The organism is Segetibacter aerophilus (genome assembly GCF_007991655.1).
GTDB classification, from domain to species: domain Bacteria; phylum Bacteroidota; class Bacteroidia; order Chitinophagales; family Chitinophagaceae; genus Segetibacter; species Segetibacter aerophilus.
The window spans coordinates 1-57671 of the sequence record NZ_BJYT01000024.1 but is presented as its reverse complement, the minus strand read 5'-3'; the positions used below and the strand labels follow the sequence as shown (position 1 = coordinate 57671).

General features: G+C 37.0%; 53 protein-coding genes, 1 tRNA gene and 1 pseudogene (1 of these 55 running past the window's edge). 21 read left to right on the top strand and 34 right to left on the bottom strand.

The annotated features are described in order from the left end of the window. The 5 genes from SAE01_RS20470 to SAE01_RS20450 all read left to right on the top strand — a co-directional run. Window positions 1-860: the final stretch of an outer membrane beta-barrel family protein gene (locus tag SAE01_RS20470; RefSeq protein WP_147205673.1), read on the top strand. The gene continues 1600 nt to the left of window position 1, outside the view; only the last 860 of its 2460 coding nucleotides appear in the window; the start codon falls outside the window, past its left edge; the stop codon is at window positions 858-860. 117 nt (window positions 861-977) lie between these two features. Next, window positions 978-2303, top strand: a complete 1326-nt coding sequence (locus SAE01_RS20465; RefSeq protein ID WP_147205672.1) for a S41 family peptidase — start codon at window positions 978-980, stop codon at window positions 2301-2303. Between the two features lie 240 nt (window positions 2304-2543). Beyond that, window positions 2544-3923: an oxygen-independent coproporphyrinogen III oxidase gene (hemN, locus tag SAE01_RS20460; RefSeq protein WP_147205671.1), complete on the top strand. Its 1380-nt coding sequence runs from the start codon at window positions 2544-2546 to the stop codon at window positions 3921-3923. 44 nt (window positions 3924-3967) lie between these two features. Next, the gene (locus tag SAE01_RS20455) at window positions 3968-5557 is read left to right on the top strand and encodes a PAS domain-containing sensor histidine kinase (protein WP_246113292.1); all 1590 of its coding nucleotides are present in this window, start codon (window positions 3968-3970) and stop codon (window positions 5555-5557) included. After that, window positions 5532-6590 carry a response regulator gene (locus tag SAE01_RS20450; RefSeq protein ID WP_147205670.1) on the top strand — a complete coding sequence of 353 codons (1059 nt, stop codon included), beginning with the start codon at window positions 5532-5534 and terminating at the stop codon, window positions 6588-6590. The genes SAE01_RS20455 and SAE01_RS20450 overlap by 26 nt, the downstream gene beginning before the upstream one ends. A 110-nt stretch (window positions 6591-6700) precedes the next feature. Here the strand turns inward: SAE01_RS20450 and SAE01_RS20445 are convergent, their stop codons facing one another. From SAE01_RS20445 to SAE01_RS20430, 4 genes are all read right to left on the bottom strand, one after another. Continuing rightward, window positions 6701-6925, bottom strand: a complete 225-nt coding sequence (locus SAE01_RS20445) for a hypothetical protein (RefSeq protein ID WP_147205669.1) — start codon at window positions 6923-6925, stop codon at window positions 6701-6703. A 176-nt stretch (window positions 6926-7101) separates the two neighbouring features. Beyond that, window positions 7102-7737 (bottom strand): YceI family protein, encoded by a 636-nt coding sequence (locus tag SAE01_RS20440; RefSeq protein ID WP_147205668.1) that lies wholly within the window; start codon window positions 7735-7737, stop codon window positions 7102-7104. Window positions 7738-8196: 459 nt separating this feature from the next. Continuing rightward, entirely contained in the window at window positions 8197-9576 is a 1380-nt protein-coding gene (locus SAE01_RS20435; RefSeq protein ID WP_147205667.1) for a hypothetical protein, read from the bottom strand. A 31-nt stretch (window positions 9577-9607) separates the two neighbouring features. Beyond that, a complete protein-coding gene (locus SAE01_RS20430) occupies window positions 9608-10204 on the bottom strand; it encodes a YceI family protein (protein WP_147205666.1) in 597 nt (198 codons plus the stop codon). A gap of 195 nt (window positions 10205-10399) precedes the next feature. On the opposite strand from SAE01_RS20430, the gene SAE01_RS20425 reads away from it, so the two are divergent. Then, on the top strand, window positions 10400-11059 hold the full coding sequence (locus SAE01_RS20425; RefSeq protein ID WP_147205665.1) for an IS6 family transposase: 660 nt from the start codon (window positions 10400-10402) through the stop codon (window positions 11057-11059). A gap of 34 nt (window positions 11060-11093) precedes the next feature. Here SAE01_RS20425 and SAE01_RS20420 read toward each other — a convergent pair whose 3' ends face one another. Continuing rightward, window positions 11094-11717: a phage integrase SAM-like domain-containing protein gene (locus SAE01_RS20420; protein WP_147205664.1), complete on the bottom strand. Its 624-nt coding sequence runs from the start codon at window positions 11715-11717 to the stop codon at window positions 11094-11096. 891 nt (window positions 11718-12608) lie between these two features. Then, window positions 12609-12977, bottom strand: a complete 369-nt coding sequence (locus tag SAE01_RS20415) for a hypothetical protein (protein ID WP_147205663.1) — start codon at window positions 12975-12977, stop codon at window positions 12609-12611. A 265-nt stretch (window positions 12978-13242) separates the two neighbouring features. Between SAE01_RS20415 and SAE01_RS20410 the strand changes: the two genes are divergently transcribed. Further along, on the top strand, window positions 13243-13827 hold the full coding sequence (locus SAE01_RS20410; RefSeq protein ID WP_147205662.1) for a hypothetical protein: 585 nt from the start codon (window positions 13243-13245) through the stop codon (window positions 13825-13827). Between the two features lie 246 nt (window positions 13828-14073). Here SAE01_RS20410 and SAE01_RS20405 read toward each other — a convergent pair whose 3' ends face one another. The 4 genes from SAE01_RS20405 to SAE01_RS20390 form a co-directional block, all read right to left on the bottom strand. Further along, entirely contained in the window at window positions 14074-14451 is a 378-nt protein-coding gene (locus SAE01_RS20405) for an exodeoxyribonuclease VII large subunit (protein ID WP_262713382.1), read from the bottom strand. Between the two features lie 40 nt (window positions 14452-14491). Further along, window positions 14492-15424, bottom strand: coding sequence for a TIR domain-containing protein (locus SAE01_RS20400; RefSeq protein ID WP_147205660.1), 933 nt, complete (start codon window positions 15422-15424; stop codon window positions 14492-14494). 168 nt (window positions 15425-15592) lie between these two features. After that, window positions 15593-16402: a trypsin-like peptidase domain-containing protein gene (locus tag SAE01_RS20395; RefSeq protein WP_371860479.1), complete on the bottom strand. Its 810-nt coding sequence runs from the start codon at window positions 16400-16402 to the stop codon at window positions 15593-15595. A 165-nt stretch (window positions 16403-16567) separates the two neighbouring features. Further along, window positions 16568-17329, bottom strand: a complete 762-nt coding sequence (locus SAE01_RS20390; RefSeq protein WP_147205658.1) for a hypothetical protein — start codon at window positions 17327-17329, stop codon at window positions 16568-16570. A gap of 598 nt (window positions 17330-17927) precedes the next feature. Here SAE01_RS20390 and SAE01_RS20385 point away from each other — a divergent pair. Next, on the top strand, window positions 17928-18314 hold the full coding sequence (locus SAE01_RS20385; protein ID WP_147205657.1) for a hypothetical protein: 387 nt from the start codon (window positions 17928-17930) through the stop codon (window positions 18312-18314). Between the two features lie 159 nt (window positions 18315-18473). Here SAE01_RS20385 and SAE01_RS20380 read toward each other — a convergent pair whose 3' ends face one another. From SAE01_RS20380 to SAE01_RS20370, 3 genes are all read right to left on the bottom strand, one after another. After that, a complete protein-coding gene (locus SAE01_RS20380; protein ID WP_147205656.1) occupies window positions 18474-19274 on the bottom strand; it encodes a uracil-DNA glycosylase family protein in 801 nt (266 codons plus the stop codon). Between the two features lie 191 nt (window positions 19275-19465). Further along, the gene (locus SAE01_RS20375) at window positions 19466-20404 is read right to left on the bottom strand and encodes a hypothetical protein (RefSeq protein WP_147205655.1); all 939 of its coding nucleotides are present in this window, start codon (window positions 20402-20404) and stop codon (window positions 19466-19468) included. A gap of 114 nt (window positions 20405-20518) precedes the next feature. Beyond that, on the bottom strand, window positions 20519-20797 hold the full coding sequence (locus tag SAE01_RS20370) for a hypothetical protein (protein ID WP_147205654.1): 279 nt from the start codon (window positions 20795-20797) through the stop codon (window positions 20519-20521). 652 nt (window positions 20798-21449) lie between these two features. Between SAE01_RS20370 and SAE01_RS20365 the strand changes: the two genes are divergently transcribed. Both SAE01_RS20365 and SAE01_RS20360 read left to right on the top strand, forming a co-directional pair. Next, window positions 21450-23027 carry a hypothetical protein gene (locus SAE01_RS20365; RefSeq protein WP_147205653.1) on the top strand — a complete coding sequence of 526 codons (1578 nt, stop codon included), beginning with the start codon at window positions 21450-21452 and terminating at the stop codon, window positions 23025-23027. A gap of 750 nt (window positions 23028-23777) precedes the next feature. After that, window positions 23778-24602 carry a hypothetical protein gene (locus SAE01_RS20360; RefSeq protein ID WP_170234223.1) on the top strand — a complete coding sequence of 275 codons (825 nt, stop codon included), beginning with the start codon at window positions 23778-23780 and terminating at the stop codon, window positions 24600-24602. A gap of 410 nt (window positions 24603-25012) precedes the next feature. On the opposite strand, the gene SAE01_RS24585 is transcribed toward SAE01_RS20360, so the two are convergent. From SAE01_RS24585 to SAE01_RS20325, 7 genes are all read right to left on the bottom strand, one after another. Further along, window positions 25013-25189 (bottom strand): nucleotidyltransferase domain-containing protein, encoded by a 177-nt coding sequence (locus tag SAE01_RS24585; protein ID WP_170234222.1) that lies wholly within the window; start codon window positions 25187-25189, stop codon window positions 25013-25015. Window positions 25190-25281: 92 nt separating this feature from the next. Continuing rightward, entirely contained in the window at window positions 25282-25683 is a 402-nt protein-coding gene (locus SAE01_RS20355) for a VOC family protein (RefSeq protein WP_147205651.1), read from the bottom strand. A 202-nt stretch (window positions 25684-25885) separates the two neighbouring features. Further along, complete coding sequence (locus SAE01_RS20350) at window positions 25886-26320, bottom strand: hypothetical protein (protein ID WP_147205650.1); 435 nt, start codon at window positions 26318-26320, stop codon at window positions 25886-25888. A 140-nt stretch (window positions 26321-26460) separates the two neighbouring features. After that, window positions 26461-26661: a toll/interleukin-1 receptor domain-containing protein gene (locus SAE01_RS20340; RefSeq protein WP_147205649.1), complete on the bottom strand. Its 201-nt coding sequence runs from the start codon at window positions 26659-26661 to the stop codon at window positions 26461-26463. A 308-nt stretch (window positions 26662-26969) separates the two neighbouring features. Continuing rightward, entirely contained in the window at window positions 26970-27395 is a 426-nt protein-coding gene (locus tag SAE01_RS20335) for a DNA-binding protein (protein ID WP_147205648.1), read from the bottom strand. An 842-nt stretch (window positions 27396-28237) separates the two neighbouring features. Next, complete coding sequence (locus SAE01_RS20330) at window positions 28238-28453, bottom strand: response regulator (RefSeq protein ID WP_147205647.1); 216 nt, start codon at window positions 28451-28453, stop codon at window positions 28238-28240. Between the two features lie 1192 nt (window positions 28454-29645). Continuing rightward, complete coding sequence (locus SAE01_RS20325; protein ID WP_147205646.1) at window positions 29646-29834, bottom strand: hypothetical protein; 189 nt, start codon at window positions 29832-29834, stop codon at window positions 29646-29648. Window positions 29835-30235: 401 nt separating this feature from the next. Between SAE01_RS20325 and SAE01_RS20320 the strand changes: the two genes are divergently transcribed. Beyond that, entirely contained in the window at window positions 30236-30520 is a 285-nt protein-coding gene (locus SAE01_RS20320) for a hypothetical protein (RefSeq protein ID WP_170234221.1), read from the top strand. 266 nt (window positions 30521-30786) lie between these two features. Here SAE01_RS20320 and SAE01_RS20315 read toward each other — a convergent pair whose 3' ends face one another. The 4 genes from SAE01_RS20315 to SAE01_RS20300 all read right to left on the bottom strand — a co-directional run bounded on the left by SAE01_RS20315 (window position 30787) and on the right by SAE01_RS20300 (window position 32993). After that, window positions 30787-31389 (bottom strand): hypothetical protein, encoded by a 603-nt coding sequence (locus SAE01_RS20315; RefSeq protein WP_147205644.1) that lies wholly within the window; start codon window positions 31387-31389, stop codon window positions 30787-30789. A gap of 122 nt (window positions 31390-31511) precedes the next feature. Beyond that, entirely contained in the window at window positions 31512-32018 is a 507-nt protein-coding gene (locus SAE01_RS20310; protein WP_147205643.1) for a super-infection exclusion protein B, read from the bottom strand. Between the two features lie 9 nt (window positions 32019-32027). Next, complete coding sequence (locus tag SAE01_RS20305) at window positions 32028-32171, bottom strand: multidrug transporter (protein WP_147205642.1); 144 nt, start codon at window positions 32169-32171, stop codon at window positions 32028-32030. 216 nt (window positions 32172-32387) lie between these two features. After that, window positions 32388-32993 (bottom strand): recombinase family protein, encoded by a 606-nt coding sequence (locus SAE01_RS20300; protein ID WP_147205641.1) that lies wholly within the window; start codon window positions 32991-32993, stop codon window positions 32388-32390. Between the two features lie 161 nt (window positions 32994-33154). Here SAE01_RS20300 and SAE01_RS20295 point away from each other — a divergent pair, with 161 nt between their 5' ends. Beyond that, entirely contained in the window at window positions 33155-33694 is a 540-nt protein-coding gene (locus SAE01_RS20295; RefSeq protein WP_147205640.1) for a TRADD-N-associated membrane domain-containing protein, read from the top strand. Between the two features lie 244 nt (window positions 33695-33938). Here SAE01_RS20295 and SAE01_RS20290 read toward each other — a convergent pair whose 3' ends face one another. The 7 genes and pseudogenes from SAE01_RS20290 to SAE01_RS20255 all read right to left on the bottom strand — a co-directional run bounded on the left by SAE01_RS20290 (window position 33939) and on the right by SAE01_RS20255 (window position 41566). Continuing rightward, window positions 33939-35918 (bottom strand): NACHT domain-containing protein, encoded by a 1980-nt coding sequence (locus SAE01_RS20290; RefSeq protein WP_147205639.1) that lies wholly within the window; start codon window positions 35916-35918, stop codon window positions 33939-33941. Between the two features lie 377 nt (window positions 35919-36295). Beyond that, window positions 36296-37300: pseudogene (locus tag SAE01_RS24980) on the bottom strand (DUF6371 domain-containing protein). A 129-nt stretch (window positions 37301-37429) separates the two neighbouring features. Further along, window positions 37430-38581: an AAA family ATPase gene (locus SAE01_RS20275; RefSeq protein WP_170234220.1), complete on the bottom strand. Its 1152-nt coding sequence runs from the start codon at window positions 38579-38581 to the stop codon at window positions 37430-37432. 187 nt (window positions 38582-38768) lie between these two features. Beyond that, on the bottom strand, window positions 38769-39080 hold the full coding sequence (locus tag SAE01_RS20270) for a hypothetical protein (RefSeq protein WP_147205635.1): 312 nt from the start codon (window positions 39078-39080) through the stop codon (window positions 38769-38771). 542 nt (window positions 39081-39622) lie between these two features. Then, complete coding sequence (locus tag SAE01_RS20265) at window positions 39623-39961, bottom strand: hypothetical protein (protein WP_170234219.1); 339 nt, start codon at window positions 39959-39961, stop codon at window positions 39623-39625. 217 nt (window positions 39962-40178) lie between these two features. Continuing rightward, window positions 40179-41327 carry a site-specific integrase gene (locus tag SAE01_RS20260; RefSeq protein WP_147205633.1) on the bottom strand — a complete coding sequence of 383 codons (1149 nt, stop codon included), beginning with the start codon at window positions 41325-41327 and terminating at the stop codon, window positions 40179-40181. 165 nt (window positions 41328-41492) lie between these two features. Beyond that, window positions 41493-41566, bottom strand: a tRNA-Asp gene (locus SAE01_RS20255). 130 nt (window positions 41567-41696) lie between these two features. Here SAE01_RS20255 and SAE01_RS20250 point away from each other — a divergent pair. The 4 genes from SAE01_RS20250 to SAE01_RS20235 all read left to right on the top strand — a co-directional run bounded on the left by SAE01_RS20250 (window position 41697) and on the right by SAE01_RS20235 (window position 46570). Further along, window positions 41697-42677 carry an acetyl-CoA carboxylase carboxyltransferase subunit alpha gene (locus tag SAE01_RS20250; RefSeq protein ID WP_147205632.1) on the top strand — a complete coding sequence of 327 codons (981 nt, stop codon included), beginning with the start codon at window positions 41697-41699 and terminating at the stop codon, window positions 42675-42677. 21 nt (window positions 42678-42698) lie between these two features. Then, window positions 42699-43601 (top strand): 4-hydroxy-tetrahydrodipicolinate synthase, encoded by a 903-nt coding sequence (gene dapA / locus SAE01_RS20245; RefSeq protein WP_147205631.1) that lies wholly within the window; start codon window positions 42699-42701, stop codon window positions 43599-43601. Window positions 43602-43660: 59 nt separating this feature from the next. Then, a complete protein-coding gene (locus tag SAE01_RS20240) occupies window positions 43661-44416 on the top strand; it encodes a transporter (RefSeq protein ID WP_170234218.1) in 756 nt (251 codons plus the stop codon). 99 nt (window positions 44417-44515) lie between these two features. After that, on the top strand, window positions 44516-46570 hold the full coding sequence (locus SAE01_RS20235; RefSeq protein WP_147205629.1) for a M1 family metallopeptidase: 2055 nt from the start codon (window positions 44516-44518) through the stop codon (window positions 46568-46570). Window positions 46571-46697: 127 nt separating this feature from the next. On the opposite strand, the gene SAE01_RS20230 is transcribed toward SAE01_RS20235, so the two are convergent. Next, window positions 46698-47261, bottom strand: coding sequence for a hypothetical protein (locus SAE01_RS20230; protein WP_147205628.1), 564 nt, complete (start codon window positions 47259-47261; stop codon window positions 46698-46700). A gap of 145 nt (window positions 47262-47406) precedes the next feature. Here SAE01_RS20230 and SAE01_RS20225 point away from each other — a divergent pair, with 145 nt between their 5' ends. Continuing rightward, entirely contained in the window at window positions 47407-48183 is a 777-nt protein-coding gene (locus SAE01_RS20225) for an alpha/beta hydrolase (protein ID WP_147205627.1), read from the top strand. A gap of 172 nt (window positions 48184-48355) precedes the next feature. Here the strand turns inward: SAE01_RS20225 and SAE01_RS20220 are convergent, their stop codons facing one another. Further along, window positions 48356-49804 (bottom strand): erythromycin esterase family protein, encoded by a 1449-nt coding sequence (locus tag SAE01_RS20220; protein WP_218029208.1) that lies wholly within the window; start codon window positions 49802-49804, stop codon window positions 48356-48358. A gap of 320 nt (window positions 49805-50124) precedes the next feature. Between SAE01_RS20220 and corA the strand changes: the two genes are divergently transcribed. Next, window positions 50125-51102: a magnesium/cobalt transporter CorA gene (gene corA, locus SAE01_RS20215; RefSeq protein WP_147205626.1), complete on the top strand. Its 978-nt coding sequence runs from the start codon at window positions 50125-50127 to the stop codon at window positions 51100-51102. A gap of 26 nt (window positions 51103-51128) precedes the next feature. Here corA and SAE01_RS20210 read toward each other — a convergent pair whose 3' ends face one another. Next, complete coding sequence (locus SAE01_RS20210; RefSeq protein WP_147205625.1) at window positions 51129-52304, bottom strand: acetyltransferase domain-containing protein; 1176 nt, start codon at window positions 52302-52304, stop codon at window positions 51129-51131. Between the two features lie 301 nt (window positions 52305-52605). Between SAE01_RS20210 and SAE01_RS20205 the strand changes: the two genes are divergently transcribed. The 3 genes from SAE01_RS20205 (at window position 52606) to SAE01_RS20195 (ending at window position 57537) form a co-directional block, all read left to right on the top strand. Next, window positions 52606-55029 carry a T9SS type A sorting domain-containing protein gene (locus SAE01_RS20205; protein WP_147205624.1) on the top strand — a complete coding sequence of 808 codons (2424 nt, stop codon included), beginning with the start codon at window positions 52606-52608 and terminating at the stop codon, window positions 55027-55029. Window positions 55030-55503: 474 nt separating this feature from the next. After that, a complete protein-coding gene (locus tag SAE01_RS20200; RefSeq protein ID WP_147205623.1) occupies window positions 55504-56448 on the top strand; it encodes a YjgN family protein in 945 nt (314 codons plus the stop codon). Then, the gene (locus SAE01_RS20195) at window positions 56449-57537 is read left to right on the top strand and encodes a M48 family metallopeptidase (RefSeq protein ID WP_147205622.1); all 1089 of its coding nucleotides are present in this window, start codon (window positions 56449-56451) and stop codon (window positions 57535-57537) included. It begins immediately after the preceding gene. Window positions 57538-57671 lie beyond the last annotated feature (134 nt).

The following is a 57671-nucleotide window of genomic DNA, read 5'->3' as shown; positions in this document are numbered from 1 at the left end:
CCGAAAATAAGGTTGTGGAGAGAAGCTACTTCGATTTGTTTCCCAGCCTTTTTGTAAATCAAACAATTTCAAATAACCATAGCACAAGTTTCTCATACAGCAGGCGCATTGACCGTCCATCTTATGATGCACTAAATCCGTTTGTTTATTATCTTGACCAATATACTTTTCAAAAAGGCAATCCTTTCCTAAATCCGCAATACACGCATTCTTTTGAAGTAGGTTATTTGTACAAGAAAAAGTACAGTGCAAACTTTAGATATGCAGTTACAAAAGATAATATTACTGACGTTATACTTCCAGACACTGCAAGAAAAGGTTTGTATCAAACTTCGGCTAACGTAAATGATGCTAAATTCTTAAGTCTGACACTAAATGCTCCTGTTGCAATAACTAAATGGTGGAACACAAACAACACTGTAACTGTATTTAACAACCAGTACCAGGCAACAGGATTGGAAGGTCTTAACCTCGATGTAAACAAGAGCAGTTTCTACTTAAACACCAATCATAATTTCACCTTGTCTCAAACTTTTACAGCAGAGGCCGGCGCAAATTACACTTCATCTAATGTCTATGGAACTTTTAATTTCGGCAGCAGCTACAGTGTTGATTTGGGATTAAGCAAGACGTTGATGAATAAAAAAGCAAGTGTCAAATTTTCTGTAAATGACGTCTTCAACACTCGTGCTACAAACATCCACAGCAGCCTAAGCAGTGTTAATTACAAACTGTATCAAAAGGCTGAAACCCGTGTTTTCCGCTTAACATTTAGCTATCGCTTTGGAAGCAGCGCCATCAAAGAAGCGCGTCATCGTTCAACCGGCCTCGAGAGCGAGCAAAGCAGGGTGAAGCAATAAATCGTGAAATTATTCGGGCAATAAAAACATCACGGACAAACTCATAGATAGTAACAAAATCCTACGCAGATTTTTAAATTATTAAAATAGTCGTTACGACACCAAAACTTAATTTTTATGACAAAATTCCTTATAGTTCTTTCGATAATACTGCCTTTTAATTCAATGATTGGGAAAGCGCAGTCCAAAGACACCACCGTCGCCGTAACTGCCTCAGAACAGCGAGAGGTAATTTCTAGTATCAGTTCGTTGTTAAACAACCGCTACGTCTTCCCTGAAGTGGCAAAAGAAACCTCTGACCTGCTGATGTCTAATCTTAATAAAGGTGTTTATTCTAGTTTAAGGGACCCCATAAGTTTCTCTGGTCGTTTAACCTCAGACTTGCAGTTGGTAACTAAAGATAAGCACTTGGGAGTGAGAGTTGACCCAGATTACATAAGGGATATTCGTGCAAGGCAGGGAACGAGTAGCGACCCAAAGGCAACAACTGCAATGTTGCAACGAATGAAGAACAACAATTATGGATTTAAGGAAGTAAAGCTGTTGGATGGAAATATAGGGTACCTTGACTTGCGCAGCTTTGTTGACCCGCAGTATGCTGGAGAAACCGCTGTTGCTGCCATGAACTTTCTGAGCAACGCCGATGCACTTATTATTGACCTTCGAAAAAATACAGGCGGTAACCCGGCAATGATACAGCTGATATGTAGTTATCTTTTTAGTGCCAACCCGGTACACTTAAACAATTTTTATTTCCGTCCTAGTAATCAGACTACTCAAACATGGACATTACCTTTTATAAGTGGTAAACGAAGGCCGGATGTTGACGTATACATACTAACAAGCAGAGGCACCTTTTCCGCTGCGGAAGAGTTCACCTATGACCTAAAATCTTTAAAAAGAGCAACCGTTGTAGGTGAAGTTACTGGTGGTGGCGCTAACCCGGGCGGACTAGAAATTATAAATGACCGCTTTGCTATTTTCGTTCCTATTGGCAGGGCTATAAATCCTGTTACTAACACTAATTGGGAAGGCACCGGTGTTACACCCGACATTCCCGTCGCTGCATCAAATGCTCTTATAGTGGCGCAGGAAAAGGCACTTGAGAAGTTGGCTTTAAAAGACTCGTCTAACCCCCATAATATTTATCAATGGTTGCTCACTTCATTAAGGGCTAAGCAAAACCCCTTTTTACCCGAAATACAACAGCAAAAAGATTTAACAGGCAAATATGGTCCATATACTGTTTCATCAGAATCTAATAAACTTTATCTCTCTTTCGAACCCGGAAGTAAAGCGTTACTGGTTCCTCTATCTGCTGATTTTTATGACGTGGAAGATAAAATGCTAAGAGTACAATTTGTTAGGGAAAAAACCGGTAAGATTAATAGCGTCGAAATTGTCGAGGTAACTGGCGAAAGGCAGAGGTTGGAAAAAATATAAAAACTTGAATTTCTTCAACAACTAAGAAGGGGATTTAATGGAAAAAGTATAGGCGAAAAGTATTTCACCAATCAAACAAAGACGTACAAAGTTGTGGTTATTAAACATTATTAATGAGGCAAGCAGACCATCAACAAAGACTTGAAGCAGTCGTCAAAATGTCCTCCTCGCTGACCACCATTTTGTTATAACATAACGAAAGTCATTTTTTAGCAGAATTGGCAAATCTACTTTTGTGAGATGAAGCATGTCGTAGATATAAACCAGGAGTTGATTAAAAAGTACAACCGCCCTGTTCCAAGATACACGAGTTATCCTACTGTTCCAAATTGGAAAGAAGAGATAGATGTGAAGCAATGGGAGGATACCTTTATCACCAGGTTTAATGTGGAGAACCACACAAAAGGGATTAGCTTATATGTGCACCTGCCTTTTTGCGAATCGCTGTGTACCTACTGTGGTTGCAATAAGCGGATTACCACCAACCACAAAGTAGAGGAGGAGTACCTAGGTGCAATTGAAAAAGAATGGAAGCTCTATCGCAAACTGATGCAGCAAACACCAGTAATCAGGGAATTGCATCTTGGCGGGGGGACACCAACCTTTTTTTCTCCAGCAAATTTAAAACGGCTTGTTGAGATGCTTACCCGCAACAGCATTATTCACCCTAATCGTGAATTCAGCATTGAAGGGCATCCTAATAACACAACAGGTGATCAACTGGACACTCTTTATGCTCTCGGCTTTCGTCGGATTAGTTATGGCGTGCAGGATAATGATCGCGAAGTTCAGCGGCTTATTAACAGGCATCAGCCTTTTGAAAATGTAAAGCGGGCAACAGAACACGCGCGTGCAAAGGGATTCACTTCAGTTAATTTTGACTTGATCTATGGTTTGCCAGCACAGACATTGGAAAGCATTGAAACGACAATTGAAGAGGTGATAACGCTGAGACCAGGCCGCATCGCTTTCTATAGTTACGCACACACACCCTGGACCAACAAAGGGCAACGTTTGTTTGATGAAACACACTTGCCTGGGCCAGCAGAGAAAATCGCACTATATCTGAAAGGCAAAAGTCTTTTGACAAAGGCAGGCTATGTAGACATTGGAATGGATCATTTTTCTCTACCTACTGATGACTTATACAATGCCTGGAAAAACGAAAAGCTGCATCGGAACTTCATGGGTTATACTACTCAAAACTCAGGAATGCTTGTTGGTCTTGGTGTATCCAGCATTAATGATGTAGGAAATGCTTTTGCCCAAAATCATAAAACCCTTAATGATTATTATAGCACGGTTAATACTGGTAAACTGGCAATAAAAAAAGGATATTTTTTAACTGATGAAGATCTGATGTTCCGAAAGAATATTGTCGACATTAGTTGCAAGGGAACTACCACCTACACAAAGGCACAGGAGCAGGCATTGGAAGAGTATACATTTCCTGAGTTGGCGTTATTAAAAGCGGATGGGTTGGTTGAATTTGATAGAAATGGATTAAAAGTGACAAAACTTGGGCACCATTTTATCAGGAATATCTGTAGCGCTTTCGATCTGTTTTTGCAAAGAAATAATTCATCTTTCGATAAGCCGATTTTTAGTAAAGCTATTTAGTAATTTTGCCGCTCTATTTGCAGCATGATAAATCGGTGTAGCCATTGAAAGGAATTTTCAAATTAAATAATAAGCAGGCGACAATTTTCGCCGCCATCGCCTTTGTTTTCACAATGGTCATGGTTTACCTTCTGCCCGGTTATACAATTACGTTTAGCGGGTTATTAGTCGTTATTTTCCTTTCTGTTTTTGTAAATGATATACGTTCGACAGTGATTGCTGCCGCAGGTAGTTTATTAGTCGTTGTTCTCTTTATGGTCTTGACCAAAGGCGGTGTGACAACAAAGCTGCTGATCGAGTATTTGCTGGTCATTTTCCTGATTCTCTTTACCACGCTATTGGTACTGTATATAAAGCGGCAGAACCAGCACATGAATTTTGAGAAAACCCACATGGCGGCGTTGTATGAAAATGCCACAGAGGGCATTATACTTACCAACCAGAATGGCCAGATAATCTTAGCTAATCCTGCGGCTGTAAAAATGTTTGGATACGGCACCGACGAATTAATCGGCCATAATGTGGAAGTGTTACTTCCGCAAAAAATCAGGGAACATCATATTAAACTAAGAGAAACATTTTACGAGGATCCTCAACATCGGTCAATGGGCTCGGGACGGGATCTGTATGCACAAAAAAAGAATGGTCAAAAGTTTCCGGTTGAGGTAAGTCTCAGTTATTATTATCGTGGTGAGCAAAGATTCGTCATCGCATTTATTGTTGACATTACTCATAGAAAGGTGATCGAGGAAAGCATGAGGCTACAGCAACATGAACTGGAAAAAGTTTCAGATGAAATCCGGACGTTAAATGCTGATTTGGAAATGAAGGTGGAAGAGAGGACCTTGATTTTAAAAGAAGCCTTACAAAAACTTGAGGTGTCGCAGCGCGAGTTGAGCGAAGCACTAGACAAAGAAAGGCAGCTTAACGAAATAAAAAGTCGTTTTGTTTCCATGGCATCTCATGAATTTAGAACACCATTAAGTACCGTCTTGTCCTCCGCTTCATTGCTCTCAAAGTATACCAAAGCCGAAGACCAGGAAAGGAGGGACAAGCACATCGGCAGGATTAAAGATGCAGTTAAAAACCTGAACGATATTCTTGAAGACTTTCTTTCACTGGGTAAGTTGGATGAAGGGAAAATTGCTGCTTCTCCTGGTGCATTTCAAGTAAATGACTTTATTGAGGAAACGATCGATGATGTAAGAGGGCTTTTGAAAAACGGGCAGAATATAGTATATAACCATAATGGCGAAGCAGTCATACATTCGGATAAGAAATTATTGAAAAACATCCTGCTTAACCTCGTTTCAAATGCCATCAAGTTTTCGCCCGAGAACAGCAATGTTGTGGTTACGAGTGAAGTTGATAATGAGGTAGCAAGAATAAAGGTGCAGGACAAAGGAATCGGTATATCTGAAGAAGATCAACAGCATCTCTTTTCCAGCTTTTTTCGTGGCGGCAATGCGGTCAACATACAAGGTACAGGCCTTGGTCTGCACATTGTGAAACGGTATCTTGACTTGTTGCACGGAAAAGTAGATTTAGAAAGTGAGTTATCAAAAGGAACGACAATTACAGTTACAATACCTACTAATTTAACAACTGATGGCAAAGACAATTTTGGTGATTGAAGACAATAACGAGATTAGAGAGAATACGGCAGAAATACTTGAGTTGGCAGGTTATAATGCACTTACCGCAGAAAACGGAAAACGTGGTGTCGATGTAGCATTACGCGAAAAACCATCGGTGATCATTTGTGACATCATGATGCCGGAGTTAGATGGTTATGGTGTGCTACATTTATTAAGAAAGAATGCCGCGACAGAACATACACCTTTCATTTTTCTTACAGCTAAAACAGAGCGAAGTGATTTTAGAAAGGGGATGGAAATGGGTGCTGATGATTATATCACAAAACCGTTTGATGACAGTGAATTGTTGAGCGCTGTGGAGGCAAGGCTTAAAAGAGTCGAATTACTGGAGCAGAAATATCCATCAACCGTATCTGGTTTGACTGAATTTATAAAGGATGTAAAAGCTTCTGGTTTGCTGAAGCAGCTATCGGACAAATACGATATGTATTCCTTTGAAAAAAAGTTAACGGTGTATCATGAAGGCAAGCGCCCACGTTTTTTGTATTATCTAAATAAGGGTAAAGTAAAATGTGTTAAAATGCACGAGGATGGAAAAGAATACATCACCAACCTGTATAACGAAGGAGAGTTTTTTGGATATACTGCCCTGATCGAGGACTCTTTATACGAGGACAGTGCGGTTGTACTTGAGGAAGCTGAAGTGCTGCAAATTCCGAAAGAAGAATTTCTACAGATGATCTATGGCGACATCACTATAGCTGCAAAGTTCATACATATCATTACCCAAAATGTAAAGGAAAAAGAGGAACGTCTGCTGAGCCTGGCGTATAGCTCGTTGCGCAAGAGAGTAGCCAAAGCGCTGATTGATATCGTAGACAAATTTGAAATAACAGACACAAGTAAGGCAATAGAAATCTCCAGGGAAGAAATAGCTCAATACATAGGAACTGCAACGGAGTCGCTCAACAGGACTATTAGTGATTTTAAGGCCGAAGGCTTGATCGATATTAATAAAGGAAAGATTGTACCTGTGAATATGGCAAAAGTTAGAAATCTAAGGTATTAATCGCGTTAAGAAAGTTCGAAGAACAAACCACAAAGAAATTATAAGTAAAGGCGCAAATGAGAACTTTGCGCCTTTACTTTTTTTGCCTCTTGAGGTGATAAAAACTTTTATTAACAGATCGTTTTATCCTGGTATCCATACTCCTCATTTTCTTTCAATTCGCGGCCGTTATATGATGCATACCTTACAATAGTGTAAGCCATCCAAATAACAAGGATGGGAGAAATTGAGAACATGAATAATGAAACGCTCAAAGATACCTCGAGCCGCAACATGATGGTATATACAATAAGATATAGTGTTACAAAAACGGTGGAGAATTTATAATTTTTCATTTTGATATTTTTATGCTTTATCTAAAAAAGTATAAAAATAATACCACTGCTATTAACTAAGAAACCACTGCAGATGCAGTGGCTTAAAACTTAGTTAGATCATATCGTTTTACTTTCTTTTTTATCCATATCATGCCTTTTAATTTAAACAAATGTTTTTTTGGGGGGGTGTTATTTTAATTAACGGGCTGCAGTAACAGGTTAAAATCGACAACGAATCTATCTTTTACTTTTACCAATCCTGCCAATTTGCTTGGGGGAGATAATTTAAAGTCAGCAAAGGAGAAATTTTGATTCCCGTTTAATTTGATAAATGACGTTTCTGTTTTTTCGAAAGTATAAAAGATGTCGAAGCATTTACTGCTGCCCGCCAGTTCTACCTGCACGGTTCCTTTCAATACATCTTTCGAATTGCGCATAACAGGGTTTCTTTCCAATGATAAAAACCGGATCACCAATTTTGGATATTCTTTTGCTTTAAGCGTTTTACGCAAATCACTTGTTAAACGCTTATTATGACAATCGAAATTAAAAACATCTATTTCTAATGCTCCTTTCAACGGAACGGTTTTATTTAAAGGATTTTCTTCAAAACAAATAAGTGTATCAGGTTGGTAGTAGCCTGTAATATCACAACCGAAATTATTGACGTTCGATAATCCTTGTATTCTAAGCGTGCTTGACTTTTGTACCGCCCATTTTGCCGGCTGCTTTTTCATGCCTTTGTCATTGCTTTCTGCAATTGCAAATAATGGTAATAGAAGTATCATGTATAATACTACAAATAAAATCTGGCGGCTATAAGTAAGCATAACTTTGATTTTTGGTGACAGGTTTTATCTCCTGTCACTAGATCTTAAATTGATAAATCAAAGGTATCACGCGTATGCTCCTTCACTCATGATGACCAATGATAAACAATATGATTTTTGTCATGAATGAACAATAGAAGCCGATAGGGTAACGAGCAACTGATGGCTACTTTAATGGCTGAATTTGCAAGCGAATGTAGAATTGGCAATTATAGAAGCTATTTTAAAAATAGCTCAAATTCGAATAAAAGATCTTCAAGTTTGTAGACCCTGAATAAAGAGAAAAAAGTACAAGAGTGCGACGCAACGAAGTTTAATTAGAGGCGTACCGCTCGGTTCAAAAAATATAAAAAATAATGTCTTCAAGCAGCTGTGTAAGCTGTAGCAGACGTTCGACCAAATAAAAATAGTAAAGGCTTTCACCTTTACTATTTCAGTTTTCATATTAGCAACCGGCACCTAGAAACCAACAACAGCTTCTATCACAAATCCGTTGAATTTTCCGCCGTTTCTATAATCAGTTGCAGGGAAATCGTTGTATTTCTGAATAACATATTCTCCTTTCATAAGCACGTTCCTGGTTACGAACCAACCACCAGCAAGAGCCATGCGATTTACTTTTACATCATTGGCTATTCCTGCTAACCGGGCTTTTACAGTGTTGTAGCGAACACCGGCATAAAGATTCTCTGCGGCTCCAAACCTGTACACCACCTCACCTGCCAATTGAGTTGCTTTTCTGTCGTCAGTCTCTGTTTTGGTTCTGCCTTTTGCAGTTTCAAAAGTTCCGAACAATTCGAGGCCTGCCACTTTTAAAAATCCGTTCAACATTGCAGCATCAATTTTTTTGCTGAAGTTGGGGTTTAAGCGACCGGAGAAAGCTATAGCAGTAGACGCTGGAAGTGTTGGGTAATTGGGAGCGGTTTCCATAACGTTTTGATAGTTGGAACCAGCACGATCACCACCATAAAGAGTAAGTCCGCTGCCTGCATTGCTAGAGTTGTGGTAGAAGGTACCTGAAACCCTGAACCTAAGGCGATCTGCCAATTTCTTATCGATTCCACCTTTTACATAAATAGATGGTTGCATGCTTGTATTTTCATCTATCAGTTTACGTTCTCCGTTTACAATGATCACTCCTGGAGTAGCAGAGTCGATGCTTCCTTTGATCATACCATTGGTCATACCAAACATTCCAAACAATCCATTTTTCTGCACATAAACTTCACCCCCGATCTCTGTTGCAAATGCATCCATTATATAACTTTCCATGAAGGGATTGTAAGCGGTATGTCCTCCATCTGATCTGCGGAAGTGTGCATCACCGTAGTTGATTTCCATATGACCAACTTTAATGGTAGTAATGTTCATCAGGTCAGTCCAGAATTTGCCCTTGAATGGCAGTTTATCAAATTGAATGTAACCGCCTTTTACCCATGCCTCGTTGTGGTGACGTGTTGAAAGGTAAGTAGTCACATTTAACCTAATTCCGTCAGCCAGTTGTATATCTGTAAACAGGTTTGCCTGGGCAGTCATAAAACCTGAAGTCAATGGATAAAGCTTATTAGTTGTCTGGCCATTTAAAGCAGTGTTTTTGTGTTTAAGGTTTTGAAACTGTTGTGTAAAACCAGCACCGAACCTAACACGTGGTCCTTCAAAGGGGATGCTGTCGGGCACTTTTGATGTTTCAAAAACATTGATACCTCTTTGGTCATAAGGCCTCCAGTATGACGGGCGCTGGTAAAATTCTTTGTCTAAGGTTTGAGCCATTGTTACCAATGGAAGTATACTTGCTGCCAGTATTGCCATTTTAGTATACTTTAAAATATTCGTTTTCATTTTGCTTGTTTTTATAATTAATTGGTGGGGGTTATCTGCTGAATTTTAGGTTGTATGAGATAGTAATCTCGTCACCTGTTTTTATTGTTCCGAACATTGCTGTTGGTGGTTTAACGCCATACTCTGTCATTTTAAATTTTTTAGAACCTGAGACTGATATGCTTTTGTCTGCGTTTACTTTACCGGTGGCTATTACCTCTGTTTCCCGAGTATTGCCTGCGATTGTTAAACGTCCGGACGCTTTTATGCTATAGGTGTTTGCATCTATTGGAGTAACTGAGCCAGAGCCTGCAACAAATGTTATATTCGGGTTGTTCTCTGCATTCAAGGCTTTATGAGTGTTATTGTCCATCATGTTGTGCTCGCTTTTAAGACTTTTTGCCGGTACAGAAAAAGTCAGTGCAGCTAAGTCGGCAAGCTTATCGTTGTTGAAAGAAAAAGTGGCTTCGCCACCGCCTTTGTCTGATTTCTCTGTCCAGTCGTGCAGAGACGAAGTTCCTGCTACCTGTACGCTACCGTTTTGTGCTCTGAATTTTGCCTGGATGGTATCATCTGTTGGTTTCGCTGCAATTAGGCCTGATGCAAGTAAGAAGAAAAGGGCTGCTGGTTTTGCGATTATCTTTTTCATAACGAGATGCTTTATTTTGTTATTTGGGCTTTTTATTTCCCTTTTGTTTATTCAACAAAGCTATCTGCGCTACGATCTTTTACTGGTGACGATGATTGGTTAAAGAAGTGATCATAATCATGTTTAGGATTTGTAAAAAAAGCTTGGTTCTGTCGCATCTGCTTAACCAATAAGCTTAAGGACTAATTTTATAAGATGTTCAAAGGTTATTGTTTCCCTAAAGAGATCATTCTACAGGCAGTCTATTTTAAATTAAGATTTAGCTTAAGTTATCGAGATATAGAGGAGTTATTATCTATCAGGGGAGTAACAGTAGATCATGCTACTGTACAAAGATGGGTATATAAATTTACTCCATTAATTGAAGAAGTTTTTAGGAAGAGAAAGAAATCAGTAATTAGTAGCTGGAGAATGGATGAAACTTATATTAAGGTAAAAGGGGAGTGGATGTTTTTGTATAGAGCTGTTGATAAGGTAGGGGATACGGTAGATTTTCTATTAACCAAAAGGAGAAATAAGCTTGCAGCACATAAGTTTCTCCTAAAGGCAATTACTAATAATGGTTGTCCGAAGGTGATTAATATTGATAAGAGTGGTGCGAACAGGGAAGCAATCAGAACCTACAATAAGAGGCGTTTAAAGAGAATAAGAATTAGGCAATGTAAGTATCTTAATAATAGGGTAGAAGGAGATCATCGATTTATAAAATGGCGAACTGCAGGAATGTTAGGATTTAAGAGTTTCGAATCAGCATCACGAACACTAACAGGAATAGAAATAGTTAGAATGATTAAGAAGGAACAAGTAAGTTTTCCAATGGCTACCTATTTCAAAACCTTTTGTTCACTAGCCTGATAAATCAGCTGCTGCTTCTGCTAATTTGTATCCTTCATAATAGATGCGACAGAACCGTTTTTCTTCTCCTTTGGACATAGTCAAAGGTGAGGAAATCTACAAAACTGTCGTAGAATTCAAAATCTAAGCTTTCGAAAGTTATCTTTTTCTCTCTATATTCTTCATAAGCTTTTAGCTGTGCGTTCATGCTTCTATAAACACATAATGTCGCCTTTGTTACCTTTTTTTCTTTAGATTTTATATAATCATCCAACTGTAGGTATATATCCTTATTTACTTTCTTCTTTAGAGGAGCTTCAATAACTGATGTAGTATCCGGACTATTTAATGTGCTGATAGCAAAATCAAGCCTAAATGTCTTTTTTACAAATGAACCCGGCTCTTCAATTTTGTTTTTTACAGCGTAGGAAACAATGTCCTGCACCAGTCTGATTATTCTGTCCAATTCGTTGTTCAAATGTTCCACATTCCCAAATGAGGCTGGGAGATTGTCAGAAATACATAGCCGCTTTTTGTTCCAATAATTAGGAGGGATTGCAATTTCAGTGTTCAATAATGTTCGGTCTTCAGAACTGTAACAATACTGAACATAGATAATACTCGTGCTATCACGGCGAATATACTTGCGTTCGCAAATTGGCTTGATTGGTAATAACATAATTTACTCGATTTTTTACTCGATTAAGAATATGTCAACCATTGTAAAGATAGGATGAAGAAAAGCGCAGCCGTTGTTATAGAATGCTGAAAAACAGCACAGTAAATGTAAACTGATGTAAAATAAACGTAAGGATTACAAATTGTAATCCTTACGTTTAGCGGACCGGACGGGACTGCTACAATATTGCTGAAATGCTTACTAGTAAAGGGGTCTGTAAAACCTGTTTAGTAAAAATAGATAAATCGCTTTTACTCCTGTAAAGATTACTATTCCATTCTAATAAACCAATACTTTTTGAAAAAACTTCCAATTCTGTTTAAAGGTATTTTAATACACCATTTATAATAACTCTTATAAGTGGTCTGGTAGCCCCTGTTTCAACTGCACATCAGGATCGGGAGTAGCGAAAGATTGCTTTTCTAAGCAACTAGTCTATTACTGGGAGAGGTCTAATTTTAAGACAATGTCTTTTTGGGGTACAGTTAGGACCTTTTAGCAGCAATAGGTAAGCTGCAATTTCAGTTTATCTTAATATGAAAAATAGTAAAAATAAGCCTCAGATGATCCGTGAAGTCCTGAGGCTTATAGTCGAAATCTGGTCGTTTGGCCAGATTATTTCACATGTCTACCAGTATCTTGGGTAGTTTTGAATGGAGGTAGGTGGAACTGCCTCCATTCTTTTTTTAAAACGTCTGTTAATTTATATTATTACTTGAACACTTAAAATAAAGTTTTCGGGAAATCTATACAGATTTACAAATGAAGTTTACCGAGATAGGAAACAGATGATAGAGCTATTTAAAAAACAGTATTACGATTTAAGCTTTTTTGAAAATTGACACATCAAATATTTTTTTAGTTTGTGCAAATGCTTAAGTTACTAAGGTGTTATAGCCTGATAACCATTAGCAGGATTGAAGCCTCCAAATAGCTTCTTAGTTTATAGAATGCTTGAGCCTTCTTTAAATCGGTATTAGGGTTAGTTAATGAGCCTTGCACTACATTAATCAATCCGGTTGATCTTGGATCTGATGCCAACCATTCTCTGCCTATTGAATTAAATTTATTAAGCTCATCAAAACCTGTTGCGCTACCTACTGTACTTTGACCTTTTAAAAATTCTTTTGTTATCTGTGAGTATTTATCTTCTTTAAAGATGCCACCCTTGCCGGCATTTAAAACACCTGATTTTTTTCTTAGGAAATTTTTTTGTCTTCGGATGCAGAACGTTGCATATCTATTATGCGAAATATTCATTCTCTACTTGCTCCCAAACCTTTTTTAAGACCAGCAACATTTTGTGCTCCACCGTATAGATCCCTACCACTACCTTGTCTTTGAGCTAATTGCATTTCTAACTCTCCAGTTTGATTATAGTCTAATCCAAAACGGAAAGGTTACCGGTTAACCGGCTACAAAAAAAGTAATTTATGTCTTTCTTACATTTCTTTATTACACTACTTTAAATCTAGGAAAAGTATATTTTTAGGTAATTCTTCAGGAAATAGGGTTAAACCCAACAATGAAAACTTTTATAGCTGATATATTCCCAAAACTTCAACAGTTTAGTAATAAACTAGATAACTTAACTTTATTAACCAACCAACATTGGGTGTCTCTTGATAATATCCTTTCAAATAAAACCGTTTACATTTTCCGGACTAATAACGAGCTTTTAGTATCTACTAATGGTAAAGTTGAAAAAGCGAAATGGGAATATTTGGGTAATCAGTCACTCCTTATTGATAAATCCAATGATAGCTTTCTATTTAAACATGGGTTTTTTGATGAAAATATTCTTGCGCTGAAAGTAGACAGTAATGAAGAATATGCTGTATTTGTGAATGAGAACAAGTATGACGGTGAGCTTAACTCAATTGATAGAGTTTTTAATTTTTTAAGTGAAACTTATCTTAGTCCAAGAATAAAACCTTCAGTCGAACAAAGTATTGGAAGGCAATTTCCATTGGATTTGAATATTCACAGCAAAGAGAAGGAAGAAGAAGATAGGAGAAAGGCCAACGAGGAAATGTTTAAAGCTTTAGGTCTTGCTGTGATTGGAGTTTTAGTTGTTTTGTTTATTCTAATTATTATAAAAAAGCATTAGAAGTTTAGGCGTAACGTAGTTATTGCTATCAAGGGTTACTTATTGGTAAATCAAAAGTTCCATTTAAAGCAAATGGATTAGGAATCTTCCAGCTAACAAACTAATAATCAATACAACGAACAGTAAGATCCAAAAATATACCGGCAGTCGTTTCTGTTCATTCATTTTTTCTTTAAGTTCCAACACCTGTTTACTATAATTATCCTTTTCCTGCCTTTCGTTTTCCAAACGCTGATTGAGCAGCGTTTACTCCTTTTTATTTAACTCCTCGTTGCTTAGCAGCTTCTCGTTCAGGTTCTGCAGTTGCTGCCCGTAATTGGCCTCCAATTGCTTTTTAACTGCATCTATTAGTTTCGCCTTAGAATTTTCCAATTGCTCCTTTGTGTTGTTATATACATCCTTTAAGTACTGACCTAGAGCAGTAGGAGTTATAAAGGCTTTATCAGCAATTTTTTGAAGCAGTGGTACGTCTTTCGCATGTCCAATTGCTGTCACGAAAAATGAGGCCAATCTAAGTGATGCTTTTGCTATTACCGTTTTATCAAAAATCTCAAGATTGTCTCCGCCACCTCTTGCTAACATCAATATAAAACATTTTTTCTGGTGATAATTTAAACTCTCTATGATTACTCAGCGAAAGGAAATAGTTAACTACTTGGCACATCTATTTAATGTTTTGTAGATACTTCTTGAGACTCGACTCCACTTTCCTTTTACCAGCTATAGTATTTTCATAAAACAAGGTTCGAAAACTAGAAATATCAAAAGGTAACTTTTCCCTGTTTCTATCACATAATAAAATCGTAGGTTTCTTGATTGCGTGTGAGTAACCAATTTCGTAAAAGACATTTGGGTTGTCTGGTGTGATTTCTGCAATAATAGCTATTGATTGCTCGATGCTTTCAATAATATCTTTTAAAATTGGCGCAGCAGTATAAAATTCGTCTGCCCTAACAGCTTCGTAACCGAATTCTTCAACAACAGGTTTTATCACGTCTTCGTACAACTCATTATATTCCTTCGAAAATTGCATAACGATAAAAATTTTTGGTTTGATTGGAGAAGCTTTTAAATCATAAATTTCTAAATGTCCTTTAGTAGATGCGCGAATTTGTAATGGAGCCTGTTTGCTGTTTATAGTTGTCTCAACCATAAGTATGTTATTGACAAATAGTTTCGCATAAGAGCCAAATACATCCAGCCGCATTCGTAACGATTCATTTAACGGATAGTTTTTCAAACCCCCTGCTTCAATTATTGGTTTGAAATGACTAATAGCATCGCCAAAAAGAAATGATTTAAAAGTATTACTCAAACCTGCGGTAGCACCTGAACCATCTTGGGTTTGTAAAATCCATAATATACCGGAGTCAATATGGTTTGTTTTAAATGTCAACTCCAACGATCCATTAGTAAAAATCACGTCTGAACGCACTTCACAGGTTGTAACTTCCTTTGCCTGTTTCTTTACATCTTTTGTCTCTTTAGTTCGGTCGGTTACTTCCTTTTCTTGGGTTGTATTTACAAAATCGAGCATTATCCTACCATCGCTGATTTTTGCATCGCCTTTTAGTACAGTCAAGTTCTTTACATCCATGTAAATAGTTTTAAAATTTTCTACCCTCCAATATATGACTTAAAACTACTGATCGCACTTGACATTATAGCACAATGAATTCTGTTGGAATGTTTATACTTATAGTAGTGCAGGATTAAAAAAAGGGATCTTTTGAAAAATAGTTTATAAAAGCACGTGCTTGACGTTTTATTTGTTGATTATTTCTAAAATTGCGGAAGATTTGTACATCAGTGATATTCCTGAATGATGTTTGTCATAACCATCGACAAGTAAATGTCCCGCGTTAATTCCAACTAACATAATTGGTCTATAAAAATCTTCGCCCGCTTGTAATCCTGCCCCTATAGGAAAGCCTTTTTGAATTGCAAATACAGGACTACCTGATGAACCTCCATAAGAAAAGGCCTCATAAGCTATGCATTCTCCAATACTTTCTTTCTTGTTGGAATAATTAAATCTGGGGTCGCTTGCTATCGTTCCGGTTCTTAATATAGGATTGTTGTTCAACTTGTCATACCAATCGGGGAAGCCTGGGAAAGCAACAAAGTCGCATACTGATAATTTGGAATTTATCTTTTCAATGTCAGCTATCATAGCATAGTCGATAGGAAATTCAATTTTTTGTTGCTGACCGCCATTTATTTGAACTCGAATAATGCAAGCGATGTCATTCTCATATGTTTCTGAAAAATGTAATTCACTATAATTGCTAATATCTAATTCAATTATTTTTGTTGGCAAGCCTGTTGCCGGATTGTTTTGTCTATTATCTACTGTTAATTTTGTCAACCTAAAAGTTTTATACTTGGCTGTTGGTTCCATGTAATCTCTATCTACGTTATGCCGATTTGTTACTAAACATGCCTGTCTGTTTTTGTTTGTTACAAAGAATGCAGTGCCAATACCCGTCAATGTTTTGCTAGTTTGATCACATCGAAAGGTTGACGTGAGTTTGCAAGCTGTATACAAAATTGTACTTGAAATTCCGTGATTCATTTGTCCTTAGAATAAGTGTGTTTAAAGATTGCTTTCAACATCAAAGTGTTTATAAAGTTCGATAATTAAAAAAGTCAGCTTCGATTAACTCTAAAGTAAAATGTAGATTTATAGTTGGATGCTTAATGTCCAGCCACAATTTTATCGACACACTGTTATGCGCGGTCATCTTGGAACCTCGACAATTTCGACCTTTCTCGCCTGAAAGAATCCTTTTGGAAAATGCTTCTGGAACAAAAAGTCAAACAGCAACTGAAGCACTAAGTATACTACTAGCGTCTTTAGCACTTTACTTACCATTTCTTGGCTCCAACTTTTTTGGTAAAGTTCATCTTCACTGAGTTGCTTCTTTCCAGTTGGATTCTGAGCAGCAGGAATTATTTTAAACCCACCCTGTAGCTTAATATATAAATCCTGATATATTTGGTTATTTACAAACCAAAGAACAAAGCCACAAAGCGAAAGAACGATTCCAAAAATAATTCCGCTATTACAATATGATATGACTTGCTCCTCAAATGAATAAAGGTTCGCCAATTGCTGCCTCGTAATAACAAGAGAATCTCCTTGGCTATTGTACTGACTTGCCCACCTGTTTCTTTGACTGGTCAAATCGACATATATTTTATGATACGTTGAGTCATATACAGAGCGCCCTTTGGGCTGTTTGTATTCATATATGACATTCTGCTTTCTGCTTTCCATGTCTCTCATAACGCTATCCATCTGTTTAAGGCCAATATCAATCGCTTTATTCGAACCTTTAAGTGTGTTATTCCTTAGTGTGAGGGAAAACTTCTCAATGTCATTATCCTTGAAAGTAAAAACAGGGGTAAGAAATGATGTAAGCAAAATAACCAATCCAAAGAAGGTGAGAAACTTGTAAAGAGTATCTGTGGGTAAACTTGGTAGGTTAACTGGAGTCATTTCAATTGGTTTTGGTTGCCCGAATACGATTGCGCACAACTTTTAAATAAAAGCAACTTACCTAAATATTCTCATTCTGGAAAAGGTTACGTAACGACTGACATTCAAACTTTTGCAACAGCGTTTATTTGTGCAAGAAATATTAAAAAGGGCTTTGTCAACACAAAAAACGAAACTCTGACTAACAAAATTTCAATCGAAGAGGGAAGTGGATTTATCGAAGATTGAGTATTTGAAAGATTAATTAAATGGGTAAACTTATTACAAACCGGAGTTTTAAATACAATTTGTGGACAAGCATAAGAAGCTTCGTTAAAATATAATAGACTGCCATCATTGCGAATAAGGGTACTGCAACTATAGCAAAGAGCAACAAAATAAAAACCAAAGCGGAAATATGTATCTGGAATAGTAGGAAAGAGTATTGTTGCTTCTCGTAAGCAAACGATCTACAATCATAAACTATAGGGTAATTCATAAACTACAGGATAATTCGTGTTATGGCTTTTTTAATTTCGAGATAATAAGGTCTTATTCTTGTTCTCCCTATTGCCCATGTCTAATTGCTTTACCTTCAAGCATAAATCGTCTGTCCAACATGACTTATTTCTATGCCTATCCCTCAAGACATGATGCTGGAATAATATTTTCTTCAATACCTTTAGAAAAAGGAGATAGTGTTAAGTTATTATATATGAAGAATTCCAGATTTACAAAAGGTGAAGTAAATGATAAACCTGAATATATAACTTTTCTGAAAAAAGACGGTATTCGTCCAATAAAGTTTGGAATGGTAGAGTTTGAGAAAACAGAAGGAAATTCGACAAGTGCTCGTGAACTTGAGTTAAAAATGGGGGATGAAATAGATATTGAATTTTCAAGTGCCGTTATAGACTGGGAAGCGTTTATATTGAAAGAATTAAAAAGAACAGGAAAGAAGATTAAAATAGCACGTTTTTTTAGAAGCTTTTATTGGGGTACATAGGTCGTGGCAATGCTTACTGGCGCGATTTTGCCAGCTTCGTGTGCACTGCAGGTGATTACTCTCCATTTAACCTATTGTAGATAATATAGAGACCATCAATTTAGCAATAGTATTCTCTTTATCGTTTTCATATAATGTACTTTGTCACTGCGCAACATTTCAACTTGCAGGTTCACTTTTCAAACATCTATCAACCTCTTGTATCAAAAAAGCAGCTTTCCTTTCACAATCTCTTGGTTTATCCAAAATTTGATTCCACCTTGTATTCCTTCCACTTGGATGAGGAAGTGGTAAAATTTTAGCTTCAAGCGTAGTTCCGATTAATACATTCCTGCAAGTTTTTTCAGCAAATTCACCAAACGCAACAACTATTTTCGGCTTTACAATTTCAAGTTCATTTTCTAAGCATTCTTTTGCCAGAAGCAACTCATTTTTCATAGAAAAACTATCACGTTCACTTCTATGATAATCGTTCATCCAAATTTTAAAAATGTCAGTTACATAAGTGTTGTAACCCTTAAAAACTAAGTGTTTTATTAAGTCATAATAAACCTTTGTTCTCCCTCTGCTCTCTCTATAATAAGAAGAATGAAAGCCGTAAGGGGTTCCAATTATTACATTACCTGAGTGAAAAGAAGTGAAATCTTTCCGCTTTCTCAAAGGATCAATTCCTACTACGGCTACTGTTTTACAACTTGTTTCTGAAGGTTGAAAAAAAAGTGGCAAGTCGATTCCGGTTAGACTTGCATTTTCCCAATTTTCTTTCGTTGCTTCATTTTTAAATTTTACATTTTTGAATTTCGGTACACTTATAAAACCTGAATATGAAGTTTCTAATTTCTGATTAAATGACACCGTTATTGATTTATAATAACTTTCTATTTCTGCCGGCTCAATTCCCAAAACACAAGCAAGGAGTTCTCGTATTTTTAGATTTTCATTATTCAATACCATAGGCATGTAAATAAGGGTTGTTTTTTACTTTAGTAAGCTTTTCGACAAACTTACTATTGCTCGCAGTTATTCATTAGTATGACGCAAAGAACTGTGTAAGGATAAACTTTCTGTACTTTCCTAAAAGGTATAGGCAATGCTACAATATGATTGGCTGCGTTTGCCGTATTTATTTTCCTCAACCTATAACAATTGCTCTAATCGGGCTGTTTCAAACCTCTCGAGGTGCCGTTTGACCACCTTGCTATTTCAAGTTCACAATAATTTTGAATTGAAGACGCAATTTGGTGTGGATACGTGTCATATAATTCAATTGCACCTTTAGCTTCGGCAATTAAATTATTCTCTGTAAACTGAACTCCATGAAAAAGTTTATCTCTTACTCTTCCAGCAATTTCTATTACATCATATATATACTTGTTTCCATCAATAACCACTTCCGAAATTGCACCTTGTTCTAACCCTAATAAATACTTAACAGCTTTTCGTGACGGTCTCTCTTTGCTTTTTATCCGGTACGCAAAACACTCTAAACAGCTAAAAAACTTTGCGACTTTAAACTGTGGGTTTACCTCTCTAAGAGCATCTTGAAATATTGAAATTCCAAAATAAAAGTGCTCGTCCTCTTCAATTACTTTTGTAAGATTAGAAATTTGGCTTTGAAAATCTTTTCCCGTATTACCAAAGCCTAAACGTAATCTACTATTTGAATGAGGAACAATCAAACGGAAGAAGCTTGCAACTTTTGTCAAGGTTAAAATTCCGAAAGGAGTGAGGTTGTCTCCTGACGCCCAACTAAGGATTCGATTAGCTTTATCGAGTCTTTCCTTTGCCTTTATTTCTAGTTCTTGAGGAGAGGCATCATCCTCATGTAAACAAACTATAGCAATCACTGGTAACGCTTTCACTCCTTGAGCAATCAGATTGTTTAATCCATCCTCATCAAAAGAAGTGCGTCCGATTTCCAAAGTATATTGTGCCAAGTAATTTGCTTGGGATGCGAAACCAAGCGGTTTAAGGGGAATTGCAAACAAATCTTTTTTAATTAACAGCGGCTCTTGTATAAATGCGCCATAATATAATTCATGTATAGAAGGTCTTTTCTTCAAAATTTCTAACATCTCTACTTGTGTCATGGTAGCTGTTACACTATGTCGGACTTTTACTTCAATTTGTGAGAAGAGGCTTTATGTGAATAAGGCGGGCACTTTCATGAAGCAATAGCCATACGGTTTACTAATGAAATAGTTTTATTTAGTTAACTTTTCAAGAATAAGGTTATCTGAAAACCTAATTGATCCATTGGCAAGAACCTTTAGAATACGTGTAGTACTATCATCTTCCAGATATTCCAATCTATCGTTAAACTGTTTGCAGGTAAATTTAGACGTACCAGAAACAGAGTTTTCAACAGTCAGGTTATTCCCATTTATATGAATAGTTACATCGTACATCATAGTTGTTATATGATAGTTGCGATCATGGTAATCATTTGCTGAGTTACAGGAGATGGAAAAAATGGCCTTCAAGAAAGGATTTTTAATGCCAAACATTTGCACATTTTAGTTCTTCTTTTTAACTTAGTACAGGTTTGATTTTATCTCTTACCCCATCAGTTACGTAAACTAGAGTTAACACCTTTTCTCACAGATTAGGATAATTTTAGAGTTTAGGATATAATCGAAAGGCGATCCAAGCAATAGTAATGCATCACTTTAACAACGGGTTATCAGTTTCCTAAAAAAAGGCGGTTATCTCAACTGCTATTTATTGCTTTAAACTCCAGACAACTACAAAAGCGAATATTATGTCCACTACTTCTGTTTGATATAACTAACGACTCGCAATTATAAGTTTTTAGAAAAAAGGGTGAGAAAATGGTGTATCGGTTATGAGAAAATGGCGTATTGGTTATTGATGGCAAAGGCTCCTTGATAATAACAAAAGAGTTGTGTTTGCATAAACAGGAGAATATCAATCAATAAACTATTTAGAAGTCATTGGGTGATCAAAAGACTGTGATAGGATTAAAACAAATTATTTGAAGATTTCTTCGCTTTAAACCACAATGAGCTTTTTAAGAAAATTTTGTTAGGTATCTACTATTTAGCCTTAACTCATGGAAAGTGTTTAAGAGTATAAAATGCATTTAAGCTTGTTACTAATTATAAAACGAAAACTATGAATTCGCAAACAGAAGTCACCAAGACTAAACGTGCAAAAGAAAAAGAAGTAAAATCTGCTAAAGTAGTAACTGATTCAACGATAACACTTCTTTATAATCGTGATTTTACCTATGATTTAGGCGAAGCCATTAACATTAAAGATCCTCGTGTTACTATTCAAAACAAAATTTTAAAAATCAAAGGGGATGCAAAAGAATTGGTGTACGAAAATTTTGATGTGCATTTAGTGACTAATGCGGACCAACTGCGATTTGCACTAAACTTTGAACTCAAGTACGCACCAAAATTGGTTTCTATGTTTGAGGCCGAGGCTAAACTAGGTGTTGACTATTTAATTGATGAAAATAGCCTAACACTAGTCTTCACAGGTTATACCTATAAAAAAAGAGAAGAAGCTAATATTGAAAATTTCGATGAGATGAGAAGCAAATACGAGAATGATCCATTTGCGTTTCATGACTTGTACGGTACTCATTATGTTGAGCATATCCAGTATGGGCACTACATATATTTGATCATGACCTTTACTAACATAAATAGAAAGTTCAAAGCTGAATTAACTGCAACAGCAAAAGGTGGTGGTCCTCTTGGATCAGCAATAGGAGAGGTTACTGCAAGTTTAAATACCTTTTTAAAATTGAATAGAGTTCGATCCTCTGTACAATTAGATTGTAAAGCAATAGGCTATGAAACTTTTAAATATGGTAGTTTTATAACAAATGTTGCTACCCAAAATCTCAACAGTGATAAATTGATGACAAGCGTGAGACAAAAAATTGGAGAATTTTTGGAAAAAATGAAGGCAGATAATCCTCAAAAATTACAGTACGAGTTGCGATCTTTTAACAATGCGCTTCTAAATAATGATAAGTATATAAAATGGACTAATCAACACGAATTCCGCTTAACAAGACTGAAAGAAGAATTTAAACGTTCTATGTTTTACGAAAAAGAACTATTGAAGATTAGAGAGGACGATAAACATCCCTATCGCTTAGAGTTTACGGAGGAAGAATTAAACAGCTTAGATAGTACTATTGCAAACATTGTTAACCATTTGGATGAGTTAGAAGAAGATAATAGACTCCTTTTGGAGAATAAAATACCTGTTTTAAATATTAATGCTCCAATTCCCACATTCGGCTCCAGCATTACTAATAAAATTGATCTCATTAAAGGCGTTCCCACACTCTCACTCTTTGCCGTTATTGATGGAAAAAGAATTGAGGAAGACCAAACTAACTCATTACTCAGTAAAACCCGAGGCGGAGTATCAATACTTGCAGCGGCAAAAAAAGACAAAGATTACGGACCCAAAACGAAGGATATAAAAATTTACATCAGTGTTCATGGGTATAAACTAACTAATATTTCATATGATAACCATTGGACTATGGCTTCCGCAGCCAAAGTGAATAATACCATTGATAAAGATCCGTTCAATATTGAGTACATGTGCAAAAAAGACCATCAGTTCGATTATGATAGGTTGGAAGGTAAGACATGTCAAATAACTAACAAGTACAAGGATAAGTTTATAATTCCCTTATCATCCATCTTTGTGCAATATTGAAAATAATTCGGGAAGTAACTACCAATCTTGCAAGAGGAATTTATATCACTTAAAATGTTATGTTTTAACATGAATAATAAGCGGGTAAAACCGTTAATTCCTTTATTAAATTCTTTTAAGGTTGCAGTTAGTACTCTACAGCAACTTTGAGGAATAGAATAAGTAGACTATTAAAGTAGTAGAAGTAATACGGCGTAAACCTTTTCCACAACGTGCCACAAATAATGGTGTTGGGTATTACGAAAGAGTAAATTAAAATGATCTGTCTATCAACTAAAGAAAAAAACTTGAAGCTGAAAGTCTACTCAGATATATCTTCTAAAGACTAAAAAGAAGTTGTAGGAATAATGTACCTCTAAGCGGATTAAAGCCACGATGCTTTTCTTTTCATCAATGATTAATTAGCAGAACACTATCATTTGTTATCAGATGCGTTTATCACTTTTCATGAACAATTTTAACTCGACCTTTAAATCACAAGTTGTCTTTCTGTTAACATTTGCTTCTTCCTTGTTCTGTGGAGTTCTTCTTTTTCTTCTAGGAGTCTTCTGTTATGCTAATAGTGTTCAGCAGTTTAGAAGTGATTGGGATAAATGGCGATTAATAGGTAATTTAGTTCTTAATCCATTAATGTTTTTGGTGGGGATACCATTAGGCAGATTTTTATTAAGGGTTTTGCCACCTGACCCTTTAGGTAAGATTCGCTGGAAGTCGTTGCTATTTTTTTCTCTTCTCACTTTATTGTTTCTTATGCCCCTAATGTTTATCGTACTTCAAGGTGTTAGCCCTGCTATTTTTTACGGCATCCCTTATTGCGCTTGGACCTGCGGTATTATCATTCCGCCATTAGTTAGACATCTCAAGCCGAGATCGTTTCTACAAAGCCCTTTTACATTATTTCTACGGTCCTTCTCTACATTTTCTGACCGTGTGTTAATAAACCTTATTCTTAGTGAAAGTCCTTCCGGGAAGCCCGTGGTTTACTTAACTCCCCCGAAAAGTAAAACTGGAGATTGGAATCCTTTTTCTATAGGTTTTGCTGGTCTTAAACTCAAACATCCATTTCGAAGCATACCTATAATTCTTCAGGCGGATGATAAAGAATGGCAACCGGTGGCAGATGAATTGATCAAGCATGCAAACCTAATCCTTATTGATCTTTCTAATACGAGCGAAGCTATTAAATTTGAAATTTCTCTGATTCGTAAAGCAGGCCGTTGTACTGATACATTTGGTCTATTGGAACAAGGGCAAGTTCTTGATACTTCGGTTGAAAAGGAATTCACAGGTTGCCAAATCCCGCTCCTGATCTACAAAAGAAGTTGGTATAGGTCTGCATTTGAACTATTGGTTAGCTTAACAATTATTCTACCTATGACAATAGTGGTTTTTATTTCCCCTTTGGTTATTATTCTTAAATTACATTTTAATAATTCACTTCAACAGGTTTTTGGAACAATAGGTTTAATCTTTGTGCTAATTCTTGGTGCTTACGTTTTTATAACAAATTTCATGCGGCCTTCAATCGAGAACAAATTCAAAAAATTACTTCACGCGATATTGTGCGATGGGTAAATTAAAAAACATAATTTTTTTTTGAGTTAACATAATAGATTTCCATTTTTCATATGAAGTAAAGGGCCTAGATACTACCATTCGTAAAAATCCAAAGAAGTCAAACGCTTCTAAATACTCAAACCGACCGATTTTTAGAAGAACATAATGAATCGAAGTCCAAAAACGGTTTCCAATCCATTGATGGTTAGGGTATGGAAACACTGATTCCGTTTGCTTAACAATAGTTTTTAGTTGTTTGTCTGTGTCTAATAAAATGATTGGCGTTTTAATTCTCTAATGAAACTCACGAGCGTTAGGAATTTGATGTCCACATGTATTAGAGGGTTTTCATGAAGACAAATTAAAACTCTTGGTTCCCGAGTGTGTTTACCGGTGAATGCCGGAAGAAGCTGGCCAAAATGTTTTTCTTAGTTGGTCGATTTTATTTTCGTTGCTTGTAATTTTTTCCTCTGTAACAAGAAATCAAGGTCTGAAAACTCATCAATTTCATTTGTTGCCCAAGAACCGGCAACGGCTAAACCAATAACATTTTTATTGTCCTTTAATATCTGTGTCACCTTGTCTGCAAATTCTTTTTGTATCATTGAAGGTCTTAATTAACGGTTGTCTCTGGTTGCACGTCCTGCCCATACTTGCATAGATACCCATGTTGGCTGCTGGGCATGTATGTGAAGTGTTATTCCTCCCCTTGATTTTCAGCGATACGAATATAATAGCCATTGATGTCAATGAATGCAAATTCTCTAAGTTCGTAAGGGTGTGGCCGCAAATCATCTGCTAATTCGACCTGCCGTTTTTTAAACTCCACATATAAGGCGTCTATGTTGTCAACAAACCAAATCAAAGGAAGATGATGATTTTTATTGTTAATGTCGTCTGTAAAACGTTTATCCTGCGCAAACAGAAGTCTTAAGTCATCTCCTCGAGTACCCCCGTCAGTGTCGCCAAGTGTCCACTCGTCTGCGAAACCAAGTTTATTTCTGTAATAGTCAAGTGTCAATCGTAAATTTTTTACAGGAAGATGTGGTAGGGGTTTAAGGAATTTTTTCGGCTTTGCCACTATTTCCAGAGTTTCCATTAAAAATAGTTTTTTGTGAAAAATTAAAAATTTGATTTATGACTTCTAAATTTTCTTTGTCGTAAATCGTAGATAGGCTAAAATCTTTACAGCCAATGTTGCGTGTTTATGAAGTTGTGCCAATTGGAAAACTGAAGTTCCAATTAACCACAGAAGCAAAATGCAATTCTGTAGTTGGTTGCTTAACCTCGATCCATAATTTTTATTCAGGTGGAATTTTTTCGTTTAGGCTTTTGAAAATTCCATTTGCTATTATGTACTCATCCTGTAATTTGTACTGGACATCTGTTTTTTGATACCTATTACCTTTTCCTAAATCAAAGCGTTTATACTGCCCATCTTTGTATTTTTCACTGCGTTTCTGAGGCTCTCCTACAACAAACTTTGCAACTAAGATTAAACGAAGGAAATAAAAAATTAAAACTACCCCGATCAAGGCAAGTGTGATACAAAGGCCTATGAATAATATCTCTCTGTAATCATTAATGAAAGCTACTGCTATTAGTGCAATTAACCCTGCTATAATAACAGGAATAGGCCATCTACCTCTTTTATGTGTTCTATATTTGGTGGGATAGGATGTGGAGTAGGTTTCGCTTGAATGGGGTTTTAATTCAGTTTCAAATAAGTCTATCAATAGCGGTCTGTGAAATCCATTGGTATGCAGCAAGTGGTTCTGCCAGTTCACTATCATCAAGCAGTAAAGGAAGGACTTCTTTATTACTCTCTATAGCTATTTTATATTCTTTCTCAACGTAAATACTTTTGGCAGAATGTTTACACCAAAAGACAATAAATTATTTTTGCTTCGTCTAATGCTTTAAGCAATTGCGGCTCCCATTTTTTTCCAGCTTGTAAGGATAGCTTATCCTGAAATACTAAGTCCTTTCTCATTGCAGATATAAGCTGAATTATAGGTTCTATGTATTTCGCATCCTGATGATCGTAGGAAATAAAAACCCCAAACTTTTTAGGCATTAAACCATATTTAAACAGTAACCCTAATATAGATCATTGATTCAATTAATACAATTGTAGGATTAAAATGTGATACGGGAATATTACTCGTTTTTAGATTTTCAAACCAGTAATTCTTAGACAATTTCTGCCGATAGGCTATGGATTACGTAACTACTGGTAATATGCGGGTATTCGGGACATCGTAGCAGGTTCATTAGCATCCTTTGGATTTTCTTTACTACTCCTTCAATACGGCCGGAGTATCGCTAATGGGCTTTAAAACGCTGTTTATACAACTCTGCCAGATCCTAGCAGTGAGACTTAATCTAATTCTCGAACCAGAAAAAGTCCTTAACCCTTATTTCAGGCACTTCAGAAGAACCGCCACTTTGTATTTGAATTTCTTGAGGCTTAGTGATGACAATTTCCGGTTTTCCTTTGTAGTCTATAACCCTACCGGTAACACACACATTTTTCCCTGTATAATCATCTTCAGGCTTTCCGGTGAAGTTCTTACGATCATCGTTATTAATAAGAAGGGTAAGCTTATGATTTGGGTAAGCTGCTCCCAAGTTTAACAGTGTTGGCTTTGTTGCTGAATTATCAACATACCGGCCTCCAAATACCTTTGAACAAATTGTTACAGTCTCACCAATATGTTTACCAGCTTCATCAATTGGTATCTTAGTTTGTGCTGTAGATGTGAGACTATATGCTAAGACTGCTATAGTAAATGTTGCTAACTTTCTCATGTGACAATTTAGGAGCGAAAATTAGGATAATTATATTATTCAGAGATAGAAAAGCAGCTACAACATAAGTTGCCTTACCAGTAACTAATTTAGATAGGCAGAATAAAACAACAAACAGGATGAAAATAATTCCTTCTAGCAAGGTTTTCATCTAAAGTGAACGAAGGAGGATGGAAAGTTATTTTGCTTGGTTGTTTAAAATAGCATTAAGACTTCTTAAAAGCGGTAGGTAACCGAGGTTATGTTGTCGTTTATTCCTTTCACCAGTCAGTAAACCGTTTAAAAACTAAGCAGCATGGTAAGCCGGAAAATTTAGGTATTAAAAGTGTAGAAATAACGGTTGTGAAATAGAAAAAATAACTTAAAGGCTTTTTACTTCTTACACACGCTGAAAACTTAGAGTTGCGAAATAAAAAATATTTGGGTAATACAGTAATTAATTCATTTTAGGGACTTTAAACAGCAGTAATAACGTTAATTGTTTACACCTTGCTACTTTTCCTTAAACCTTTATAAACCTTAATCCTAGTTTTTATTTTCCTGAGTTGTTGTACAGAGGCACGAGCCTTTTTTGCTTCTGAAAGTTCAAATTCCAGACGTGAAATTTCTTCTCTCACACCGGTTATAAGTTTATTAAGAAGTCTCGGTTGTAGTTCTGATCCCATTGTCTTGTTTTATACTGGATATTAACATTCCAGTATATCAAATAGTTCATTTTGACTGTTAGGCTTCACATAATACCCCGCTGCACCAACTTTGGGACACCTGTTTATTAGGATTTCTTGATCGCTTGTACTTAATATAAACACCTTAATAGACCTAGCCTTTCATTTTGTTTAACTTTAGTTAATAGGTTCTAATCCCGTTAATACGGGCATATTAAAATCAGACACAATCATCTGTGGAAGAACACTTGTTGTTTCTAGATATTTCAAGACTTGAGTACCATCTTCAAACATCGCTAAATCATGAAAGTTATGATGATCAAAAGCATTTTGAAGGAATAGGCGGTCATCATCATCATCATCCGCAATTAGGATTGAGGGTCGTGTGGTCATAGTAATTTTTTGAACAATAACTAATGCAACAATCTGGTAAGTATTATAGCAATGAACGTAATGTTTATCAAACAAGAAGGGCTAAGGATAGAGATCCGAGCCCTGTTCATTTAATCCAAAATATATGAAAAGACAATGCGATATTAATTGCTATTTATGACATATTACAAGAGTACTGCTAAGAATATCTATTACCTGTTTCTATTCAAGAGAGATTTTACCGCACCCAGATATAAGCGCTCTTTGCGGCACAGCCAGTGAATCTTTTCGTTCAAATCCTTTAAGTAAGAGCGGCTCTGATTAGAAGAAACGGCCTCAACAAACTTTTTTTCATTTGCTAATAGTTCCTTATTAATATCTATTGCTATTCTAGTTAGTTCAATTAGCTTAGTTCGTTCTTTATCCTGCATGTTATAAAAGAGGTTAGCAACCGGTTGGGGGGTTAATACAGTTTCTTTTTAAGGAAAGAGTAAAAGCAAATAGCTCGGGTTGCATTCCAGCTAAAATTGATAATAGAGCTCCTATGAAATACCCTATATAAGTAGATGGTTTGTTCATAAATGAAACTTTTGACGAAAGCTCTAACACAAATTAATTTTTCATATACTAAAGTAATATTTTCTATTTTTTAAGCCGATTAGCCTATAAAAATATTTGCTTAAAACTGTACTAAACATTTGAAAAACGGAGATAGAGAAGCAACTACGATTGAAGTAACCAGAAAATCTCTAGTCAAAAGATCCGAAAATAATGAGTGGGCTAGTTTTACCCAGCCCACACATATAAAAGAAACCCCCAAAGTTTCAGCACCTAAAATACATGCACCTACTAAATTACATATGGTTATTAAAATATTTTAAGTGATTGCATATGCAACCAAGTTTTACTTTTGCAACCTCAAAAAGATTGCTTTTTTGCAGATTTTTTGATAACCCCCAAGTTGAAGAAGGAGGTGCCATAATGGCCTCCTTTTTTTGTTTAATCTGGTTGATAGAAATTTCTCTAGTTGGGGTGAACCTAAAGAATTAGGATGTTCATTCTGAATGGGACAAATTTAGTTGAGCATATTCTTTTTCAGATCCTCAGCTATAACGGGCTTAAATCGTCTTTTTTTTATCTTGTCGTCTATAACCTGCTGTTTATTCAATAACAGTTTGCCCCTGCACTAAACAATTCCTAACAGCTGCTAACCCTAAGCAATATTTCTACCTAAATAAAGTGTCCTTTTACTAATAGCTAAAAGAATTTTTGACATTGTCATTGTACTGAAAAGTGCTTTTTCAGTCTTAACAATTTCCGTAATTAATTTAAGCTCTTCTAGACTTGATAGAGGTATAAGTTCTTGCAATTGCTCTAACGTATAGGTAGGGGTATCGGCCATATATTAAAAGTACAATGCTATAGTATTAGTTTATAATATGAACATTATAGGGATAATAAAAAAACCTCACATCTTGTGCAAGGCTTTAAATATTTAGTTTTCGTTTAAAATACTGGGGAGATGACAAGTAACGGGGGAAGAACTATTTGAATAGATACAATACAAAGCGTGAGACCTGCTGAAAACTCCACAGTAACACTATAAAGAAAGCGCCTATTGAATAACCGAGATAAGGCAGTGAAGACTTTAGCATAACAAAAATGTTTTATGTAAGGTCTAAACATATACTAGCTATTCCTATTATAAATAATATTTTAATTATTTCTTAATCAGCGTAGCACAATAAAAAAACTATTTAATAATCACGGGTATATATATTTCAAGAACACTGAACCTTACATTTGCTAAAAATTTTAGTATTTATGCTGTCGCAGGATGCAAGGAAATTAGCAGACGAAGCTAAAAGCAAGGGTATGTGGTTATATGATCCCTCTTACCGGTGGTGGTATTCGCCTGAGGATTTCAAACACATTTTCCAATACGCTAACGCAAGCGAAGAGTTTCTAAAAGGTTTACAGATAAGACATCCTAACGAAGGGATACAAGCCGGTTTCCTGCAATTGAATAAGCTGCATACTAAGCTGCAGGTATTTACAAAGCGGGTGGTGGATTATTATAGAAAATGAAATCAAGGTATTAAGAACTAAAACGTTTTAAGTGCGTCACTAGCTTTATATATACCATGTAACAAGCACCTGCATTGATGCCGGCAATGCCTTTAGTGTTACGTATTTCTGATTCTACAAATCATAGCCGGTAATTGAAGATAATAATTCAGGTCAGTAAAGTAACGTCTTGAATTAAGATTGAGTTGAACTTTTCGTCTAATTGAAAGCACAATATCTACCACAATCATTGTTTCTTCTGGCAAAAACCTGTGTTGGCAGAAGGCCTAAGAAATCAGTTTATGAACGAAGTCGGTAATTGCCGGAATATTCTCATATAGACCTCGAGCTGCTATTGAAGTTGAAACACTTGCTAACCACTTCATTGCTTTAGACGTAAGAGTTGCTTTATCCTTAGATGTGCTTACTATTGATTTTAGCTCGTCAACCTGTGACTGTTCAACTCCATAAGACTTTAGTTCGGCTTCTTCATTTGCATCAATTATAGTTGAACTGGTATTTTCTTGATGAACGTTTCCGTGAACTTGTCCGGTGTTGATATTACCTGTCATGTTGCCTCCTATGTATAATGAGGAAGATTGCTTCTCTTTTTCCCTCTCGTATTTACTTGTGCTCCTAATGAATGCAGAACTGCTAAGCCACATTCTTCCTTGTCTACCGGTAATATTAAGGTAACTGTCAGCGAAAGTAATATAACCTTCATCACGCATTTCTCCCAAAATGTCTACGATTGCAACTCGTACATTTCCTTGCTCTTCAATTTCTTTTCCAGATGTGTGTTTCTCAATAATCGGAGCTATGTCCACATTGTTATACAGATTTTGATCAATTAATTCCATTATGTCTTTCCTGATTGCTCGTCTGTCCATATTTAAAATTTATAAAATTTTAGATTTTCAAAACTTCGGTCTTTTAGCAGTTTTACAGCTTACTGTAAACGACCAAGTCTTCATGCAGGTGTGAATAGCATTCCGTGAGCTGCTAACTGCGGCTAGAATTTTAAACTTTCCCGACTGATATATTTGCAGGCTCTTTGATTTAAGCTGCAGTTCCACAATATTTCACCATGAAAGGTTGGGGAGCCAAATTGCCCGACTTTATACAAGATCCTCTTGCTTATTAAACCTGCTACAACCGGAGAATTAATTACAAGTTGTAGCGTGGATTGGCCACTGAAAGCGTAAAGTATTATCCTTTCTTCATTATCTAAAGTCTTCATCACCTCCTTAAATTCCCTATCCAGCTTTTTGTTTTCAAGAATATTGGAAATTTGAGTGAGTATCCATGAAACGGAGGTTATTATTATCCAAGCAAGAGAGCTGATAAAAAAAATTCCAATATACTTTGAATACTCTTTTTTGAATTCTGATAATGACAGTCTATTTATAAAAGTTTCGGGTGTAAATAATAGTAAAGTGGCTAGCACTAGAATTAAGAAAACTACCCGAGTGGGAATCTTCTTAATATCAAAAAGCTTGTCTACTAATCCAAAGTCCATCTGATATACCTATTTTTTCTTTGCCGGTAACGGAAGTTTTTCTTTAACAACAGTATTTGCTGGTCTTCTTTCTGCTTCCTTCTTAGTAATCAATTGTCCATTACCTGCATCTCTATATGCCGTTCTAGTGGCAGGTTTTGTCGCTTTTGCCATAAATTAATTGTTTGATGCAATCTAAATGAAACTATTAAGGCTTAACAGTTTAAATATCAACACTGTGGGTAATAAGAATGTGTAAATATGTTATGGCAATTCGTTATATTAAAATTCTCAAGATCACTGCTAGTTATTGAGCTATTAGCCCCTTTATCTTCTGCACTTTACCGGTTCTTTTCTAGAATGTAGTACAGTCAGGAAATGATTACTTGGTTAAGTATTCGGAGAGGTTAGTAGTTTCTGTACCCTTTGTGCAGTACCTAAACTGCATTCACCTAATCTAGCAGCCCTTCTAAGTGATTCGCCTTTTTTTAATTCAGTAACAACCTTCTTATATTTCTCTAGTAATTTTTCATCACTTATTTTAGTACCATACAGCCGGCCTTTGTATTTGCCCTTAGCCCTAGCTATCGCAATACCTTGTTTTTGTCGTTCAAGGATAAATTCTTTCTCCATTTCGGCAACGTTACTTAACACGGTTAAAATCAGTTTAAATGTGGAATTAGGTTTTCCAGCAATCATGGAGTACATGCCGATGTTTTCTACGAATAAATTAACATCCTGCTTATTAAACAGATCCAGCATATGAAGTACATCAAGCAAGTTTCTGCCTAAACGATCAATACTACTACAATGCACTTCTGTTATTGCACCCATTTCTATATCTTTTAAAAGCTTCTTCCCTTCTTTCCGTTCACCCATCTTTGTTGCGCCACTGCACCGGTCTATGTACACTTTATCAAAGTTACTTGAGTTAGTTTCCTGTCTGCTTGTATTTTGTTCTTCGGTTGATGTGCGTACATATTTCACTTTACTCATGATACAGCTATTTTAGACTATGAGGTGAAGCTAATGTATTATTTTAGGGTGGCAAAATAATACATGTGTTTATACGATGTTTTTTTAAAAAGAAGCGTTCAATTCCAAGCATACCCTTATATGATTGAATTGATTGTATATTGTAGTAAATAATATTATACATGGAAACATTTTCAATTCCAGCCAGTAACAATGGAACAAAACACCTTAAAGAAGCAAAAAACAATTGTGAGGAGATCGCTAAAATACCTGCAGGGAAAACGAATGAGATAGGAGCAAACTTGCAGGCAATGATTATTAGTTATTACCAAGATTGCCGAAGGCAAGCTCAACAGAGCTTTTATTGTGCTTTAGGCGCAGCAGTAGTAGGAACAGTTTTTTTTATTGTAGCAATAGCTTTATATAATAGAGGTGAAAGTTATAAGATTAGCATTATCGCTGGTGGACTTATTCAAGTAATATCTGGAATTAATTTTCATCTCTATGGAAAAGCGGCAAGACAATTCTCCTCATTCCATATCTGCTTGGAAAGGACAAACCGATATCTAATAGCTAACTGTATCTGCGACAATATAGATGATCAAAGTGTGCGAGATCAAGGTCGACGTGAGCTTATTGAAAAAATGTCTAATGCGCCAATGCTTACTTTAGAAATGGTAACCAAAGGAAAAAGTCATCCTCCAAAAACCTCTGATGCATGATCATTTTCTATTTATACATTTAATAAATTTAATCTACGTAAGTTCTCTAGCAAAATCTCCATTCTGCCCCTTTGAGTATTCGCTAAAAAGGAGAAATTATAATCAACATACTAGCACCAATTTTCAAGTTAGCAGTAAAGCAATAATAAAAATGAGGAAAGTAAGATTTGGCTTAGGTGAGGGTGGGGGTAGAGGATTTGATGGTATCAGAAAGACGATTATAGGCATCACTAACTGCTGAAAATTAAAGACCATCCAAAAGAAAATTAGTTTTATCCTCTAAGGAAATTTCGTCTTGAATTTCTTTTAATATCTTATCGGCTTCGGAAATATTAATTCTATAGTGCTCGTTAGAATAAAATGCCAATTTTATAAGTTTGTTAGTATCGTCAAAATTATCAGGGAAATTGAATGGCATTTCCTTTTTGTCATTTATTGGAAAATATATGTCTTTTGGCATATCATAACGAATTCTAGATCGACACATTAATTTTTCATTTTCAGTAGGACTCGCGCTTTTTTTAATGTAGGGATGGAGTACCAAAGGATGGCCTTTTCCATATAACATTGACATCAACCAATGTCGATAGTGATGAACATATAGTATCCAAATCCCACCTCCTTTTAAAACATTTTGTCGTATTATAAACTCTTTTTTATCCCCACGTAATTTTGATGGAACCCCACTTTTTACAGAGGTATGATCAACAGCATTATCGGTAACAAATATTAAAAATTCCTTTTCAAAACAAAGATGAATTCTTTCCGTACGAAGTTCGTCTGCAATCACGTTGTCACGATATTGAGAGGAGCTAAAGAAAAGATACTCTTCAATTAGTGATTTAACTACTATTTTTCTAAAGGACTTAAAATCGATACTGTAATAAAGATCAAGTACATTCAGATGCTTCTCGATTGCAGGATTTTGTACAAGTTTTAGTAAAATTTCTTTTTGTTGGGATTTGGCATCTATATAAATAAATTGTGCTGCAAAATATTCCTGAATTGATCTATGTGCCCATTTAAAATATATACCGTCTAAAACAAACAGAGGAACGGAAATCAATAAGTCTTTAAGAAAGAGATTAGGTTGGACATGCGAAATTGCGGAAAAAGTTTTTGCTTCGGAAATTATGTTTAACAATTCATCTTTATTAAATTCTATCCTACTTCTTTTCATGCAATAAAAGCCCATATAACGTAGCATCTTGTGAAAATCATCCGAGTCTATTTCTGATATTTTATCTCTAACATAGGAATCGCCCTTAGATATGTCATGGGTGTCAAAAAACGCATCAAAAACTTGCCGATAGAAAATATGTTTTTTAAAAGGAATTGTTTGTTTATGCTCAAAGGCGTTATATAGGAGGGAGGTTAGAAGTGGGTTGATTAAAAATTCGTCAATACTATCATTTTCCCTTTCTTTTATTTTCGCTATTAACCTTTCAGCTAATTCACCATAATCGTTATATTTTCTTAATAATTCATAAGATTGCTCCTTTCTTAACGGCAAGATTGTATACTTTAAAAAATCACCAAAAGAAGCCAAAGCACCCTCAGGACGAGAAGCAATTACAAAACAATTGTTGTTGGCCTTAGAAATAAAGTCTTGGATATTTTTTGTAACAATTGCTTTGTCGCGGAGTGAAATTTCATCATAGCCATCCAGCAAAAAAACGAAGTCACCCTTCTCTATCAACTCTAAAACTAGAGCTTTGTTTGTCGGCTTTTTTACTGTATTTAATTGTTCAAGTATTTCGTCGAGTATCAATTTATCTTTCCCTAACCTTCTTAATTCAACCATTACTGGAATACCGTTTTCCATTTCAACAGTACTTAAAAAAATTTTCTTCATTATTGTTGACTTACCCATTCCTGCGGTATCTGTTATTAAAACTTTTTTTACCCTTTTTATGTAAGCACTACAGCGATCATCAATAGTTTCCTCAATGGTAGAACTTGTTTTAATGGTTAAGGGTATATATAAGTCTTTAAGTAGCTTTTGTTGATTATTAAAAACTATGGTGTTAAGGACGGAATGTTTCTTATAAGAGTACAAAAGTGTTTTCTCAAAAGTGTTAACAAACACATGTTTCGCGATCTGCAATTTTTCCCCTGTCATTTCTGACAATGTTTTTATTTTAGGCTCAATAAATTTCTCGACAGCCTTTGTAACAAGAGGCAATGCAAATGCTCCTATTTGCTGAAATAAAAGTCCTTCCATAAACTTATATTATTAATAATACCGTTAATATCTAAACTTTTATTCTTTTAAAAAAATCAGTCTGTTATTTATTTTTCATCAATTATAACAGCTTTCTCGTTTCTTTTTAGGGAGTTTCTTTTATTGCGCAAGTGAACGATGTATGCTATTATTCTTAATTAGCAAATGATGAATCTTTTTTCAAAACATCCAAGTTGCACTGCATCTCTTAATATTTGTTATCATGCTGCCGGTTTAAGTCATCGAGGTAGACATTACTAATTGTTCCTGAACACCTCTTATTTTATTTATAACATGCTAGTTTATTTTATTACCCTTTTTACGCATCCAGCGTAGTCTGCACCCTTAACTTTTATTGATAGTTTAATTTACATTTTTCAACCCTCTAGGGTTATAAATAAAAATTTCCCTTTGTTGTCTACCGCATAGCCGGATCTTCTTTCTCTTCTAATAAATACATCGACCAAATCCAAATCATTAATACGCTCCGCCTCTGGTAAAGTATCTTCTAATATTCTACTTACACTTATTCTGCATGGTACAGATTTTCTTATTACTTCTGCACATTCACACCAATACTGATAGCAGGTTTTACCAGTTTTTCGATTTGCATATCCGAAGTCAGGGAATAGCAAAACGTTCTTTTCTTTAAGTACTTTATGAACGTCATACTCCTTCCATTTACATCCCGATTTTCCACCAGTTGCCAACCATACAAAGTTTGGCATCAAGGCGGAAGCGATTATTGCTGTCTTTTCACTTTCAACAATAGCGACCGGTTTATCATGATGTTCTGCCAATAAATGCTCTCCGTAAAAACATAATTGGTAATTAAAATTCTTAAAATTACAGTGCATTCATGTCGGCACCATTTGCTTATCACGTTTGCCGGAAACCTTGTCATAATGCATCACTTTACCAGTCCTTATGTTTCCATCTTTGTCAATTCTCCAGAAAATACAAGCTGGACTTTCCTCAGGTTTAAAACTATTTCCCACGATATAATTTGATAACAGTTTATCACAGATTTCAGTATGAAAAAGAGACTTGATGTAAGCAGCAAAAGACGTTTTATTATTTTGTTCCATAGAAAGCTCCACCATCTCAAGAGGTAAATACTCTACTTGCCTAGTTTCTTGTTGTATTGTTTTTGGTTGCAGTGCTTCAGGAATAGAACCTATATTTTCAGTATCATTAAAATATTCTTTAGGAGTGAGGTGATAACCACAGTTATTTTCTCTATCGCACCTGCCTACCTCATCAGATAAAAATTCTTGCGTTTCTGTATCAATGTATTTTACAAACCGTCTTTGCCCGCATTGTGGACAAGGAAATTTTTTACTGGTTTTATCCAGCCCAACTCTATAATTATTACGATCCATCAATTACAAATTTTTTTTTTAATTACTAATGCCAATCGGTTTATCGGTTTAAACCACTTTAAATAAACCATCTAATATCTATCAGTTTACTAGTTTAACCGCCTATATATATAGGCGGTAATAAACTGATTAAGATAACTTGTAGACAGGATATTTTTTCCCTTCTATTCTTTCATTTGATAATAACCCTTTGCTTTTATAATCCTTGATAAGGTCTCTTGCAGCATTTTCTCCAGCTCGACCTCCAGCTTTTCCAAGCTCAACTTTAACCGCATCTACTAGTTCCTTATAATGATATTCTTTCCTCATTTGAAATACCTGTAGCAACAGTTGTTGATGCCACTCAGTTGATTTAGTTATAGGATTTATTTTATTTGCCGCAGAATGACTTCCTGAAGACTGCCAGTCACTAATGATAAGAGGTATACCCTCCTGATCCACACTGAAAGCAAATGGTTCAAAATCCTTTCCTCTGCATTGTTGAGGTGTTACTATACTGATTTCATCCCTTTTTTCAATTGACACCACAGTTTCCGCCTTATGAACTAATTCAGTTCCTAAATGCCCTCTTGCATTATTGTCTCCCTTATTCTGGTGTAATACTGTTATGATATGAATGTTTCTTTCTTCTGTCCATCTTAGTAAATCAGAGGAAATGTTAGTAGCTTCTTCAGGGCTATTAATATCTTTAATAAGGTCACGAATTCCGTCAATGATGACAATACCTAGATCTGGAGTATTTGAAATAAATTTTTCAATTAATAATCTTCTATGATCAGGGGAATAGGCACGTAAACTATATGCTTCAACAGTATTTTTATATTTTGATGATGCTCTTATAGCTCTATCTAACACTTGACTTACATCGTTTACGGTTTGTTCCGTGTCAAACAAAACAATTCTCCCGTAATTCTCCCTTAGTGTAATATTAAACTTTGAATGTTCCTTGCTATTTAATGCTTGAGCTAACAGATAGCTAATGAAGAAGGTTTTCCGGCTTTTCGCTTTACCGGTAATCAATGAGAAATTTCCTAAAGTTCCAAACCTTCCTATACCAGTTTTATCATTTACTGAAATACAAACATCAGGTTTTGAATATTGCTTGTGCGGATCAATCTTCGCATTTGATAAAACCTCCTGCCAGTTGTTTTCATTAGGAGTTGGTAGAGACCTTCTTTGCCGTTCTAATATTTGAAACTCTTGATTAATTTTTTTAACTACTTCAAGAGCTATTTCTTTCTCACTGATTTTCTTTTGATTGATTTCATTTTGTAATTGCACGATTAAAGTAGCAGTAACTTCGCTGCCAAGTGTATTACGATCTTAATTTGCGATTTTTCAACTGGTAAAAAAATAACACCCTTCTACCTTCCTAGATGTGGGATAAGTTTTAAATAAATGGAGGGTAAAAGTCATTAGTAAGAATAGGAAGATGAGTATTTGAACTATCTTCCTATTCTTGGATTCCTTAAAGAATATCAAATCTCTTTAACTCAGTTGCTATCTCATTCAAGTTGAGCTTATCATCCAAGAAAAGAGTATATCCAAACAAACCTTTGAAAACCTGCAAGTAAGAGCAGTGCATTTCAATGTTTTCTTTATTTACTCCTATCTTTTCAAATCCCTCCTTTAAAAACAGGAAATCTTGGTATAGCAAGCTGCATAAAGAAGAGATAGTCTGTTCTCTTATTGCTAATAAATCTAGATCTGATGAATAACACTCGATCATTTCTGAAGAATGAATAAGAAGGTTCATTTTCATCTGCAAGTCTTTGGACATGTTCCAAGATTTGTACAAGTCTTTTGGGTCATTTATGTAGTTACACATGACTCTTTGATTCGTTAATTTCAAAATTATTAATTTTTTATAGCGATCTTCTCAGGCGATGGAGTGTGCGATTTGTGTTGAGTCAATTAGGATATAACAGATTCTACTTCACTGATTTTAAGCAATACCCTACCAAAAAGTTTATGCTTTGGTAGTTTACCGGCTTTTAATTTTTTATCAAGGTTTGATAAGCTTATACTGAAGTGTTGGCAGATTTCTTTTTTTGTTTTGAAAGCTTCAGGCTTCGATAACTCAGGAGTTAATGTAAACATTGTTGGCTTGTGGGTATAAGCACGATCTTTTTCTGCGATTGGAAATGCGGTATGTAGAGCACAGAATGTAAGTGGTACATGAATTTACATTTGCCGATACAAATATACATCAATTGTGTAAGAAGGTGCTAATTATATTAGCAACATCAAATATGATTACTTTCAGAGGATAAAGGGATTATAAAATTTGTTATCCTCCAATTCAATCTCTACAACGTGGTATTATGCTGCTTTTTTAAGTTTAAATGGCGTTTCTAAAGACGATGTTTCCAAATACATGTTCTCAATGTAATCTTCCACGGATTGCCTTTTGATTCTAATTCCACTACCAGAACCAGTAGTCTTATTAATTGTTACATACCTCCAGTCTAATTCTTGTTTTCTTCGTAACTCATCCAGCTTGGTTTTCTTACAACCTATTAGTTCCATTGCCTCAGCTTCATTTAATTCCTTATGCTGTAGACGTGGTTTACTATTGTTTAAGATCCATTGTTGCATGAATGTGATCTGCTTACTAATCTGATTCCATTCTGTTCGCGTGATATAAACACCTTCGGACATTAATTATATAATGAGAAGCGATTTTGGCTTAGAAGGGATAACCTTAGCCGGATCATAAAGGTAATGACTAGGTGTTTTCTAACAATTCTTACCTAGGAAGATTGGTAAAAATTAAAAATTGTGCCGGATATAAAAGGTTTTATTGAATTAATTAAATGTAAACGCAACTTCTGATTTAATTAATTCAACTATTAAACCAATGCGACAGTTGTTTTAATCACCCCACCTTGCTAAATAGCTCAAATTCTTTATCAATCTTTCGATTTGTCACCTTATAATAATATTCTACAGTTTCAACTGTAACGCCCATTAATTCAGCCGTAGTTTCTTTACTTATACCTGTCTCAGCGCAGTGTACGGAAAATGTATGGCGCCCCCAATGGGTAGTGATGCTTTTTTGAATCCCTGCTATTCCAGCAATGTACTTTAGGTATACATTAAAAGTCTTTCCAGTATATTTATAATGATCGAAAATGAATTTAGACCGGTTTAGAAGATCCTTCAACTGTGGACTGATAGTTAATGAAACCAACTCATCATTCTTTTTGGCTCTTAAAATAAGCCTATCATTTTTAATATGTTTAAAAGGATTAAACTGAATCCAATCAGATACCCGAAGACCCGAGTGGCAACCTATTAGAAAATGCACAAGAACATAATATATAGGTTTTGTAAGTTCGGCATTAAATAGTGAATGTAGTTTTTGCACCTCACTCCATTCCAGCCATTCCTTATCTACTTCTTGATATTTAGGACAGTCGTAGTCGCCAAAAGGATAGCCTTTAAATACTCCCTCTTTATTGGCTGCATTGAATGTACGTTTCATAAACTTAAATGCCTTATGGATAGTATTATTGCTGTTAACCGTGTTCTTCCTAAGGTGTTCCTCGTATTTGCGCAAAAACCTTACATCAATATCAGCAAAGGAAATATCACTGCCCGCAAAAAGATGAATTTTATCCAGTTCAGTTTGATAGGTATCGATTGTTTCATCGCTGTATTTCCCTTTCATGCTCTTCAACATATCCTTCGCATAGTGACTAAAGCTTACACCTATATCAAATCCTTTAATTAATTGTTTCAGCTTGTCTTTTGTAAGTCTAAACTTTAGTAACTGCTTCTCAAGAACCATATTTTCTAATTCACTTATCCGTTGTTTAAGGAGTTTGTTCAAGTAAATGTAGTTGGGATGGCTTTTTTTTACTTGTCTAAAATCATCATCAAAATCTACAGGTGCCAACCTTTTCTTAAAGCCCTCCATCGTTATCAGCTTATTATTAAGAAATACCTTAATCACAAGTGCTGATGTTCCTTGTTTGTTAATGTCATCTTTGCGTAATGCCGGAATGAATTTTACGTCCTCCATGTTAAACTGTTTAGTGAGTGTTTAGCGATGTGTTTAGTAATTCCCGTCGGTAAGCGAGTGTTTATGGGGGCTTACGATGGAATAACAGGAGGAGGGTACTTCCCTAAAATGCAGAAAGGACGCCTATTACAGCATCCTTTCTATGTTTTTTGCGTTTGAGCTATGCGGACCGGACGGGACTCGAACCCGCGACCTCCGCCGTGACAGGGCGGCATTCTAACCAACTGAACTACCGATCCGTTTTTTCCCTCGATTTACAACTATTAGTCGTTATTTTGGGATGGCAAAGATAAGGGTAAAGGATTTCTACAAACAAAACTTTCTTGAAAAAATTTCTACACTTAATTTTACCCTTTCAACCATTTGAATATGCCGGAATACCCCAACAGACAATTTCTAAACTTTGAGCAGCCGATTAAGGATTTATACGAGCAGATTGAGCAAACGAAGAAACTTGCAGATAAAAACGCAAAGGTTGACTACACCCAAACTATTATCCAACTTCAAGATTCGATAGTTGAAAAACGAAGAGAAATAACAGAAAATCTTACTCCCTGGCAACGCGTTCAGTTAAGCAGGCACCCCGACAGACCCTACACTCTAAAGTACATCAATAAGATGTGCACTAATTTCATCGAGCTTCACGGTGACCGAAATGTGAAAGATGATAAGGCAATGGTAGGCGGGTTTGCACAGTTGGCGGGAGAAACTGTGATGTTTATTGGGCAGCAAAAAGGGGTTAACACAAAGATGAGGCAGCTGCGAAACTTTGGGATGGCTAATCCCGAGGGTTACAGAAAAGCATTGCGGTTGATGAGATTAGCGGAAAAGTTTAATAAGCCTGTAATAACGTTAATAGATACTCCAGGTGCATTTCCTGGGATGGAGGCTGAAGAAAGAGGGCAGGGGGAAGCTATTGCACGTAATATTTATGAAATGATCAGGTTGAAAGTACCGGTCATTTGTGTAATTATTGGAGAAGGAGCCAGCGGCGGTGCGTTGGGAATTGGTGTAGGCGATAAGGTTTTAATGCTTGAAAATTCGTGGTATACAGTTATTTCACCTGAGAACTGCAGTTCAATATTGTGGCGAAGCTGGGATATGAAAGAAACTGCAGCAGAACAACTAAAGCTTACTTCTGATAACATGTTTGAATTTGGGCTTGTTGATGGAGTGGTACCTGAACCAATTGGAGGCGCACATTGGAACTATGATGAAGCTGCTTTAATACTTAAAAATTACCTTGTTCCAATTATCAAAGAGCTTAAGCAAATAGATCCTGCAGAAAGGGTTAAACAAAGAATTGAGAAGTTTAGCAAAATGGGTTTCTGGGAAGAATTGCCTGAATAAATAAAAACACTAATAATTACAATGTCGTTAAGAGATACATTAAAGGGTACAGGCGTTGCCTTGGTCACTCCTTTTAAAGAGAACCAGGATATCGATTTCGAAGCATATGATAGGTTGATAGACTTTGTGATACATGGCGGAGTTGAATATCTGGTGGTACTAGGTACAACCGGGGAAACTCCAACAATAAGTAAGTCAGAAAAAATTGACATTTTAGAGTTCACATATCGTAAGGTTGGATTAAGCGTGCCTATTGTTGTTGGTATAGGTGGCAACAATACCAAAGAGGTAATTAACGACATTGAAACTTATCCCCTCCAGCAAGCGACAGCAATATTAAGTGCAAGTCCGTATTATAGCAAACCGTCGCAGGAAGGTTTATTTCGCCATTATAAACTGTTGTCTGAAGCAGCTCCTAAACCAATCATTTTATATAATGTTCCGGGACGTACTGCTAGCAATATTGCTGCTGAAACGACTATCCGCCTTGCCAATGAGTGCTCGAATATTATGGGTATCAAAGAAGCAAGTGGCAACATGATTCAATGCTTCCATATTCTTAAAGATCGACCTTCAGAGTTTCTTGTTACCAGTGGCGACGACCATCTTGCGCTATCACTAATAGCAGCAGGTATGGACGGCGTGATTAGTGTTGCTGCCAACTGTTTTCCTAAAGATTTTTCTGAAATGGTGAGGCAATGTTTAAGAAGTGATTTCAATTCAGCAAAAGGCCTTCTCTTCAAGATGCTGCATGGGTTTGATTTACTGTTTGTAGAAAATAACCCGGCAGGAGTGAAGGCTGTGTTAGCTGAGTTAGGTATAATTGAAAACCAGTTACGTTTGCCCCTTGTCCCGTTAAGTGAGACACATCATAGTAAGGTCAAAGAGTACCTGGAAAGTTTAAAAATATATCAGGCGCTTTAAGCGCCTTTTTTTATGCTTATTCCTTGGCATAATAATTAATGAGCATTCCTAAAACCAGCATGAAAAAGACGCTATTATTACTTTCCAGTTTTCTTTCCCTAACTATTTATGCGCAAGACAAAATAGAAGCCGAACGGCCAAGTGAGTCATTATCACCTAAAACAGTTGTAAAGAAAAGCTTCCAGGCAGAAATAGGTTTTCGCAAAACGCAGGAAAATGAACAAGACAAAGTGTGGCGACAGCCTAACGCGCTTTTTAGATATGGAGTGTTTGACAAGTTAGAGCTGCGACTAGAAACAACGGTTGCGGATGAAAAGCTGGTTTCTGAAAATGAGTTCAAAAAAGGTTTAAAGCCTGTTGAGATAGGTTTGAAGTTAAATTTCTTCGAGACGAAAAATGAGGCTTTCTCTTCTTCAATCGTTGGCCAGATTGGAATTCCGAAATTTGCTTCTCCTGATCATAAAATTGATAAAGCTTACAATAGAGTAAGATTGCTGTTTGAAAACAAATTGTCAGAAAAATTGAAGCTCAACTACAACGTGGGTTCCGAATGGGACAGTGAGGACCAGGAACAAAACTGGATGTATTCATTTACACCTGAATTCGAGATATCGGACAAATGGGAGAGCTATGTGGAAGTTTACGGTTTTGCAAAAAAAGGAAAAACGCCGGAAGATGTTTTTGATGCAGGCATCGCTTATTTCGTTTCAAAAAATTCAAAGCTTGATTTGAGTGGCGGAGTAGGTTTGAACGAAGAATCTCCACATTATTTCGTTGCTGCCGGTATTTCATTCCGCTTTGGCGGCAAAAAATAATTCGAAATTTTGTTATAGTGGGATATTGAGTCTTCAGCCGACTGGTGAAATTTTTAAATATTTCAAAACCTTTATCTTGCCGTTTTTCAAATTGTAATTATGCGGCGATTTGTACTTTTTTCCTTGCTTTTTTCCGTTTTCTTAAATTCGTTTTCTCAATCCACTTCACTTTCCACACTAGTCAAAAAAGGAGTATCAGATACATTAGCGCAGTATAGAAAACAAGCATTATCGCACATCAATTATAACCTCTCACTAAACATTCCTTCAAAAAAACAGCAGGCAATAGTTGCATCAGAGATTATTTCTGTAGACTTAGCCAAAAATGAATTTCCGTTACAAATTGATTTTAAGGAGCAACGAAATCGTCTAAAATCGTTGGTTGTAAATGGTAAGGAAATTCCAATAGTTTTTACGAACGAACATATTCTAATTGATTCTCGATTTTTAAAAATTGGCACTAATTTGATCGAAACCAATTTCACGGCAGGCAATCTATCTTTAAATAGAAACGTGGACTTTCTCTATACGCTTCTTGTTCCTGACCGGGCTCGAACCGTCTTTCCTTGCTTCGATCAACCTGACCTTAAAGCGACCTTCAAATTATCCCTAACTATTCCGTCGGCATGGGCAGCACTAACCAATGCACCCCTCGTTGATTCTGTCGTTGCTGCTGATACAAAGACTTTGAATTTTGCGCAGTCAGACACTATTAGCACTTACCTGTTTTCATTCGTTGCCGGAAAATTTAATTCTGTTAGCAAAAACATGGATGGGAGAGCGATGAATTTTTATCATCGTGAAACGGATACCAATAAGATCAATTTCAGCATCGACTCTATTTTTCGTATTCATAAAGACGCTTTAAATTTCGTCGAAGAGTATACGCAGATACAGTATCCTTTTAAAAAGTTCGATTTCGTTGCCATCCCCGATTTTCAATATGGTGGAATGGAACATGTGGGAGCAATTGATTACAAAGCATCGAGTTTGTTCTTAGACTCAGGAGCGACCAAAGACCAGGAAAATGCACGCACAAATTTAATTGCACATGAAACATCACATATGTGGTTTGGAGATTTGGTGACAATGCAATGGTTCAATGACGTTTGGATGAAGGAGGTGTTTGCAAACTTCATGGCAGATAAAGCTAGCCAGGTAAGCCAGGCAAATAACAATTATGACCTCAAGTTGCTGATTGATCATTTTCCTGCCGCGTATGGTGTAGACAGAACCTTGGGAGCTAATACTATCCGCCAACCGTTATTGAATTTGCAGGAGGCAGGCACGTTGTACGGCAACATTATTTATCACAAGGCGCCAATAATGATGCGGCAATTAGAACGGTTGATGGGGAAAGATGCGTTCAGAGATGGACTGCGTGAGTATTTATCCCGGTATCAATTCGGTAATGCCACCTGGCCTGACTTGATCAGCATCTTAGATCAGCATACTACTGCTGACCTTAACAAGTGGAATAAAGTATGGGTAAATAAAGCCGGCCGTCCTGCGATAAATTATAGTTTAGAAACAAGCAATGGTTACATTTCAAAACTTACTATTAGCCAGCAAGGAGAATACTCACCGGAATTAATCTTACCTCAACTCTTTGAGATCGCTTTGGTTTATCCCGATAAAATAGAGGAATATACAGTTGAGTTAGACAAACCTCAAATGGTATTAAAAGCTGTAGAAGGCAAGCAGGCACCGTTGCACATACTTTTTAATTCGTCGGGACAAGGATATGGTTTGTTTCCTATAGATAAGAAGATGTTACTTCATTTATCAACATTGAAAAGTCCGGTGATGAGGGCAACAGCTTTTATCAATCTGTATGAAAACATGCTGTCTGGAAAAGGGGTGAAACCAATACAGATGCTGGATTTCTGCACAACACAAATGCCCGGGGAGTCTGAAGAGCTTAATCTAAGGTTGATCACAAATTATATCAGCGATATTTTCTGGCGATTGATTACGCCCTTTAAAAGGGTAGAAATAGCCAAGGGTCTTGAAGCAAAACTATGGGATGCAATGAATGCAGAGACGGCCGCTAATAAAAAAAAATTGCTGTTCAAAACTTTTCAAAGTATTGCATTAACAAAACCAGCCAAAGACACTTTATACGAAGTGTGCCTGGTTACAATCCGAAGTTGAAAGCAAAAATTCTGCAGGCTACTGATCCTTTATTTAGGGCTGAAAAACTTGTTTCTCAGAAATGATCTTTCTAAGCTTAGAAAAGACTTCTGATGGCAGTTAAGACCTTTTTCGGTCACTTTTTTGTTTAAGTCAATTTCAACAGGTCTTTCCAAAGACCCATGTATTTCTTCCGGTACTTCGCATCGTCTTCCGCTTCAATTAATAGGACCGCTCTAGCCTTCAACTTATCATTACTTAGTCTGTCATAAATTTTTCTAAAGACTTCTAAAATATCATAGCGAATTAAAGTGCCATTCTTTTCGTTGACGCACTCGTTATAGCGAGCCGTTAAACTCTCCACTACTTTCGTTTCCAAATCTTTACTAACAATGGCAATTTTCCAAAGGCTTTGCAGGGAGTGTCTTGCAGTTACGAACTTATCATCCTTTGTTACAACCAATAGCTGTTCAAAATCTTTTAGCATTCGCTGTTTCGGGTCGCTTTTCGCCAGGTTGCTCAATACTTGCACACCAATCGTGCGTTGGTGATTGTCTCCTGTTCTTGTGAGATCTAATAAATCGTCCCAAACTTCGTACGCCCAATTGACCTTTTCCCGGGTTTGAGTCATTATAAATTCAAAAGAAGCATAACGTAGATGGGCGTCTTTGCTACGAAGGTTAGCGAAGTGTTGGGCGATGATCTCTTCCATATTGAAGATTTTATTATGTTTCAAAATTCCAACAGAAGTGTTTGCCGTTGCAATAAAAACGAGGTTAGCCTAAACTAAAGTGGTTCGATGGCGTCACGCGGTACAATATTTTCTTTAGTCAATTAGAGAAAAAGGTAATAAAAAAATGCAAAAGACAATACACAACGCGGTGAATGTTGAGGTTATAGACGAGGAGTTTTACATGCCGCAGTTAGACAGGAACCGCCGGATTTGGGTGTACAAGCCTAGCGGATATTATCAAACGGATAAAAGCTACCCGGTTGTGTACATGCACGATGGGCAAAACCTTTTTGATGAAGCGATTGCATTTGGTGAGGAGTGGGGAGTGGATGATACACTTAACAGCATGCTGGCAGAATGTATAATTGTGGGCATTGACAATAGTGAAAGCAGGATGACGGAATACAATTTTAACGATCATGAAGAGTACGGAACAGGTGAGGGAAGAAAGTATATTGAGTTTATTGCTGAAACGCTGAAGCCTGTGATTGACCTTAATTTTAGAACCAGGCCGGACAGATACCACACACAAATTGCGGGCAGTAGTATGGGTGGATTGATCTCTTTGTATGGTGCTATGTACTATCCAAAAACATTTGGCGGGGCTGGTGTGTTTTCTCCATCCTTATGGTTGGTGCCTCAAGCTAAGAGCGAACTGGAAACTATAGCAGCGGCAAATAAAAAATACCCCCAGCGATTCTATTTCTATGGTGGGGCAAAAGAAGGCGAAAATATGGTAGGTCATATTAATACAATAGCCGAGATGTTGAAGAAATATCCTTTGTACGAAGTTGATGTTGAAGTCGACCCGGAAGGGGAGCACCACGAATATCATTGGCGAAACAAATTCGCAGACTATTATAATTGGCTTGCCAGCGGAGTGATGCCAAAGGAAAAATAACAATCTATTGAGGATGAAACCTACTAATCATAGGTATCACTTCGAGTAGGAATCGGTAGTACAAGTGTGCGACGCAACAAAGTCTAATAGTAGTACTTAAGCTTAGTACCTAAAAATCCTCATCCTTAGTATTGATGATTCTGATGGCTTTTTATTAAATCTAGTAAATGGTCTAAGTTCCGGACGGGTACAAATCGGGCGGCTCGTTACGCAGTTTTATGTCTATAGGGTGTAGCGCGTTTGTATAATCAATAAAAATGAACGCATCATATCTTTTGGGGATTACCGAAGGAACAAAGTAAGGAAACTGACCTTCATCGGGATGGTAGACGACACCAATAGCACGATGGCCGATTGACTTTTTAAAGAACTTTATTTCACTAATGTCTTTCGACAGAATGATTTTGTTGGTGCCACCAAGTTTGTGCAAGATTTCTTCCCAACTACCTTGTTCGGCTTTTGGCACTTCCATTTTTTTAATAGGCTTACCCCAGGCTTCCGCTGCAATCACTGTCCCCTGGTAGGTTCCGCTACCAATAATAAAAACGTTATTGTCACCAAATTCTTTCCTTACCAACTGGCCAACATTCACTTCTCCATTTTGAGCCATGTTGGTATAACGCGCGTCGCCGACATGCGTGTTGTGTTCCCAAACAATCGCCTTAGTATCGGGACCATGAAAAGCCAGTAGGCGTTTTAGTGTTTCGATCATATGCTTGTCGCGAATATTCCAGGATTCTACTCCATTCGTAACCATTGTACGGTAATAGCGCTCGCCATTTAGTGCCACTAAAGCATTTTGCTCCATCACGAAATCGGACTCATTTTTTGTTGGTTTGTCTTCGGTAAGCTTTTTAATCGATTGCCAAAATCGGGTTGTTTCTACCCGGCAATCATCTTCCATCTTAGCAACCGCCATTGCATATTGCTCGGCATCTGCATTAAAAGGTTTAAAGCAGGCATGTACTTTATTTGCTGCCTTCGTTACAGATGGTTCTGCGCCTTTCAGGTACGGCATTACTTCGCTCATTGACTCCCATAAGCAATAAACGTCAAGTCCAAAAAAGCCGACTTTCTCTGCTGCAGGTTTCGACTGGTTGTAATTGTTCAGCCAGGTAACCAATGAAGCAATTTCATAATTTCCCCACATCCATGTCGGCCAGCGATTGTATTCTTTTAAAAGTTCTACAGCAGAGGCACTGTCTTTTTTACCGCCTTTAATAAAATTATTTACACGGTACGAGTCAGCCCATTCACTTTCAGAGGCAATAAAATCAAATCCTTTTTCCTGTATTAATCTTTTAGAAATTGCAGTCCGCCAGGTGTAAAATTCTGATGTGCCATGTGTAGCCTCGCCTAACAAAACGACCTTTGCATTGCCGATCTGTTCCATTATTACATCAAGGTCTTTCTCATTCCTTAAGGGATGGTTTGGTATGGTTAAACGAACGGAGTCTTTGCTATCTCCTGATGCGTAACTATATATCTGGTTGCTATCTTTTGCAGCTACGACAGTAACTTCCTCGTTGTGATTTGCCTTGGGCTTACATGAAAAAAACACGCTGGTTAAGCTAAGAACGAACACTAACATTTCACAGTGACTACAAAGTGTCTTTGCCATATTGCCTTTTTATCAAATGTTACAATTAAAGGGCCAAGAGGACGTTTGGCATGGGCAATTCGAGCTGATAGGAAGGTGCGAATACTTTGTAAGTTTTGTTGGGTTCTTTGTTGGCCCGGCTGAATAACTCTCGTCAGCTTTTCTTGCGTCGCACTCTTCAACTGCTATCATTCTATTCAGCAACGGCAGTTTTCTTATTTAAGAAGGTTTCAATTTCGGGCTTGTGCTTAGTAATCAACTTCATACATTTCAGCTTAAGAAAAAATGAATACTTTTAGCTCATTCTTAGTTCCCATTAAACTCCGTTTGAAACCCTCATTATGGAAGGTATCGTAAACTGTATCGCTTACTGTGAAGGTCGTCGTGTCGCTAACATCGACATTGCCAAAATCCGCGAGACATTACTGCACAAAGACACCTTTGTTTGGGTCGGGCTGCACGAGCCGGGAGAGGAGTTGCTAAAGTCTATACAGGAAGAGTTCGATTTGCACGACCTGGCCATTGAAGACGCACACAACGCCCATCAGCGACCCAAACTGGAGTTGTATGGAGAAACGATGTTTATTGTTTTGCGCACTGCACAAATCAATTCAATCAATCATCATATTGATTTTGGTGAGACGCATTTTTTTGTCGGAGATAACTTCATCGTCACCGTTCGCCATGGTTCATCGCTTTCTTATAAAGATGTACGGGCACGGTGTGAAAACACGCCGGAGTTATTAGGCAAAGGTCCCGCGTTCGCGTTATATGCTGTAATGGATTCTATCGTTGACCAATACTTCCCGGTAATTGAAACACTTGAACAAAAACTACTTGATGTAGAAGAGGAAATCTTTGGTAAAAAACCTACCCGCGGCACTACGCAAAGGATTTATGAACTGAAGCGGGAACTATTGGAAGTAAAGCGGGTCATTACTCCCTTAATAGATATCTGCAATCGACTGATGCGTTTCGATATTAAAAGAGTTCCGGATGATACTCGTCCTTACTTCCGCGATGTATATGATCACGCAGTAAGAATAAATGAAATGCTGGACAACACCCGCGACCTTGTTACCGCTGCGTTGGAAGCTAATTTCTCACTTACATCCATCTCGCAAAGTGAAGTATCTAAAAAGTTTGCCGGATGGGCTGCCATCATCGGCGTACCTACTATGATTGCGGGCATCTATGGTATGAACTTCGAGGCAATGCCCGAACTGCACTGGCACTACGCGTATCCCGTGGTATTGGCCGTAACCTTTGTGCTCTGTATAGTTTTATATATTTTCTTTAAACGCTCGGGGTGGCTGTAGAGTATAAACACTTTGTTCAGCCAATCTTACAAATAGCTCAACCACCACTGTTGATGCGTCATCTTATAGTGATTAAACCACTTCGCAGGCAAGTAAAGTACCGCTACTACTGATAACCAGATTAAATAAACGATAGGCAGACCATAGCCAAAATTTACAGGCCTGAATGCGAAAGGACTTCGGGGATCAAAAATCTGTGCGGACGAATGTCCTGTAGCATAAAATAGTATAACGAGCAGTGTATGTAAAATATAGAAATGCAGAATGTAGTAAAAGAAGGGAACACGGCCATAAACACTCGCAACTCTGGTAAGGGAGGATTGAAAGCTTTCAAAAAAGGCAAGTAATAGTATAGAGGGACCAATCGTCATACAGGTATACTGTAAAGACGGTGGATATTTACTTGTATCAAAAAAAGAGAAGATAGAATGTTCTCCGGGTTTCCATAAACCGGGATCGCCGTAAACACGAGTAAAACGCAGGACAATAAAAAGAATAATAGCAGCCGAGCCTGTTACTAGTAGCAATTTCTTTCGACGCTCCGCAGGGAAATCTTTCTTAAACCAAGGACCGATACTATATCCAAGAAACATTAAACCCGTCCATGGAAGAATGGCATAGAAGGCGCCGATGACGTGGTTTTTATCAATAGGAAATACCGCACCACGAGTCGTCATTAAAAGGGTAGTGATAACAGTTGTTACACCTGTTTTTGGAAGCGCGATGTAATCAAAAACGTTGTGAGCGAACACCAGTAATAAACCAATCGCCAGTATGACTTTGTAAGATGTCCTTACAAACAAACCCAGAAGGACCATACTAAATCCGATTGCCCATATTACCTGAAGTATAATAAAGTTGTAAAAAGGATTGAAAGTAAGCCCAAATGTTACCAAGGTTACTTCAACAATAATAAGCCACAGTCCTCTTTTCAACAGGAATGAACTTGCTTCATTCGTTGTTTTATTCTTCGAAGAAAGATATGCAGAAAGTCCGGAAAGAAATACAAATGTGGAAGCGCAATAATGAGTAATCCATCTTGTAAAGTACAACATGGGGGTGGTGGTTGCGGGGTCTAACGGGTCTGCCGTCATTGCAGTATTATGAAAAAAATCGCGGGTATGATCAAGCGCCATGATGATCATGACAAGACCTCTCAAAATGTCTATACTCACAATGCGGTTAGTAGTTGCAGACTTCATTAAAGGAAGATATAATTTTAAGAGGAATTCTCAGAGTCATGCAATTTTAAATCGAATTGTCAATTAGAGGTGTATTATCAAACAGCTGCACTTTCCTATCCGATAATATAAATTTCCTTTTAGAGTTGCGTTAGAACGCGTCTGCATTTCGTTCGCAATAGAATGTTCTAACAACCTTAGTTCCGTTATTGCAATTGTAGAAGGAAGTTGTTAATATTATATAACATCTATATATAATGGTTTGATCCATTTAGCCCACCCGTTTCCCTTTAAAAAATTTTTTCAACTAAATCCACAATTTATGAAACTGAAATTTTCTCTTTTTTATGCACTGTGCATGATTTTCACTCTTGGTCTGATTGCCCAACCACCCGTCTCCGTTCCTTTTCAACAGTACAATGGAGAACCAGGAATTAGGAGAAGCATATCGCAATTGCTAGCCTCTCCGCCTGATCCAATAGCATTGGAAGCGAGAAACCTGTTAAGTCTAAAAAAACCAGAATTCAACATGGTCGAGTTTAGAGGTTTTCAGGAAAAAATAGAGGCCAATCGCTCAAGAACAGAAAGCGCTAATGAAGAAGGTGACGACGATGACATAACGACCAAGCAATCGTCATCGGAAGCATTGGTACTACCAGGCAAAAACCCGTTCAACATCTGGTCGAACTTTCTAGCATCAAACCTTGATGAAGCGCACAGTTGGCCGCCCGATCCTAACGGGGATGTTGGACCAAGCCAGGTTGTTGCGTTAATGAACGCAGGAATTAAAGTATTTGAGAAAAGAAGCGTTACTGATGCTCCTTTAGTGACTCCCAAAGGCATCCATAATACGCCTGCGCCTTCTACTTTATTCATTACGCTCGACCAATTTTTTGCTCCCTTAATACGTCCGGGAGCTTACACTTCAGATCCTCATGTCCGCTATGACCGGTTGACAAAACGCTGGTTTGTTGTAGCGATCGAGGTTAATCCATCCTTTTCAAACAACTTTGTTTTGCTAGCGGTAAGTGATGGAGAAAGAATTACAAATGTATCAAGTTTCATTTATTATCGGTTTCCTTCTGCTTTAATTGCCTTTAATCCTGCTACTCCATTTGCCCCTTTCCTTGATTATCCGATGCTGGGAGTTGATAAAAATGCAGTCTTAATAGGCGGTAATGATTTTTTCATAAATAATTTCGGTGGCGTTGACTCTCTCTACTTTGTTGGTTACGCTTTAAATAAAAGAAGGCTTCTACAAGGGCAATTAACTTTATATGCTATTAAGTTTGGGGCAGAAACTCCAACAGGTGGAAGCGGTATTATTATTCCACAAGGCGTTCATAACGACGACCCTTTGGCAACAAGAAGTTTTTTTGCGGGAATAAACTTTCAATCTAATGCTATTTTATTAGCCGGATTAAATTTCAATGCAAATAGTCAGCTTACTAGTATAACCCAGTACACTGTACCTGTAGAGCATTTTCAGTTTCCAAGAGATGTTACTGCCCCCGGAAGCCCAATGCCAATTGACCCATTAGATACAAGGCTGCTTGCCGCCGCCATTTATAAGAACAAGCTGACTGGTAAAAGCAGTTTATGGACGTCGCATGTCATTGGAGTAAACCAAGCTGGACATTATGTTCCAGATAACTTGTTTGTAAATGAGGCTCGCACTGCGTCGCGATGGTACGAAATTGATAATATTTATACAAGTCCTGGTCTAAATCAATTAGGAACAGTCTATGATCCTACCACCCCGAGCGGCAGAAGGGCCATGAATTATTTCAATTCAAGTATTGCAGCAAATGGACAAGGGCATGGAGCATTAGGAGGAACCCAAGCCGCATTTAATAGATATTTAAATGTGTTTGTAGCAGGGCGATCGAATATGGATGCACCAGGAACGCTGGCAAATCCGGAAAGAGCTACAAATGCTCATGCTATTTACGCCCCCCATTTTGAAGGATACGGGTATATTGGGCGTTGGGGAGACTACAGCCAGACTGTTGTAGATCCGATAGACGATCAAACGATATGGACCTTCCAGGAATATGCTAACGCCGATGACAGTTATGGCGTAAGGGCCGTTCAGCTGAAAGCTCCACCTCCCGCAACGCCTCTTCCGTTGGCGCCGTTGAGTAATAAGAATAATAGCGCCGTTGTTATTGAAGGATTATCAGTGGACAATTCTGGTTTTTTTGATCCTGGCGCTGATGTCGGAGGTCCGGGATACAATAGACTTACAGTAAAATCAACGGGAAACATTATTGTTACCAATCTCAAGTTTATTAGTCCTACAAAAATTTCCTTCACCCTTAGTACCAAAAATAAACCGGCCGGAAAGTATACTTTGATAATTACTAACCCTGATGGACAATTTGTAGTTGTAGAATTTAAAATTGTGAAAGATGTTTCAACAACACAAACGTCAAGCAGTTCAACCGGTCTTACACAAGCAGGAATAGAAAAATTGCAACAAGATTTTGTAAAAGCTAGTAGCGTTTTTCCAAATCCAACCGAAAACGATGTAACTGTCCGGATCGATGCGGCAAAAAATTATAAGGGCAAAATTGTTGTGCTTGATTTAAGTGGCAAGCGTTTGTCTGAGCGAAATTACAGCTTCACAAAAGGTAATAATCAATCTCAGGTTTCTTTGGCAGGCTATACTAAAGGCGCTTACATAATTGCTGTGTTTAATTCCGAAAACCTTTTAGTTGCACACTATAAAGTCGTGAAAAATTAAGAAGGTGGATTGTTTAAGCTTTTTCAGCTCTTAACAACCCAGTCCGTGGCAAAACAAAGAGGCTGTCTCAAAACTTGAGGCAGCCTCTTTGTTCAATAGACACTCGGATTATTCTTTGAAAAAAGATATGCAGAAAGTCCAGAAAGAAATACAAACGTAGGAGCGCAATAATGATTCATCTTTCGGAGTAGAAGATGGGCTAGTGGTTGTAGTTACAGGCTGATTCCAGGAACTTGAGCGAAGCAGTTTCTTATATAATCAATATAAAGTTGCCTGTCAGCAAAACATATAATCTCAAGACAAAAGCTCAAGACAGCTCATTTCTCCTTTTAAAAAAACCCCTTATAAAACCTTTAAAGCTGCGTTTATATTTTCTTCCATGTTTTCTACTATTGATTAAACATTTCTTGCTGAAAATCTTCTTTGCTACCCAATAAAAATAAAAAGATTTACGTTTTAACCGCTAAAACTAACATGCAAGAAAGTCGTTCCTATCGCCTGGCCTTTTATGGGTCGGGAAGTGAGTATTTTAAAATACTTATCGTAAATACAATCCTCAGCATTTTAACTCTTGGTCTATATTATCCTTGGGCAAAAGAAAAGAAACTGAAATACCTCTATAGCAAGAACACTTTTGATGAAACCCCTTTTGTATTCTCTGGTACAGGTAAAGAAATGTTTAAAGGCTTTATTAAGGCGGTTGGCATTTTTGTACTGATTTATGGTATCGTTTTGTACCTCGCCTTAAATGGTCATGTAGCAGCTGGCCTGATCTTCTTCTATGCTGCATTTATAGCCATCATACCTATCGCCCTTCATGGAGCTTACAAGTATAGAATGGCTAAAACAAGCTGGAAAGGAATTCGATTTGGATACAATGGGGATCGTAAGGAGCTAGTGGGGATATTCGTAAAAGGGATATTGCTTACGATTGTCACACTAGGTATTTACGGAGCATGGTTCTCAATGAATATTCGCCGTTACATCTTATCAAACATTAGCGCAGGTAATGCACGCTTTGTGTATACTGGCCAGGGCAATGACTATTTCTGGCTGAATGTAAAAGGGTACATTCTAACCATACTTACATTAGGCATTTACATGTTTTGGTGGCAAAAAGATCAGTTTGAATTCCTGGTAAATAACATGCGACTTGAGCAAGAAGAGGACGTTGTATTTTTTAATTCTAAGGCAACAGGGGCAGGGTTTGCAGGACTTATGATTGTAAATTTGTTAATCCTTGTTTTTACGCTGGGATTAGGTTTTGCATGGGTTGTCACAAGGAGCATGAGTTTTATTATGAACAATATCGAGGCGTCCGGTTACTATTCACTCGAGTCGTTGCAACAGTCGCAGCAAGACTACAGCGATGCAACTGCTGATGATATGGCCGATATACTTGACCTTGGAATAGTGTAGATGGAAAACGAAAAAATGTTTTATTACGATGGAACAAGTACCCGCCCTTCAGAAGTGCGGGTACTTGTTTTTCAGGGGCAAGCGCATTTGCGTAAAGATGAAGATCCTGCGTTCAATGAAGCTTTTCCACTCGGCGCCGCAAATTTAAACCACATTGGAAACACACAGTACCTGTATTTTGATAAGGCAGGTTTAAAGTACCTGCAATACGATGCTAATCATCCTTTGGCCTCAGCAATTAGCAATGAACTAGAAAAAAATAAAGGCAACTGGGGCCAAAGGCTGATGAAGCAGCGCGTGATTGTTTTGTTGTTGATTGTAGTCACGCTCGGAGCAGGTCTTTACCTTATTACTGTCAACCTTATTCCCTTCATTGGCATGCGGGTAATAGGAGTGGAGCAGGAAATAAAAATAGGTGATAAGCTTAAAGAGATAACACTGAAAGAAGCCCCTGTTTTTGGTGACAGCCTTGATTCATCCGCGAGCCAACTCTTACAAAAATTTGCTGATCAACTTCGTTTAAGTAGTAAGTATCCTATAAGGGTTACTTTCATTAATAGCGATTTGGTTAATGCTTATGCATTGCCGGGCGGAAACATAGTAGTGTATCGGGGCATTCTTGAAAAAATAAAAACGGGCGAGGAATTGGCGGCTTTGCTAGCGCACGAGAGCAGTCACATCAATGAACGTCATTCACTTCGTTCGCTACTAAGAAGCGCGGCAAATGGTATTATCATTTCAATCGTTTTTGGCGACGCCAGTGGTATTTCCGGGGCAGTTGTCAGTAATGCGGAAACGCTAAACGGCCTAAAATATTCCCGCTCTCTCGAGGCTGAAGCTGATGAAAAAGGAATGGACCTTTTGCGGGCAAATGAGGTAAACGTCGATGGTATGAAACAACTAATGCAAATGCTGCAGAAAGAAGATAAACTTCCGGGCCAACTTGCGTTTATTAGCACACATCCATTAACCAAAGAACGAGTTGCTGCTACTGAAAGCTATTTATCTAAACATCGCGAAACATTCCAGAAAAGAGCCGATCTCGAACAAGCTTTTAGAGACCTAAAAGGCAAATTGAAGAAATGGTAATTCCTTATTAAAAAGGGTAAAACTGTTTTGGTTTGGTTTCAAGCATTCGTCCATCATTCAACATCGTTGTGTCACTCACTTGTACTTGTTTAACAGGCATCTTTTCTATTTCATTTTCTATTTATCATTTTTTG

Excerpts from the sequence above, each read along its gene's own strand:
- SAE01_RS20300 (WP_147205641.1), bottom strand. The coding sequence starts at position 32,993 with ATGAGTAAAGTGAAATATGTACGCACATCAACCGAAGAACAAAATACA.
- SAE01_RS20420 (WP_147205664.1), bottom strand. The coding sequence starts at position 11,717 with ATGTTATTACCAATCAAGCCAATTTGCGAACGCAAGTATATTCGCCGT.
- SAE01_RS20210 (WP_147205625.1), bottom strand. The coding sequence starts at position 52,304 with ATGAAGTCTGCAACTACTAACCGCATTGTGAGTATAGACATTTTGAGA.
- SAE01_RS20240 (WP_170234218.1), top strand. The coding sequence starts at position 43,661 with ATGAAAAAGACGCTATTATTACTTTCCAGTTTTCTTTCCCTAACTATT.
- SAE01_RS20355 (WP_147205651.1), bottom strand. The coding sequence starts at position 25,683 with ATGGAAACTCTGGAAATAGTGGCAAAGCCGAAAAAATTCCTTAAACCC.
- SAE01_RS20305 (WP_147205642.1), bottom strand. The coding sequence starts at position 32,171 with ATGGCAAAAGCGACAAAACCTGCCACTAGAACGGCATATAGAGATGCA.
- SAE01_RS20315 (WP_147205644.1), bottom strand. The coding sequence starts at position 31,389 with ATGGACAGACGAGCAATCAGGAAAGACATAATGGAATTAATTGATCAA.
- SAE01_RS20340 (WP_147205649.1), bottom strand. The coding sequence starts at position 26,661 with ATGCCTAAAAAGTTTGGGGTTTTTATTTCCTACGATCATCAGGATGCG.
- SAE01_RS20360 (WP_170234223.1), top strand. The coding sequence starts at position 23,778 with ATGCCCCTAATGTTTATCGTACTTCAAGGTGTTAGCCCTGCTATTTTT.
- SAE01_RS20205 (WP_147205624.1), top strand. The coding sequence starts at position 52,606 with ATGAAACTGAAATTTTCTCTTTTTTATGCACTGTGCATGATTTTCACT.
- SAE01_RS20230 (WP_147205628.1), bottom strand. The coding sequence starts at position 47,261 with ATGGAAGAGATCATCGCCCAACACTTCGCTAACCTTCGTAGCAAAGAC.
- SAE01_RS20225 (WP_147205627.1), top strand. The coding sequence starts at position 47,407 with ATGCAAAAGACAATACACAACGCGGTGAATGTTGAGGTTATAGACGAG.
- SAE01_RS20440 (WP_147205668.1), bottom strand. The coding sequence starts at position 7,737 with ATGCTTACTTATAGCCGCCAGATTTTATTTGTAGTATTATACATGATA.
- corA (WP_147205626.1), top strand. The coding sequence starts at position 50,125 with ATGGAAGGTATCGTAAACTGTATCGCTTACTGTGAAGGTCGTCGTGTC.
- SAE01_RS20425 (WP_147205665.1), top strand. The coding sequence starts at position 10,400 with ATGTTCAAAGGTTATTGTTTCCCTAAAGAGATCATTCTACAGGCAGTC.
- SAE01_RS20265 (WP_170234219.1), bottom strand. The coding sequence starts at position 39,961 with ATGTCCGAAGGTGTTTATATCACGCGAACAGAATGGAATCAGATTAGT.
- SAE01_RS20250 (WP_147205632.1), top strand. The coding sequence starts at position 41,697 with ATGCCGGAATACCCCAACAGACAATTTCTAAACTTTGAGCAGCCGATT.
- SAE01_RS20410 (WP_147205662.1), top strand. The coding sequence starts at position 13,243 with ATGAAAACTTTTATAGCTGATATATTCCCAAAACTTCAACAGTTTAGT.
- SAE01_RS20260 (WP_147205633.1), bottom strand. The coding sequence starts at position 41,327 with ATGGAGGACGTAAAATTCATTCCGGCATTACGCAAAGATGACATTAAC.
- SAE01_RS20415 (WP_147205663.1), bottom strand. The coding sequence starts at position 12,977 with ATGAATATTTCGCATAATAGATATGCAACGTTCTGCATCCGAAGACAA.
- SAE01_RS20385 (WP_147205657.1), top strand. The coding sequence starts at position 17,928 with ATGACTTATTTCTATGCCTATCCCTCAAGACATGATGCTGGAATAATA.
- SAE01_RS20310 (WP_147205643.1), bottom strand. The coding sequence starts at position 32,018 with ATGGACTTTGGATTAGTAGACAAGCTTTTTGATATTAAGAAGATTCCC.
- SAE01_RS20335 (WP_147205648.1), bottom strand. The coding sequence starts at position 27,395 with ATGAGAAAGTTAGCAACATTTACTATAGCAGTCTTAGCATATAGTCTC.
- SAE01_RS20465 (WP_147205672.1), top strand. The coding sequence starts at position 978 with ATGACAAAATTCCTTATAGTTCTTTCGATAATACTGCCTTTTAATTCA.
- SAE01_RS20445 (WP_147205669.1), bottom strand. The coding sequence starts at position 6,925 with ATGAAAAATTATAAATTCTCCACCGTTTTTGTAACACTATATCTTATT.
- SAE01_RS20430 (WP_147205666.1), bottom strand. The coding sequence starts at position 10,204 with ATGAAAAAGATAATCGCAAAACCAGCAGCCCTTTTCTTCTTACTTGCA.
- SAE01_RS20390 (WP_147205658.1), bottom strand. The coding sequence starts at position 17,329 with ATGACTCCAGTTAACCTACCAAGTTTACCCACAGATACTCTTTACAAG.
- SAE01_RS20330 (WP_147205647.1), bottom strand. The coding sequence starts at position 28,453 with ATGACCACACGACCCTCAATCCTAATTGCGGATGATGATGATGATGAC.
- SAE01_RS20375 (WP_147205655.1), bottom strand. The coding sequence starts at position 20,404 with ATGACACAAGTAGAGATGTTAGAAATTTTGAAGAAAAGACCTTCTATA.
- SAE01_RS20400 (WP_147205660.1), bottom strand. The coding sequence starts at position 15,424 with ATGGATGTAAAGAACTTGACTGTACTAAAAGGCGATGCAAAAATCAGC.
- dapA (WP_147205631.1), top strand. The coding sequence starts at position 42,699 with ATGTCGTTAAGAGATACATTAAAGGGTACAGGCGTTGCCTTGGTCACT.
- SAE01_RS24585 (WP_170234222.1), bottom strand. The coding sequence starts at position 25,189 with ATGATACAAAAAGAATTTGCAGACAAGGTGACACAGATATTAAAGGAC.
- SAE01_RS20195 (WP_147205622.1), top strand. The coding sequence starts at position 56,449 with ATGGAAAACGAAAAAATGTTTTATTACGATGGAACAAGTACCCGCCCT.
- SAE01_RS20435 (WP_147205667.1), bottom strand. The coding sequence starts at position 9,576 with ATGAAAACGAATATTTTAAAGTATACTAAAATGGCAATACTGGCAGCA.
- SAE01_RS20290 (WP_147205639.1), bottom strand. The coding sequence starts at position 35,918 with ATGGAAGGACTTTTATTTCAGCAAATAGGAGCATTTGCATTGCCTCTT.
- SAE01_RS20295 (WP_147205640.1), top strand. The coding sequence starts at position 33,155 with ATGGAAACATTTTCAATTCCAGCCAGTAACAATGGAACAAAACACCTT.
- SAE01_RS20235 (WP_147205629.1), top strand. The coding sequence starts at position 44,516 with ATGCGGCGATTTGTACTTTTTTCCTTGCTTTTTTCCGTTTTCTTAAAT.
- SAE01_RS20395 (WP_371860479.1), bottom strand. The coding sequence starts at position 16,402 with ATGAATCACGGAATTTCAAGTACAATTTTGTATACAGCTTGCAAACTC.
- SAE01_RS20365 (WP_147205653.1), top strand. The coding sequence starts at position 21,450 with ATGAATTCGCAAACAGAAGTCACCAAGACTAAACGTGCAAAAGAAAAA.
- SAE01_RS20325 (WP_147205646.1), bottom strand. The coding sequence starts at position 29,834 with ATGGCCGATACCCCTACCTATACGTTAGAGCAATTGCAAGAACTTATA.
- SAE01_RS20200 (WP_147205623.1), top strand. The coding sequence starts at position 55,504 with ATGCAAGAAAGTCGTTCCTATCGCCTGGCCTTTTATGGGTCGGGAAGT.
- SAE01_RS20380 (WP_147205656.1), bottom strand. The coding sequence starts at position 19,274 with ATGCCTATGGTATTGAATAATGAAAATCTAAAAATACGAGAACTCCTT.
- SAE01_RS20270 (WP_147205635.1), bottom strand. The coding sequence starts at position 39,080 with ATGTCCAAAGACTTGCAGATGAAAATGAACCTTCTTATTCATTCTTCA.
- hemN (WP_147205671.1), top strand. The coding sequence starts at position 2,544 with ATGAAGCATGTCGTAGATATAAACCAGGAGTTGATTAAAAAGTACAAC.
- SAE01_RS20450 (WP_147205670.1), top strand. The coding sequence starts at position 5,532 with ATGGCAAAGACAATTTTGGTGATTGAAGACAATAACGAGATTAGAGAG.
- SAE01_RS20220 (WP_218029208.1), bottom strand. The coding sequence starts at position 49,804 with ATGGCAAAGACACTTTGTAGTCACTGTGAAATGTTAGTGTTCGTTCTT.